Source organism: Streptomyces sp. NPDC054786, from assembly GCF_053611685.1.
In genome coordinates, this window is record NZ_JBSHAW010000001.1 from 453,586 (window position 1) to 506,641 (window position 53,056).

43 protein-coding genes, 1 tRNA gene and 1 pseudogene are annotated in these 53,056 nt (G+C 71.3%); 26 read left to right on the forward strand and 19 right to left on the reverse strand.

Annotated features, from left to right (window positions below; translation table 11 throughout):
• Window positions 1-429: 429 nt before the first annotated feature.
• The 3 genes from ACWGI6_RS02035 to ACWGI6_RS02045 all read right to left on the reverse strand — a co-directional run bounded on the left by ACWGI6_RS02035 (window position 430) and on the right by ACWGI6_RS02045 (window position 2,310).
• A tRNA-Pro gene (locus tag ACWGI6_RS02035) sits at window positions 430-503 on the reverse strand.
• Between the two features lie 12 nt (window positions 504-515).
• On the reverse strand, window positions 516-1,244 hold the full coding sequence (locus ACWGI6_RS02040) for a Pr6Pr family membrane protein (RefSeq protein ID WP_453265697.1): 729 nt from the start codon (window positions 1,242-1,244) through the stop codon (window positions 516-518).
• A gap of 139 nt (window positions 1,245-1,383) precedes the next feature.
• Window positions 1,384-2,310, reverse strand: coding sequence for a metallophosphoesterase (locus tag ACWGI6_RS02045; RefSeq protein ID WP_393904043.1), 927 nt, complete (start codon window positions 2,308-2,310; stop codon window positions 1,384-1,386).
• A 129-nt stretch (window positions 2,311-2,439) separates the two neighbouring features.
• On the opposite strand from ACWGI6_RS02045, the gene ACWGI6_RS02050 reads away from it, so the two are divergent.
• A complete protein-coding gene (locus tag ACWGI6_RS02050) occupies window positions 2,440-2,904 on the forward strand; it encodes a GatB/YqeY domain-containing protein (RefSeq protein ID WP_393904042.1) in 465 nt (154 codons plus the stop codon).
• A 135-nt stretch (window positions 2,905-3,039) separates the two neighbouring features.
• Here ACWGI6_RS02050 and ACWGI6_RS02055 read toward each other — a convergent pair whose 3' ends face one another.
• On the reverse strand, window positions 3,040-5,244 hold the full coding sequence (locus ACWGI6_RS02055; RefSeq protein ID WP_453265698.1) for a transglycosylase domain-containing protein: 2,205 nt from the start codon (window positions 5,242-5,244) through the stop codon (window positions 3,040-3,042).
• Window positions 5,245-5,626: 382 nt separating this feature from the next.
• On the opposite strand from ACWGI6_RS02055, the gene ACWGI6_RS02060 reads away from it, so the two are divergent.
• The gene (locus ACWGI6_RS02060) at window positions 5,627-5,968 is read left to right on the forward strand and encodes a WhiB family transcriptional regulator (protein WP_159482098.1); all 342 of its coding nucleotides are present in this window, start codon (window positions 5,627-5,629) and stop codon (window positions 5,966-5,968) included.
• A gap of 276 nt (window positions 5,969-6,244) precedes the next feature.
• On the opposite strand, the gene ACWGI6_RS02065 is transcribed toward ACWGI6_RS02060, so the two are convergent.
• Together ACWGI6_RS02065 and ACWGI6_RS02070 are read right to left on the reverse strand one after the other, a co-directional pair.
• Window positions 6,245-7,657 (reverse strand): ArsA family ATPase, encoded by a 1,413-nt coding sequence (locus ACWGI6_RS02065; protein WP_453265699.1) that lies wholly within the window; start codon window positions 7,655-7,657, stop codon window positions 6,245-6,247.
• Entirely contained in the window at window positions 7,654-8,712 is a 1,059-nt protein-coding gene (locus tag ACWGI6_RS02070) for an ArsA-related P-loop ATPase (protein ID WP_453265700.1), read from the reverse strand. The genes ACWGI6_RS02065 and ACWGI6_RS02070 overlap by 4 nt, the downstream gene beginning before the upstream one ends.
• Before the next feature lie 209 nt (window positions 8,713-8,921).
• Here ACWGI6_RS02070 and ACWGI6_RS02075 point away from each other — a divergent pair, with 209 nt between their 5' ends.
• From ACWGI6_RS02075 to ACWGI6_RS02090, 4 genes are all read left to right on the forward strand, one after another.
• The gene (locus ACWGI6_RS02075; protein ID WP_003967454.1) at window positions 8,922-9,080 is read left to right on the forward strand and encodes a DUF4177 domain-containing protein; all 159 of its coding nucleotides are present in this window, start codon (window positions 8,922-8,924) and stop codon (window positions 9,078-9,080) included.
• Window positions 9,077-9,541, forward strand: a complete 465-nt coding sequence (locus ACWGI6_RS02080) for a RidA family protein (protein WP_453265701.1) — start codon at window positions 9,077-9,079, stop codon at window positions 9,539-9,541. The genes ACWGI6_RS02075 and ACWGI6_RS02080 overlap by 4 nt, the downstream gene beginning before the upstream one ends.
• Before the next feature lie 124 nt (window positions 9,542-9,665).
• Entirely contained in the window at window positions 9,666-10,604 is a 939-nt protein-coding gene (locus ACWGI6_RS02085) for an NUDIX hydrolase (RefSeq protein WP_453265702.1), read from the forward strand.
• On the forward strand, window positions 10,601-11,437 hold the full coding sequence (locus tag ACWGI6_RS02090; protein WP_453265703.1) for an MBL fold metallo-hydrolase: 837 nt from the start codon (window positions 10,601-10,603) through the stop codon (window positions 11,435-11,437). The genes ACWGI6_RS02085 and ACWGI6_RS02090 overlap by 4 nt, the downstream gene beginning before the upstream one ends.
• A 103-nt stretch (window positions 11,438-11,540) precedes the next feature.
• Here the strand turns inward: ACWGI6_RS02090 and ACWGI6_RS02095 are convergent, their stop codons facing one another.
• On the reverse strand, window positions 11,541-12,359 hold the full coding sequence (locus tag ACWGI6_RS02095) for a nucleotidyltransferase domain-containing protein (protein WP_453265704.1): 819 nt from the start codon (window positions 12,357-12,359) through the stop codon (window positions 11,541-11,543).
• Between the two features lie 257 nt (window positions 12,360-12,616).
• Window positions 12,617-13,291 (reverse strand): Crp/Fnr family transcriptional regulator, encoded by a 675-nt coding sequence (locus ACWGI6_RS02100; protein WP_006604164.1) that lies wholly within the window; start codon window positions 13,289-13,291, stop codon window positions 12,617-12,619.
• A gap of 443 nt (window positions 13,292-13,734) precedes the next feature.
• On the opposite strand from ACWGI6_RS02100, the gene nth reads away from it, so the two are divergent.
• Genes nth through ACWGI6_RS02115 form a run of 3 tightly spaced genes read left to right on the forward strand, consistent with a single transcriptional unit; the run spans window position 13,735 to window position 16,803 of the window.
• Complete coding sequence (gene nth / locus ACWGI6_RS02105) at window positions 13,735-14,808, forward strand: endonuclease III (RefSeq protein WP_453265705.1); 1,074 nt, start codon at window positions 13,735-13,737, stop codon at window positions 14,806-14,808.
• A 53-nt stretch (window positions 14,809-14,861) separates the two neighbouring features.
• On the forward strand, window positions 14,862-15,590 hold the full coding sequence (locus ACWGI6_RS02110; RefSeq protein ID WP_453265706.1) for an NUDIX hydrolase: 729 nt from the start codon (window positions 14,862-14,864) through the stop codon (window positions 15,588-15,590).
• A 13-nt stretch (window positions 15,591-15,603) separates the two neighbouring features.
• Window positions 15,604-16,803, forward strand: coding sequence for a MarP family serine protease (locus ACWGI6_RS02115; protein WP_453265707.1), 1,200 nt, complete (start codon window positions 15,604-15,606; stop codon window positions 16,801-16,803).
• Between the two features lie 120 nt (window positions 16,804-16,923).
• On the opposite strand, the gene ACWGI6_RS02120 is transcribed toward ACWGI6_RS02115, so the two are convergent.
• From ACWGI6_RS02120 to ACWGI6_RS02150, 7 genes are all read right to left on the reverse strand, one after another.
• The gene (locus tag ACWGI6_RS02120; RefSeq protein ID WP_393904031.1) at window positions 16,924-17,121 is read right to left on the reverse strand and encodes a hypothetical protein; all 198 of its coding nucleotides are present in this window, start codon (window positions 17,119-17,121) and stop codon (window positions 16,924-16,926) included.
• Between the two features lie 243 nt (window positions 17,122-17,364).
• Complete coding sequence (locus ACWGI6_RS02125) at window positions 17,365-18,303, reverse strand: alpha/beta fold hydrolase (protein ID WP_453265708.1); 939 nt, start codon at window positions 18,301-18,303, stop codon at window positions 17,365-17,367.
• Window positions 18,300-18,758, reverse strand: coding sequence for a phage holin family protein (locus tag ACWGI6_RS02130; protein ID WP_453265709.1), 459 nt, complete (start codon window positions 18,756-18,758; stop codon window positions 18,300-18,302). Before ACWGI6_RS02130 ends, ACWGI6_RS02125 begins: the two co-directional genes overlap by 4 nt.
• Window positions 18,759-18,802: 44 nt before the next feature.
• Window positions 18,803-20,197, reverse strand: coding sequence for a Na+/H+ antiporter NhaA (nhaA, locus tag ACWGI6_RS02135; RefSeq protein WP_453265710.1), 1,395 nt, complete (start codon window positions 20,195-20,197; stop codon window positions 18,803-18,805).
• A 320-nt stretch (window positions 20,198-20,517) separates the two neighbouring features.
• Complete coding sequence (acs, locus tag ACWGI6_RS02140) at window positions 20,518-22,482, reverse strand: acetate--CoA ligase (RefSeq protein WP_393904027.1); 1,965 nt, start codon at window positions 22,480-22,482, stop codon at window positions 20,518-20,520.
• A 148-nt stretch (window positions 22,483-22,630) separates the two neighbouring features.
• A complete protein-coding gene (locus ACWGI6_RS02145; RefSeq protein ID WP_453265711.1) occupies window positions 22,631-24,967 on the reverse strand; it encodes a SulP family inorganic anion transporter in 2,337 nt (778 codons plus the stop codon).
• A gap of 680 nt (window positions 24,968-25,647) precedes the next feature.
• Window positions 25,648-26,634 (reverse strand): ATP-binding protein, encoded by a 987-nt coding sequence (locus ACWGI6_RS02150; protein WP_453265712.1) that lies wholly within the window; start codon window positions 26,632-26,634, stop codon window positions 25,648-25,650.
• 101 nt (window positions 26,635-26,735) lie between these two features.
• Here ACWGI6_RS02150 and ACWGI6_RS02155 point away from each other — a divergent pair, with 101 nt between their 5' ends.
• Window positions 26,736-27,638, forward strand: a complete 903-nt coding sequence (locus ACWGI6_RS02155) for an oxidoreductase (RefSeq protein ID WP_453265713.1) — start codon at window positions 26,736-26,738, stop codon at window positions 27,636-27,638.
• 366 nt (window positions 27,639-28,004) lie between these two features.
• Here the strand turns inward: ACWGI6_RS02155 and ACWGI6_RS02160 are convergent, their stop codons facing one another.
• Entirely contained in the window at window positions 28,005-28,913 is a 909-nt protein-coding gene (locus tag ACWGI6_RS02160; protein WP_453265742.1) for an HAD family hydrolase, read from the reverse strand.
• Window positions 28,914-29,371: 458 nt separating this feature from the next.
• Between ACWGI6_RS02160 and ssd the strand changes: the two genes are divergently transcribed.
• The 7 genes and pseudogenes from ssd to ACWGI6_RS02195 form a co-directional block, all read left to right on the forward strand.
• Window positions 29,372-30,640, forward strand: coding sequence for a septum site-determining protein Ssd (gene ssd, locus ACWGI6_RS02165; RefSeq protein WP_453265714.1), 1,269 nt, complete (start codon window positions 29,372-29,374; stop codon window positions 30,638-30,640).
• Entirely contained in the window at window positions 30,637-31,803 is a 1,167-nt protein-coding gene (locus tag ACWGI6_RS02170; protein WP_393904021.1) for a TadA family conjugal transfer-associated ATPase, read from the forward strand. The genes ssd and ACWGI6_RS02170 overlap by 4 nt, the downstream gene beginning before the upstream one ends.
• Window positions 31,800-32,720 (forward strand): type II secretion system F family protein, encoded by a 921-nt coding sequence (locus ACWGI6_RS02175; protein WP_453265715.1) that lies wholly within the window; start codon window positions 31,800-31,802, stop codon window positions 32,718-32,720. The genes ACWGI6_RS02170 and ACWGI6_RS02175 overlap by 4 nt, the downstream gene beginning before the upstream one ends.
• A gap of 13 nt (window positions 32,721-32,733) precedes the next feature.
• Window positions 32,734-33,576 (forward strand): type II secretion system F family protein, encoded by an 843-nt coding sequence (locus tag ACWGI6_RS02180; RefSeq protein WP_453265716.1) that lies wholly within the window; start codon window positions 32,734-32,736, stop codon window positions 33,574-33,576.
• 185 nt (window positions 33,577-33,761) lie between these two features.
• Window positions 33,762-33,968, forward strand: coding sequence for a DUF4244 domain-containing protein (locus tag ACWGI6_RS02185; RefSeq protein WP_393904018.1), 207 nt, complete (start codon window positions 33,762-33,764; stop codon window positions 33,966-33,968).
• A complete protein-coding gene (locus ACWGI6_RS02190) occupies window positions 33,955-34,377 on the forward strand; it encodes a TadE family type IV pilus minor pilin (RefSeq protein WP_453265717.1) in 423 nt (140 codons plus the stop codon). Before ACWGI6_RS02185 ends, ACWGI6_RS02190 begins: the two co-directional genes overlap by 14 nt.
• Window positions 34,352-34,624 (forward strand): annotated as a pseudogene (locus ACWGI6_RS02195) (Rv3654c family TadE-like protein); the annotation flags it as partial. The gene ACWGI6_RS02190 and the pseudogene ACWGI6_RS02195, both read left to right, overlap by 26 nt.
• 123 nt (window positions 34,625-34,747) lie before the next feature.
• Here the strand turns inward: ACWGI6_RS02195 and ACWGI6_RS02200 are convergent.
• Window positions 34,748-37,111 carry a DEAD/DEAH box helicase gene (locus ACWGI6_RS02200; protein WP_453265718.1) on the reverse strand — a complete coding sequence of 788 codons (2,364 nt, stop codon included), beginning with the start codon at window positions 37,109-37,111 and terminating at the stop codon, window positions 34,748-34,750.
• Between the two features lie 162 nt (window positions 37,112-37,273).
• Between ACWGI6_RS02200 and bldG the strand changes: the two genes are divergently transcribed.
• The 7 genes from bldG to ACWGI6_RS02235 all read left to right on the forward strand — a co-directional run bounded on the left by bldG (window position 37,274) and on the right by ACWGI6_RS02235 (window position 45,064).
• On the forward strand, window positions 37,274-37,615 hold the full coding sequence (gene bldG, locus ACWGI6_RS02205) for an anti-sigma factor antagonist BldG (RefSeq protein ID WP_004571875.1): 342 nt from the start codon (window positions 37,274-37,276) through the stop codon (window positions 37,613-37,615).
• 111 nt (window positions 37,616-37,726) lie between these two features.
• Window positions 37,727-38,170, forward strand: coding sequence for an ATP-binding protein (locus ACWGI6_RS02210; RefSeq protein ID WP_393904015.1), 444 nt, complete (start codon window positions 37,727-37,729; stop codon window positions 38,168-38,170).
• A 952-nt stretch (window positions 38,171-39,122) separates the two neighbouring features.
• Window positions 39,123-41,528, forward strand: a complete 2,406-nt coding sequence (locus ACWGI6_RS02215; RefSeq protein WP_453265719.1) for a sodium-translocating pyrophosphatase — start codon at window positions 39,123-39,125, stop codon at window positions 41,526-41,528.
• Between the two features lie 217 nt (window positions 41,529-41,745).
• Window positions 41,746-42,330, forward strand: a complete 585-nt coding sequence (locus ACWGI6_RS02220) for a small secreted protein (protein WP_453265720.1) — start codon at window positions 41,746-41,748, stop codon at window positions 42,328-42,330.
• A 131-nt stretch (window positions 42,331-42,461) separates the two neighbouring features.
• Window positions 42,462-44,009: a DUF7059 domain-containing protein gene (locus ACWGI6_RS02225; protein ID WP_453265721.1), complete on the forward strand. Its 1,548-nt coding sequence runs from the start codon at window positions 42,462-42,464 to the stop codon at window positions 44,007-44,009.
• Between the two features lie 120 nt (window positions 44,010-44,129).
• The gene (locus ACWGI6_RS02230) at window positions 44,130-44,327 is read left to right on the forward strand and encodes a hypothetical protein (protein ID WP_030088845.1); all 198 of its coding nucleotides are present in this window, start codon (window positions 44,130-44,132) and stop codon (window positions 44,325-44,327) included.
• Between the two features lie 332 nt (window positions 44,328-44,659).
• A complete protein-coding gene (locus tag ACWGI6_RS02235; RefSeq protein WP_453265722.1) occupies window positions 44,660-45,064 on the forward strand; it encodes a hypothetical protein in 405 nt (134 codons plus the stop codon).
• 61 nt (window positions 45,065-45,125) lie between these two features.
• Here the strand turns inward: ACWGI6_RS02235 and ACWGI6_RS02240 are convergent, their stop codons facing one another.
• Complete coding sequence (locus ACWGI6_RS02240) at window positions 45,126-45,572, reverse strand: DUF2752 domain-containing protein (protein ID WP_453265723.1); 447 nt, start codon at window positions 45,570-45,572, stop codon at window positions 45,126-45,128.
• A complete protein-coding gene (locus ACWGI6_RS02245) occupies window positions 45,569-46,234 on the reverse strand; it encodes a hypothetical protein (RefSeq protein WP_453265724.1) in 666 nt (221 codons plus the stop codon). Before ACWGI6_RS02245 ends, ACWGI6_RS02240 begins: the two co-directional genes overlap by 4 nt.
• Window positions 46,235-46,741: 507 nt before the next feature.
• On the opposite strand from ACWGI6_RS02245, the gene topA reads away from it, so the two are divergent.
• Entirely contained in the window at window positions 46,742-49,582 is a 2,841-nt protein-coding gene (gene topA, locus ACWGI6_RS02250; protein ID WP_453265725.1) for a type I DNA topoisomerase, read from the forward strand.
• A gap of 132 nt (window positions 49,583-49,714) precedes the next feature.
• Entirely contained in the window at window positions 49,715-53,008 is a 3,294-nt protein-coding gene (gene tmk, locus ACWGI6_RS02255) for a dTMP kinase (RefSeq protein ID WP_453265726.1), read from the forward strand.
• Window positions 53,009-53,056 lie beyond the last annotated feature (48 nt).

The following is a 53,056-nucleotide window of genomic DNA, read 5'->3' on the forward strand; positions in this document are numbered from 1 at the left end:
AGCACGATGCGAAATAGCCAGGTTTGCCCGGACGTTGACGTGCGCCACGGTGAACGACCTGCCCGGTGAACCCGTCGAGCGGACACGTCGTCAGTCCCTTCTCCGGCCGGACCGCTCCCGTGCTCGACGTCCCAGCCCTCGCGGCCTTCCGGGCCGCCGCACCACCTCACGTGACGGATGTGTGCGGAGCTGATGGCAGGTCTGACGCGGGAGTGGAGGGGCGCCGGATACTCGCCTTGTGATGTGTCCTACGTCACCCGCCGCCGTGCTCGGTGAGTTGCTGCAGGCTCGCTTCGCGGAGCGGCCGCAGGCGCCGCGCGGGGAGCCAAGTTCCGAGATCTTCTCCCGGACTCCTCCCAAGAGGGCGGGGAGAAACAGCAACGGCCTGATCCTCAGTGAGGATCAGGCCGTTGACCTGTGTTTCTTCAGTCGGGGTGGCGGGATTTGAACCCACGACCTCTTCGTCCCGAACGAAGCGCGCTGCCAAGCTGCGCTACACCCCGAAGCAACGAGCTCTACTTTAGCGGACCGATCCCCGTAGGTGAAATCCGGTTGTTGTGGAGCCGGGGAGCGGGCCTGACCTGGTCGATCCCGATGGTGATCAAGGGGAGGGCGCAGAGGGCCAGGCCGAGGGTGAGAGCGGTGGTGACGGTGGGGGAGGGGGCTCCGGTGGTGGCGGGGAAGGCAAGGGTGAAGGCGAGGTAGAGCAGGGGATAGGCGGGCCACTGCCAGGCGTACGACAGGCGGAAGCCGCGGGGGGTGGTGAGCAGGAGCCAGTCGGCCAGGGTGGCGAGGGGGGTGAGGGTGTAGAGGAGCTGGTGGGAGAGGGCTTGGGTGATGCCGGGGGCGGTGGGGGCCGGCAGGGTGAAGGCGGTGGAGTCGGCGGCCGGCAGGACGTAGTGGAGGAGGGCGGGGAGGGAGAGGAAGGGGAGGAGCGCGCCGGAGAGGCGGGGGCTCACGGGGCGGCGGCCGGTCCAGGCGCGGTGGGCGGAGCAGGCGGAGACCAGCGCTGCGGCGATGTTGGCCTGCACGGTGAAGCGGGTGAGGAGCTGGGCCGGGCCGGCGGTGCCGAGGGCCACGAGGAGCAGGCCGGTCAGGGCGGCCACGGTGATGAGGGTGCGGAAGGCGGCCGCCAGGGGGTGGCGGCTCGTCGGGGCGACGGCTGCTGCCGGGGTGCGGGCGGCAGCGCCGGCCGGGCCGGTGGCGTGGCGCGTGGACTGCGAGGTCCGGGTGGGATCGGACATCCCTCCACGTTAAGGGGATGATCAACGGGTGCGGGAGACCCCATCCGGCCCGCCTCGGGGAAACCCCCGTCCGATTCCGGGAACGCCCCGTCCACCCCTCAGCCGACGGCCGCCCCCTCGACCGCCGGCCCCGGTCGCCTCAGTCCCGTGCCGTCAGGGTCAGCAGCGTCGCCTCCGGGGGGCAGGCGAAGCGGACCGGGGTGTAGCGGTTGGTGCCGCAGCCGGCGGAGACATGGAGGTAGGAGGTGTGGCCGTCGGCGGTGTGGGTGGACAGGCCCTTCACCCGGTCGGTGTCGATGTCGCAGTTGGTGACCAGGGCGCCGTAGAAGGGGATGCAGAGCTGGCCGCCGTGGGTGTGGCCGGCCAGGATCAGCGGATAGCCGTCGGCGGTGAAGGCGTCCAGGGAGCGCAGGTAGGGGGCGTGAACGACGGCCAGCGAGAGATCGGCGCCGGATTCCGGGCCGCCGGCGACCTCGGCGTAGCGGTCACGCTTGATGTGCGGGTCGTCCAGGCCGGTCAGGGCGATCTCGATGCCCTCCAGCTTGAGGCGGCCGCGGGAATTGGACAGACCGACCCAGCCGGCGGCGTCGAAGGCGTCGCGCAGCTCTTCCCATGGGTTGTGGACGACGCCCACGGCGGGTGCGTTGCCGTTGAGGCCATGGCGGCCCTGGGCCCGCTCGAGGAGGTAGCGGGCGGGATTGCGCAGCTTGGGGCCGTAGTAGTCGTTGGAGCCGAAGACGTAGGCGCCGGGGAACTCCATCAGCGGGCCGAGCGCGTCCAGTGTCTCGGGGACGCCTTCGGGGTCGGAGAGGTTGTCGCCCGTGTTGATGACGAAGTCGGGGCGCAGCCCGGCGAGCGACTGCAGCCAGCGCTGCTTCTTGCGCTGTCCGCTGACCATGTGGACGTCGGAGACCTGCAGGACGCGCAACGGCCGCATGCCGCGGGGCAGTACGGGCACGGTGACGCGTCGGAGGCGGAAGGAGCGGACTTCGAAGCCGGCGGCGTAGGCCAGGCCGGCCGCGCCGACTGCGGTCAGGGTCAGGGGTACTCCGTATCGCGCGCGCATGGTCCCCATCGTTGCAGAGTGCGGGGGGTGGATGCAGCGGGAGGCAGCCGCCCCGCCGGGCGGTGGGTGCGGCGGGGCAGGGAGGAAAAGGCTCGGCGGTTGTCGGTGGGTGGGGGCATACTCAACGTCATGACCACGCTCAAGTCCAAGCTGCAGGACGACCTCACCACCGCGATCAAGGCGCGCGACGAGCTGCGTTCCTCCACCCTCCGTCTCACGCTGACCGCGATCCAGAAGGAGGAGGTCGCGGGCACCGAGGCGCGTGAGCTGTCCGACGGCGAGGTCGAGAAGATCATCGCGCGGGAGGCGAAGAAGCGCCGGGAGGCCGCGGAGGCCTTCGACAAGGGCGGCCGGGCGGAGTCGGCCGAGCGGGAGCGCGCCGAGGGCGAGCTGCTCGCCGACTATCTGCCCAAGCAGCTGACCGACGACGAGCTGGAGCAGCTGGTCGCGGCGGCCGTGGCGGAGGCCAAGGGCGCCGGCGCCGAGGGGCCGCGGGCGATGGGCGCCGTCATGAAGATCGTCAACCCGCAGGTGGCGGGCCGTGCCGAGGGCGGCCGGGTGGCCGCGGTGGTGAAGAAGCTGCTGGCCGGCTGAGCGGCCGGACGGAGTTTTTCAGGGAAAGATGAGGGGCGCCCCCATGGTGGGGGGCGCCCCTCATCTCTCGTCATACCGCCCGGCGTCCTTCGTCGTACGGGTCGGCAACTTTCGCCGTACGGGCCAAGCGGCCGTTCACCAGCCGCCGTTGCCGCCGCCCAGGATGTCGGGGAAGCCGGGAATGCTCCAGCCGCCGCCCGGCTTGTTGCCGCCGCCGTGGCCGCGGCCGGGCTTGTGCTTGCCGCGGCCCTTGTCGCCCTCGTCGCCCTGGTTCTTGTCCTTGGCGGGGTCGTCGATCGGGACGGTGGGCAGGGTGGGAGCGGGCCGGTCGGCCAGCGCGCCGGACATGGCGTCGCGCCAGATGGGGCCGGGGGTGTCGGCGCCGTAGACCTTGTCGTGGGGGACGCCGCCGATGGTGATGTTGTACATCTTGCGCTTGTGCTGCGGGTCGCCGACCCAGACCGCACCGGCCGCGTTGGGGGTGTAGCCGACGAACCAGGCGGCGTAGCGGCTGTCGGTGGTGCCGGTCTTGCCGGCGCTGTCGCGGCCCTTGAGCCCGGCCTCCTTGCCGGTGCCGTCCTCGACCACGCCCTTGAGCAGGGTGTTGATCGTGTCCGCGGTCTTCTTGGACATGGCGGTACGGCAGCTGGTCTGCGGGACCTTCAACGCCCGGCCGCGCGCGTCGGTGATCGACTCGATGGCCACCGGTGAGCAGTACTGGCCGCCGCTGGCGAAAGCGGCGTACCCGGCCGCCATCGTGAGCGGCGACATCTCCTGCGTGCCGAGCGTCATCGACGGAACCTGCTGCAGCGGCTTGCCGTCCGCCCGCTCGATGCCCATCTTCTGCGCCATCCTGACCGCGGGACAGACACCGATATCGCTGATCAGCTGCACGTAGTAGGTGTTGACCGACTTCGCGGTCGCCTCCTTCATGGCGTACGGGCCGACCTCTTCCTTGTTCTCGTTCTCGACGTTCTCGGAGCCGTTGCCCCGCCATTCGCCCTCGCAGGTCTGCACCGGGCTGGGATACGGCATCCGGTACGGCGCCGGGTACTCCTGCACCGGATCCGTCCCCTGCTCCAGCGCGGCCGCCGCGACCACCGGCTTGAAGGTCGATCCGGGCAGGTAACCGGCGCCCCCGCCCATGTCGTGGTTCACCGAAAGGTTGATCACGGTCTCGTTCTCACGGAATCCGTACGGGCGCGACTGGCCCATGCCGAGGATCTTGCCGGTGCCCGGTTCGACGATGGTGGCGGCGGAGGCGACCGGGTCGTCGTCGTAGACGTGGTCCTTGATCGACGCCTGTACCGACGTCTGGGTCTGCGGATCGAGGGTGGTGCGGATGGTCATGCCGCCCTCGTTCCAGCGCTGCGTCCGGACCTTCCGGCTCTTGCCGAACGACTTGTCGCGGAGAAAGACCGTGCGGATGTAGTCACAGAAGAAGCCGGCGCCATGGGTGGCGGTGATACAGCCGTTCTTGGGGCGGCTGACCGCCAGCTTGATCGGCTTCTTGGCGGCCGCGTCGGCCTGCTCCTGGGTGACGTCCTTCACGTCGGCCATCCGCTGCAGCACGGTGTTGCGCCGCCGGGTGGCCTCCTGCGGGTCATTGACCGGGTCGTAGCGGCTGGGGGACTGGACGATGCCCGCCAGCAGCGCCGACTCCTCGAGGTTCAGATCCCTGGCGTGCTTGCTGAAGTAGCGCTGGGCGGCCGCCTCGATGCCATAGGCCTGCTGCCCGAAGAACGTGATGTTGAGGTAGTTCTGCAAGATCTTGCGCTTGCCGAGCTCTTTCTCGACCTGGATCGCGTACTTGAGCTCTTTGACCTTGCGGCCGAGGGTCTGCTGGGTGGCTTGGGCGACCTTGTCCGGGTCGTTGCCCGCCTCCTCGATGAAGACGTTCTTCACATACTGCTGGGTCAGCGTCGAGGCGCCCTGGGAGACGCCGCCCGACTGGGCGTTCTTGTTGAGCGCCCGCAGGATGCCCTTCATGTCGACGGCACCGTGCTGGTAGAAGCGCGCGTCCTCGATCGCGACGATCGCCTTCTGGATGTACGGCGACATGTCGTGGAGGCCGACGACCGTGCGGTCACGGGAGTAGACCTTGGCGATCTCGCCGCCCTTGGCGTCCAGAATCCTGGTCCGCTGGCTGAGCGGCGGCGTCTTGAGGTTCGCCGGGATGTCGTCGAAGCCCTCGACCGATCCCTTGGCGGTGAGGCCGAGCGCCCCGGCCGCCGGGAGCGCGAGGCCGGCGAGCACCGCTCCGGCCAGGACGCTGACACCGAGGAACTTGGCGGCCTGCTGCGTCTTGGACAGACCCCCGCCATCGCGCTTCTTAGGCATGAGGGCAGCCTACGTTCTCAATCGCCGGACAGGGGCGCACCTGTTCGCCTAGCCTGTTCTCAGCTACCACAGCTGAACGGTTACGCCTGAGTTCGTCAACCCCCTACTCCCGCGGGCCGCGCCCCCACTTGTCTGTGTCTGTCGAGAGAAATCCCGTGTCAGGGCGGTGAACTGTCCCGCCTTGTGCGCAAAGTGACGTATGCCGTTCGGTCACTCCGTTGGGTGATCTGCCGCGTACGCATAGTCCGTTCGGGCCATTCAAGATTGGGCCCGAAGGGGGTGTTGCGCCCTGCCTGCCTTCCGTAACGTCCTCAACTGGCAACGGTGAATATGCCGATTGCCGCCGTGGGGGAGCCTCGATTCGGGAGAGGACGGCGCCAGCATGAGCTGGGTAACCGACTGGAGTGCACAGGCTGCATGCCGCACTACCGATCCGGATGAACTGTTCGTACAAGGGGCGGCGCAGAACCGCGCCAAGGCGGTGTGCACCGGATGCCCGGTACGCACGGAATGTCTGGCCGATGCCCTGGACAACCGGGTGGAGTTCGGCGTGTGGGGAGGGATGACCGAACGCGAGCGGAGGGCGCTGCTGCGCCGTCGCCCGACCGTGACGTCATGGCGTCGGCTGTTGGAGACGGCGCGCACGGAATATGAGCGCAGCACGGGCATCTTGCCGTTGGACTGCGAGGACGAGATCTTCGACGAGTACGCCGCGGTCGGGTAGTCGGGCAGCTACGGGCTCCGGCCCGTGGCCCCGCAGGCTCCGGCCGGCGCAGGCTCCGGCCGGCAGATTGGCCGAGAAGGTTCGGCCGGTGGCGCGTTCTGACGGCAGCTTCGTGATGTGTCGTCAGTGTCCGTGGTGTGCCCGCGAGTTGGGGCGTTCACGAGAGCTGGGCGTGTGCTGTGCGCGCGGCGCGTGCCTGTGTGTGAGAGGCGTTTCGTGAGTGGTGACGAGAGCGCTTTGTGGTGGGTGGGTGACTGAGTCGGCCGTGCGTACGGCTCAGTCGTCGGTGTCCGTGGGGTTCAGCGCCAGACGGTCGCCGATGGCACGCAGCCCTGCGAGGTCATGGACATCGCCGGGCAGCGCGGCAACCTCTGTCACCGGAACCTCGGGATGCAGCGCGGTGAAACGGTCTCGCGTGCGGCGTTCGCGCGCGAGGACCTGCATACGTTCCGCGTGCAGCCGTAGCAGCCCGGCGGCCAGTTGCTCCGCTGAGGCTGATGTGGGTGTCACATGCTCCGCCGCGGCAGCGGGGGAGAGGCCGCCGGCGGTACGTGATCCAGCCTTCCCGCCGTCGAGATCCACAATGCCGGTGGCTTCAAGATTATTTTCTGCGCGGCCGGGAGCCGGGTCGGCGTCCATGGCGGCGCCGGGGGCGGTTTCGGCCGCTGGGCCCGCGGCCGCCCCGGTGTCCGAAGCGGTGTCCGTGTCCGCGCGGGTGTCCTCCGCCATACGGTCGGTCAGGGTCTCCGCGGCGGCCAGGGCGCGCTCGGCGCTCAGTTGGGCGGCGCCGCTGCCGTGCACCCGGTTCAGCACCAGGCCGGCCAGCGGCATCTGCTCGGCGGCCAGCCGCTCGACGAAGTAAGCCGCCTCGCGCAGCGCGTCCCGCTCCGGGGCGGCCACCACGAGGAACGCCGTACCGGGCGCCTGCAGCAGGCGGTAGGTGGCGTCGGCGCGGGTGCGGAAGCCACCGAACATGGTGTCCATCGCGGCCGCGAACGTCTGCACATCGCGCAGCAGTTGGCCGCCCATGAGCTTGCTGAGGGTGCCGGTCATCATCGACATGCCGACATTGAGGAACTTCATGCCGGCCCGGCCGCCGACCTTCGCCGGCGCCATCAGCACCCGGATGAACTTGCCGTCCAGGAAGGAGCCGAGGCGCTTGGGCGCGTCCAGGAAGTCCAGCGCGGAGCGGCTCGGAGGGGTGTCGACGACGATCAGGTCCCAGTCGTCGTTCGCGCGGAGCTGGCCCAGCTTCTCCATGGCCATGTACTCCTGCGTGCCCGCGAAACCGGCCGACAGGGACTGGTAGAAGGGGTTTTCCAGGATCGCGCGGGCCCGGTCGGCATCCGCATGGCCCTCGACGATCTCGTCGAAGGTGCGCTTCATGTCCAGCATCATCGCGTGCAGTTCGCCGCCGGCGCTCTCGTCGACGTCCTTGACCTGGCGCGGGACGTTGTCGAGCTCGGAGATGCCCATGGACTGGGCCAGCCGCCTGGCCGGGTCGATGGTCAGCACGACGACCTTGCGGCCGCGCTCGGCGGCGCGTACGCCCAGGGCCGCGGCGGTCGTGGTCTTGCCGACGCCGCCCGAGCCGCAGCACACCACGATGCGGGTGTGCGGGTCGTCGATCAGCGCATCGACCTCCAGCCACGGGGCCGAGGCGTCCAGCGTCGTGTTGTCCGAGGTCATATGGGCCCCTGTTTCCGCAGGTCTCTCGCCAGGCGGTAGAGCCCGGCGAGGTCCACTCCCTCGGGGAGCAGCTCCAACTCGTAGGTGGGAAGGCCGATTGCGGTCAGTTCGGCGTACTCGGCGCGCTCCAGCTCGACCCGCTCGGCGTGTTCGCGCGCCTGCTCCAGCAGGGGGTCGATCAGGCGGTCCGCCAAGCCGCCGCGGCGGGCACCGCCCAGACCGGCGTCGGAGAGCGCCTTGGCGACGCCCGTACGCGCCCCACGGGCGGCGATGTCGAGGTCTCCGTTGTCCAGCAGCGCCGGGCGGGTCATGTTGATGACGACGCCGCCCACGGGGATGCCGGCGGCGCGCAGCTCGGCGACGCCGTCCGCGGTCTCCTGGACCGGCATCTCCTCCAGGAGCGTCACCAGATGCACCGCGGTCTCGGGCGACTTGAGGACCCGCATCACGGCCTGCGCCTGATTGTGGATCGGGCCGATCTTCGCGAGGCCGGCGACCTCGTCGTTCACGTTCAGAAAGCGGGTGATCCGGCCGGTCGGCGGGGCGTCCATCACGACCGCGTCGTAGACGAACTTCCCGCTCTTGTCCTTGCGGCGCACCGCTTCGCACGCCTTGCCGGTCAGCAGGACGTCCCGCAGGCCCGGCGCGATGGTCGTGGCGAAGTCGATCGCGCCGAGCTTCTTCAGCGCCCGGCCCGCGCTGCCGAGTTTGTAGAACATCTGGAGGTAGTCCAGAAGGGCGCGTTCGGCGTCGATGGCCAGGGCGTGGACCTCACCGCCCGACCGTCTTCCGCCACCGCCCCGGGAGGGCTCTCCCGCGGACTCCGTCCGGGGGGAGCCCCACGGTGACGCACCTTCCGATGCCGGACCCACCGCGATCTTGCGTTCCTCGTAAGGAAGCGCTTCTGTCTCGAACAACTGGGCAATGCCCTGTCGGCCCTCGACCTCGACCAGGAGGGTACGGCGTCCCTCGGTGGCCAGGGCGAGGGCGAGGGCAGCGGCGACCGTGGTCTTGCCGGTGCCGCCCTTGCCGCTGACGACATGGAGCCTGCTCACGCAAAGGAGCCTAACCAGTCCGCGTCCCGGCTACGCACGGGATACGCCTGGGAAGCCCCGGAGAATCTTCCCGCGACCCCTCCGGGACGGGTCAGGGATGTTCCGTAGGGGGCCGGTGACCGCGCTCCGGGACGCCGTACGGGACGGGTGCGGGCGGCCCGTGGCGGACGGCGTCCACCGCTGTCGTGGACAGGCATTACGCTCGGCTCATGACCAAGTGGGAATACGCGACCGTGCCGCTGCTGGTGCACGCGACGAAGCAGATTCTGGACACCTGGGGCGAGGACGGCTGGGAGCTCGTCCAGGTCGTGCCCGGCCCGAACAACCCTGAGCAGTTGGTGGCCTACCTGAAGCGGGAGAAGGCGTGAGCGCGGCGGAGGACAAGATCGCGGCGCTCGGGCTGAAGCTGCCGCAGGTCGTGCCGCCGCTGGCCGCCTATCAGCCCGCGGTGCGCTCCGGCGCCTACGTGTACACCTCCGGCCAGCTGCCGATGGTGGACGGCGCGCTGCCGGTCACCGGCAAGGTCGGTGCCGAGGTCAGCGCGGAGCGGGCCCAGGAGCTCGCCGCGACCTGTGCGCTCAACGCGCTGGCCGCCGTGAAGTCCGTCATCGGTGACCTCGACAAGATCCAGCGGGTCGTGAAGGTCGTCGGTTTCGTGGCCTCCGCGCCGGACTTCACCGGCCAGCCGGGTGTCCTCAACGGCGCCAGCGAGCTGCTGGGCGAGATCCTCGGCGACAAGGGTGTGCACGCCCGCTCCGCGGTGGGTGTGGCGGTGCTGCCGCTCGACGCGCCGGTCGAGGTCGAGATCCAGGTCGAGATCGCCGAATAGGCACCCCGTAAGGGCCCTGAGCCCCACCACATGTGCCGTGCGCCGGAGGGCCCCTCGTCAGCAGGGGCCCTCCGGCGTGGAAGACGCCCTCGAACATCCGCCCGCGAGCGCATAGCATCCGGCCATGTCGTCCACGACCAATGGCCAGTGGTACCCGCCGGAGTGGCCGGACCGCATCCGGGCGCTCGCGAACGGCGAGCTGACCCCTGCCGAGCCCCGGCGGGCCGCCACCGTCCTGCTGCTGCGGGACTCCACCGCCGGCCCCACCGTCCACATGCTGCGCAGACGCGTCTCCATGGCCTTCGCCGGCGGCGCGTACGCCTACCCGGGCGGCTCCGTCGACCGACGCGACGAGCGCCCGGTGGCCTGGGCCGGCCCGTCGCGCGCCCAGTGGGCGGTCCGTATGGGCGTCGACCCGGCCACCGCGCAGACCATCGTCTGCGCGGCGGTCCGCGAGACGTTCGAGGAGGCGGGCGTGCTGCTCGCGGGCACCTCGGCCGAGACGGTCGTCGCGGACACCACCGGCGAGGAGTGGGAGGCCGACCGCGCCGCCCTGGTCGCCCACGAGGTGTCCTTCGCCGACTTCCTGGGCCGTCGTGGTCTGGTCCTGCGCTCCGATCTGCTCGGTGCCTGGGCCCGCTGGATCACTCCGGAGTTCGAGCCACGGCGCTATGACACCTGGTTCTTCGTGGCCGCGCTCCCCGAGGGCCAGCGCACCCGTAACGCCTCCACGGAGGCGGACCGTACGGTGTGGATCCGTCCGGAGGAGGCCGCGGCCGGCTACGACCGCGGTGAGCTGCTGATGATGCCGCCGACCATCGCGACGCTGCGCGCGCTCCAGCCGTACGCCACCGCCGCGGACGCGCTGGCCGCGGCGGAGGCCCAGAACCTGACGCCGGTGCTGGCGCGGACCCGCCTCGTGGGCGGCGAGATCGAGCTGAGCTGGCCGGGGCACGACGAGTTCACCAAGCACATCGCGCAGGGCGACGCCGATACCGGTGCCCCCGGGGACGGCGACGGCCCCCCGGAGCGCCCCAGCACCTCGGGAGGGACCCCCGCATGACCGAAGCAGCCGCCCTCCCCGGTCAGCCCCGTGGCGGAGTGATCTCGGGGCCCGCCACCACGCGCGCGCAGTGCGTACTGGCCCCGAACCCGTCGCCGATGACGCTGGACGGCACCAACACCTGGATCGTCGCCGAGCCGGACTCCGATCTCGCCGTCGTCATCGACCCCGGGCCGCTCGACGAGAGCCACCTGCGGGCCGTCATCGACACCGCAGAGCGGGCCGGAAAGCGCATCACGCTGACCCTGCTGACCCACGGTCACCCCGACCACTCCGATGGCGCCGCCCGCTTCGCCGAGCTGACCCGGTCGGCCGTACGGGCGCTGGACCCGGCGCTGCGCCTGGGCGACGAGGGGCTCGATGCGGGCGATGTCATCACCACCGGAGGCCTGGAACTGCGGGTGGTGCCCACACCGGGCCACACCGCGGACTCGCTCTCCTTCCACCTGCCGGCCGACCGCGCGGTACTCACCGGCGACACGATCCTGGGGCGCGGCACCACCATGGTCGCGCACCCCGACGGGCGGCTGGGCGACTACCTGGACTCGCTGCGCCGGCTGCGCTCCCTGACGGTCGACGACGGGGTGGCGACGGTCCTGCCGGGCCACGGGCCGGTGCTGAACGACGCCCAGGGGGCGGTGGAGTTCTATCTGGCGCACCGCGCGCACCGGCTCGCACAGGTGGAGACCGCGGTCGAGGCCGGCCACCACTCGCCCGCCGACGTCGTCGCGAGCGTCTATGCCGATGTGGACCGCTCGTTGTGGCCGGCCGCCGAGCTGTCGGTGCGGGCGCAGCTGGACTACCTGGGTGAACACGGGCTGATCGACGACTGACGGCGGGACCGGTGACCAGGGCCGGCAGCGCTGGCCTTCTTGGAGGGGCCGTTGGCCGGGGCTGACGGCGAGGACCGCTCCCGGGGGCGGCCGAGAGGCGCCGTCAGTACGCCTGCGGCTGGGGCGCCTTCGCCCCGTGGACGGCCAGGTACTCGGCGGCCAGCCAGGGGGCGAGGCGGGCGAGCAGATCGTCCAGCAGCTCCGGATACGCGGCGGGCGTCCGGGCGGCGCGCGCCGCGGCGCGCATCTGCTCGGCGTACGCCGGGTAATAGCGCCCGAACACCTCGGCGGACTCGGTGAGATCACTCGTCCAGCCGCCCCAGCGCGGCATGACCAGGGTGAATCCGGTGCGTACGAGCCGGCGCGCCACACCCCGGGTCAGCCGGGTGCGCGCTGCCTCCGTAGTGGCCGCCGCGGCCTTCTCGCGCAGACCGGGCAGGCTGCGGAAGAGGTCGCCGTTGGTCTCGCGGGCGAGGAGCGAGGTGGGGCGGTAGCGGGGCAGCTCGGTGGCGAGATCCGCGCCGCTGACGGGGGTGCACAGACAGGCCACGAACCATGCGAGGTCGTACCGCTCCCGCTCGCTGCGCAGGCGGTGCACGCCGAAAAGCAGGATTCCCACGCCGCTGATCTGCGGAAACGCGGCATCCAGGCCGTGCTCGACGGCATCGACGGCAGCGCGGTCGGCATCGGTGGGCTCGTTCCGCAGGGCGATGAGTGCGTCGAGGTCGGAGACTCCGGGGACGGCGGTGCCGCGCGGGATGCTGCCGAAGAGGTAGCTGCTGTGCAGGCGGCCGGGGCCGAAGTGCGCGCCGATCCGGGCGCCGAGCTCCGCCACGACGGGCGCGAACGGCGCGGACACGCGGTCCAGGGACCCTTCCCGCACGAAGTAGCCGTCCCGGTCCAGCCCCTTGCCGTTGGTCATGGCGCCACTATGGCGAGGGGGCGGTGGGTGCGGCGACCCGATTACAGGGGTGACGGGGGCCGCATACGCGGTGACGGGGCCCGATACGGGGGTGACGGGGCCCGGTGGTCCGGTGGGGCACCAAGGAGGCGGCCGTGGTTCCACGGGCCCCTGACGAAGAAACCGCTGGTCCCGTGGCCCCGACGAACCGGCCGGCAGGATCCATGGCGAAGGGCCCCGCCGGAGCGGGGCCCTTCCAAGGCTGTGGACGAGCCGGGTCAGCGCGAGCGCTTGGCCAGCCGCTCGACGTCCAGCAGGATCACGGCGCGCGCCTCCAGGCGCAGCCAGCCGCGGCCCGCGAAGTCCGCGAGCGCCTTGTTGACCGTCTCGCGGGAGGCGCCGACCAGCTGGGCCAGCTCCTCCTGCGTCAGGTCGTGGACGACGTGGATGCCCTCCTCGGACTGCACGCCGAAGCGGCGCGACAGGTCGAGCAGGGCGCGGGCCACACGGCCCGGTACGTCCGAGAAGACCAGGTCGGACATCTGGTCGTTGGTCTTGCGCAGTCGGCGGGCGACCGCACGCAGCAGGGCCGTGGCCACCTCGGGGCGGGCGTTCAGCCAGGGCTGAAGGTCGCCGTGGCCCAGGCCGAGGAGCTTGACCTCGGTGAGGGCGGAGGCCGTGGCCGTACGCGGGCCCGGGTCGAAGAGCGAGAGCTCACCGATCAGCTCTCCCGGGCCGAGGACGGCGAGCATGTTCTCCCGGCCGTCCGGGGAAGTGCGGTGCAGCTTCACCTTGCCCTCGGTGACCACGTACAGGCGGTCGCCGGGGTCCCCTTCGTGGAACAGGGCGTCGCCGCGGGCGAGCGTGACCTCTCCCATTGAGGCGCGCAGCTCGGCCGCCTGCTCGTCATCGAGCGCCGCGAAGAGCGGTGCGCGCCGCAGAACGTCGTCCACGAGATCTCTCCTTGTCGACATGCTCCGGGGGACTGTGGTCCCCATCATGCCGGAATGCAAAACAGTGCGATCAGTCACAAGTTTGCCGGACCGGTGCCCGGAGCCGTAAGGCAGGGGGCCGATTGGGGTCAGGAATCACAGTGATCAAGCCGGATGTCAGTGGCTGGCCTTAGTCTGGCCGAGTGTCCAATACGCCGGTGAGAGCAGAGGAGTGGGGGGCCGGAAGAGTGAGTACAGGGCGTGATTCCGCTGTGGGCGAACAGCCGTCCGGCCGCACCCCGAATTCCGGCAAAGGCAACAAATCGCCCTCCGGGGTGACGTCCGGCCAGAAGCCGGTCGTCCGCAGGACCGGCGCGTCGCGACCGGCGGCGCAGGACACCACCGCGCAGACCTCCGTGAAGAAAACCTCGGTAGGCAGGACCTCGGCAGGGAAGAAGGCCGCCGTGAACGACACTCCAGAGCAGCCGCCGGCGGCCACGAAGGCCGCAGCGCAGAAGGCCGTCACGAAGAAGGCCACCGCGCAGAAGGCCGTCGCCAAGAAGGCCACCGCGAAGAAGCCCACCGCGGCCGCCGAAAAGACCACCGCCAAGAAGACGGCAGCCAAGAAGGCAACGGCCAAGAAGGCAACGGCCAAGAAGGCAACGGCCAAGAAGACGGCCCCCGCCAAGAAGACGGCGGCGAAGACGACCGCAAAGACGACCGCCGCGAAGGCTCCGGCCAAGAAGGCCCCTGCGCGCAAGCCCGAGTCGCGCGTCGCCATGGTGCGGCGGGCCCGCCGGATCAACCGTGAGCTGGCCGAGCTGTATCCGTACGCCCACCCCGAGCTGGACTTCACCAACCCCTTCGAGCTGCTGGTCGCCACGGTCCTGTCCGCGCAGACCACCGACCTGAGGGTCAACCAGACCACCCCGCGTCTCTTCGCGGTCTGCCCGACGCCCGAGGACATGGCCGCGATGGATCCGGAGCGGCTGGAGGAGCTGATCCGGCCGACCGGCTTCTTCCGTGCCAAGGCGAAGTCGCTGCTCGGTCTGTCGGCCGCGCTGCGCGACCGCTTCGGCGGTGAGGTGCCGGGCCGTCTGGAGGATCTCGTCACCCTCCCCGGGGTCGGCCGCAAGACCGCCAATGTGGTGCTCGGCAACGCCTTCGGTGTCCCGGGCATCACCGTCGACACCCACTTCGGCCGTCTCGCGCGCCGTTTCGGCTGGACCACTGCGGAGGATGCCGAGAAGGTCGAGGCGGATGTCGCCGAGATCTTCCCCAAGAGCGAGTGGACGATGCTCTCGCACCGTGTGGTCTTCCACGGCCGCCGCGTCTGCCACTCCCGCAAGCCCGCCTGTGGAGCCTGCCCCATCGCCCCGCTGTGCCCCGCCTACGGCGAGGGCGAGACGGACCCGGAGAAGGCGAAGAAGCTGCTGAAGTACGAGCTGGGCGGCCAGCCGGGGCAGCGGTTGAAGCCGCCGGCCGACTACCCGGGGCAGCCCGCGCCCCCGATGGCGCCCCCGGTGGCCGCTTCATGACAGCACCCGCCCAGAGGTGACCGACGATCGACGCCAGGCCTGAGGGGGCGCGTATGAGGAGTGCACGGGAGCAGCAGTACGGCGAGGAGCCGGACGTCCGCGGCGCGGCGTCCGGCCGGGACGTCACGGTCACGACCGACGGCCTGCCCGAGTGGCTGGCCCCGGTGGCCCGCGCCGCCGCCACGGTCGAGCCGCGCCAGCTCAGCCGCTTTCTGCCGCCGGAGAGCGGCGGCCGGCAGTCCGCGGTGCTGATCCTCTTCGGTCACGGCGCCCGCGGCCCCGAGCTGCTCCTGATGGAGCGCGCCGGGACCCTGCGCTCACATGCCGGCCAGCCCTCCTTCCCCGGCGGCGCCCTCGACCCGGAGGACGGCGACCCCGACGGGCCCGGTCCGGTGCGGGCGGCGCTGCGGGAGGCTCAGGAGGAGACCGGCCTCGACCCGTCCGGTGTACAGGTCTTCGGCGTGCTGCCGCGGCTCTACATCCCCGTCAGCGGCTTCGTGGTGACGCCCGTCCTGGGCTGGTGGCGCCGGCCGAGCCCGGTCGGGGCGGTCGACCAGGCGGAGACCGCCCGGGTCTTCACGGTTCCCGTGGCGGATCTCACGGACCCGGCCCATCGTGTGACAACGCGCCATCCCAGTGGCCACGTCGGCCCCGCGTTCCTTGTCGAAAACGCCCTGGTCTGGGGCTTTACGGCCGGAGTTATCGACCGGATCCTGCACTACGCCGGCTGGGAGATTCCGTGGGACCGTGACAAGGCGGTCCCACTGGACTGGCGCTCATGAGACGGTGTCCGGCGTGAACGTCCTGGACATCCTTCTGCTGGTCGCGGCCGTGTGGTTCGCCATCATCGGCTATCGGCAAGGCTTTGTCGTCGGCATCCTGTCCGTGATCGGCTTCCTCGGGGGCGGTCTGATCGCGGTCTATCTGCTGCCCGTGATCTGGAACGAGATCACCGGAGATGCGACGCCCGGCACCTTCGCGGCCATCGCGGCCGTCGCCATCGTGATCGTGTGCGCATCCGTGGGCCAGGCGCTCACCACCCACCTGGGCAACAAACTGCGCCGCCACATCACGTGGTCACCGGCGAGAGCACTGGACGCGACCGGCGGTGCGCTGGTCAACGTCCTGGCGATGCTGCTGGTCGCCTGGCTGATCGGCTCGGCGCTGGCCGGTACGTCCCTGCCGACGCTCGGCAAGGAGGTCCGCAATTCCAAGGTGCTGCTCGGTGTGTCCCGGGTGATGCCCCAGCAGGCCAGCACCTGGTTCGCTGACTTCTCCTCGGTCCTCGCGCAGAACGGCTTCCCACAGGTCTTCACGCCGTTCTCCAACGAACCGATCAACAATGTGCCGGCGCCCGACCCCCGGCTGGCCACCAGCCCGGTGGCGGCGCAGGCCAGGCGCAGCATCGTCAAGGTCGTCGGCACGGCCCCCGGCTGCGGCAAGGTACTCGAAGGCAGCGGCTTCGTCTTCGGCCGGCACCGCGTCATGACCAACGCCCATGTGGTCGGCGGCGTGCGTGAGCCGACCGTCCAGGTGGGCGGCGAGGGCCGTACATACGACGCCAAGGTCGTGATCTACGACTGGCGGCGCGATATCGCGGTCCTGGAAGTGCCCTCACTGGAGGCGCCGGCCCTGCAGTTCGCCCGCGCGGATGCGAGCAGCGGCAACAACGCCATCGTCGCCGGCTTCCCGGAGAACGGCGGCTATGACGTCCGCTCCGCCCGTATCCGCGGCCGTATCCAGGCCAACGGCCCGGACATCTACCACCGCGGCACGGTCGCCCGCGATGTCTACTCCCTCTACGCCACGGTCCGGCAGGGCAACTCCGGCGGCCCGCTGCTCACCCCGCAGGGCAAGGTCTACGGCGTCGTCTTCGCGAAGTCGCTGGACGACTCGCACACCGGCTATGCGCTGACCGCCGACGAGGTCCGCCAGGACGTCCTCAAGGGGCGTACGGCCCGGCAACAGGTCGACAGCCAGGGCTGCGCGATCTAGAACCCGTCCGCAAAGCCCTGAAAGCCCTGAGGGCGTGTCCGGCGGTCATGGCCGGACAGACGGTGTGGGGCGCGTCAGGCGCGGGGAGACGTGCTTCCCGCGCCCTGTCGGCGTCCGTGGTCAGGTACGGGGATGGCGTAGCCGCGCGCTCATCCAGCGCGCTCTGCGGCGCAGGATGCGCGGGATGCCCATGGGGTGCGCCGGGTCGGGGGATTGGCCGGACCCGAGGTCCGGGGCTCCCCTGTCCTGAGTACCCACTGCAGCGGCACTGCTGCGGCGGTTGCGTGCCACGTCACGGTAGTCGTGCGTCCAGCCCATACCCTCGACTCTGCCCGTGGCCCAAGGTCCGTAACCGCCTCGGGGACCGCCAATTGGCCTATGCGCCAGGCAAGTGGCTGTTCGTCAGACGGACGTTCGAGCCCCGGGTGGGCGTGCCCCGCTGAGCGGTTCGGCCCGCCCGCTCAGCGGGCGCGGGCGCATGGAAAAACCGGTATGCATGACTCCTGCAACGGTCGGGCCCAGGGCCCTTGTTGTCGCCGGCCCGCTGCCGCGCGCGACGCGTCAGCGATCGGGTTCCGGGTCCTTGAGCCAGTTGATCAGCTCCGTGGAGAACGCCACCGGGTCCTCCTCGTGCGGGAAGTGGCCCAGGCCGTCGAACAGCCGCCAGCGGTACGGCGCCTCGACGTACTGGCCGGAGCCGGCCGCACTGCGGGTGCGCATCACCGGGTCGAGTGAGCCGTGCAGATGCAGCGTCGGGACCCGTACGGGCAGCTTCATCCGGCGGTTGAACTGGATTCCGTCGGGGCGCGCCATCGACCGCACCATCCAGCGGTACGGCTCGATCGAGCAGTGCGCCGTCGAAGGGATGCTCATCGCCCGCTGGTAGACCGCGATCGCCTCGTCGTCCGGCAGCCGGGGCCCGGACCAGTCGCGGATCATCCGGCCCACCAGCGCCGCGTCGTCGGCCGTCAGCCGGCGCTCCGGGAGCCAGGGCCGCTGGAAGTTCCAGATGTGCGAACTCTGCGCGCTCTGCCGGGGGTCGGCGAGCATCGCCGAGCGCCAGCGCCGCGGGTGCGGCATCGAGGACACGGCCAGCCGGCGCACCAGCTTGGGCCGCATCACCGCCGCCGTCCAGGCGAGGTAGCCGCCCAGGTCGTGCCCGACGAGCGCGGCGTCCGGCTCGCCCAGGGACCGTATGACGCCGGTGACGTCCAGGGCGAGATTCGCCGGGTCGTAGCCGCGGGGGGTGCGGTCGCTGCCGCCGACGCCCCGCAGGTCCATCGCCACCGCGCGGAAGCCCGCCTCGGCCAGGGCCGGGAGCTGGTGCCGCCAGGTCCACCAGAACTGCGGAAAGCCGTGCAGCAGCAGCACCAGCGGGCCGTCGCCCATCTCCGCGATGTGGAAGCGGGCGCCGTTGGCCGCGACGTCACGGTGCGAGACCGCTTTCCCGCCGGGGACATCGAGCCGTACGACCGAGGCGGTGCTGTCAGGGGCTGTCATACCGATGAGCGTGTCACAGACTCCAGCGCCGGGTGTTCCACCGGGGCCACGCGCGGATGCGGCTTGGCCTTCTGGAGCACGGCCGCGGTCTCCTTGGCCGAGGTGATGGACTTCTCCGGCTTCTTGATCTTCTTGACCTTGGCCATCGCGATGAGGGCCAGCAGGCCGGCGAGGACCAGGAAGGCACCGCCGACGATCAGGAACGACCAGGCCAGCCCGAGGCCGAGGTTGTGGATGCCGTAGGCCGCCGCGAAGCTCAGCACCGGCAGTGCGAACAGTGCCAGCGCGCCCGCGACCATGAACGCGGCACTGCCGATGCCCGCCCGCTTGGCGTCCTGGCGGAACTCCGCCTTGGCCAGCGCGATCTCGTCGTGCACCAGCGCGGACATCTCGGTGGTGGCCGTGGCCACCAGCTGTCCGAGGCTGCGGTCCGTGCCGTCGTCGGCTGCGCTCATCGCCGTCTCCCTCTTTTCTTCACCCGGATGCAAAGCCTCTCAGATCATGCCGGACCATCGTCTCCGGCATGCCTGCTGGAGGCCACTTCGGCAAGCCGCCGGTGTTCCGCGGCCTTGGCTTCGTGGATTGCCGCCATCCGCAGGTGGTATTCCGGCTTGTCGAGTTCGTAGACGTCGGGGATGCCGTCCTGGTCCTCGTCCCGCTCCTCTTCCTCGCACAGCTGCCTGTACTTGGTGTTACGGAGCTTGAGGAGGATGCCGGCGAAGACGGCCGCCAGCAGCGAGCCGATCAGCACCGATGCCTTGATCTCGTCGGTCAGCACCGGGTTCTCGGAGAAGGCGAGTTCGCCGATGAGCAGCGAGACGGTGAAGCCGATGCCGGCCAGGGAGGCGAGGGCGAAGACATCCGGCCACTTGAGCTCGGGGTTGAGTTCGGCCTTGGTGAAGCGGGCGGTGAGCCAGGTGCCGCCGAAGATGCCGAGTGCCTTGCCCACCAACAGGCCGAGCACGACCCCCAGCGTCTCCGGCCGGGTGAAGACGTCATGGACCGCGCCGCCGGATATGAAGACGCCCGCGGAGAAGAGGGCGAACAGCGGCACGGCGAAGCCGGCCGAGAGCGGGCGGACCAGATGCTCGATGTGCTCGCCGGGGGACCGGGCCTCCCCGTCGCGCCGGGTGCAGCGCAGCATCAGGCCCATGGCGACGCCGGCGATGGTGGCATGCACCCCGCTGTTCTCCATCAGGCCCCAGATGACCAGGGCGAGCGGGACATAGACGTACCAGCCCCGGACGCCCTTGCGCAGCAGCAGATAGAAGATCACCAGGCCGGCGACGGCCAGGCCGAGCGCCAGGAAATTGAGCGTCGAGGTGAAGAAGATCGCGATGATCAGGATGGCGAAGAGGTCGTCGACGACGGCGAGCGTGAGCAGGAAGGCGCGCAGCGAGGCGGGCAGGGACGTGCCGATGACGGCGAGTACGGCGAGCGCGAAGGCGATATCGGTGGCGGTGGGGACCGCCCAGCCCTGCAGCGAGCCGCCGCCGATGCTGTTGACGGCGAAGTAGACGAGGGCCGGCATCGCCATTCCGCAGAGCGCCGCGATCACCGGCAGCGCGGCGGCCTTCGGGTCGCGCAGCTCGCCGGCCACCAGTTCGCGCTTGAGCTCGATGCCGGCGACGAAGAAGAAGACCGCGAGCAGCCCGTTGCCGGCCCAGTGCTGGATGGACAGGTCCAGGCCCAGCGCGGCCGGTCCCAGGTGGAAGCCGCGGACCGCTTCATAGCTCCCGCCGAGGGTGTTTGCCCAGATCAGGGCCGCTACGGCGGCGGCGAGCAGCAGGACGCCGCCGACGGTTTCGGCGCGCAGCGCGTCCGCGATGAAGTTCCGCTCGGGCAGCGGCATCCGCCCGAGGAAAGGGGGGCGGCGGTTGGTGGGGGCGCTCACGCGGTGACCTCCGGGCTTTTCGGTAGCTGCGTACGGCTCTTGCAGTTGCCGACCAGACTTCCCGGCGCACCCTGAGTTTCTTGGCGTGTCATTGACGCGGCTCCCACTTTACCGGGCAGGTGCAAGCGGCTATCCGGTGGCCTCACTTTACGGGCAATTCGGGCCTCGGGCCGCTGGAGAGGCCGGCCGCAGCCGGGCCCCGGAGCGGGGCCGGGGTGCGCTCTTTGCGGAGCCGGTCCGACCGGAGGGGCGGACCGCCGGGGACGACGGAGGGGCACCCGGCCGCGTCGGCCGGGTGCCCCTTCTGTCATCCGTTCCGCTCAGTCCTCGGAGGGTGCGCTCGGCAGCTTCGCCTGGATCAGGTCCATCACCGAGGAATCGGTGAGGGTGCTGACATCACCGAGGTCGCGGTTCTCGGCGACATCGCGCAGCAGCCGTCGCATGATCTTGCCGGAGCGGGTCTTGGGCAGCTCCGCGACCGGCATGACCCGCTTGGGCTTGGCGATCGGGCCGAGCTGCTGGGCGACATGGGCGCGCAGCTCCTCGACCAGGCCCTCGTCCTCTGCCGCACCGCCGCGCAGGATGACAAAGGCGCAGATGGCCTGGGTGGTCTGCGGGTCGGTGGCGCCGACGACCGCGGCCTCGGCCACCTTCGGGTGCGAGACCAGCGCCGACTCGACCTCGGTCGTGGAGATGTTGTGGCCGGACACCAGCATCACGTCGTCCACCCGGCCGAGCAGCCAGATGTCGCCGTCGTCGTCCTTCTTGGCACCGTCGCCGGCGAAGTACTTGCCCTCGAAGCGGGACCAGTACGTGTCGAGATAGCGCTGGTCGTCGCCCCAGATCGTGCGGAGCATGGACGGCCAGGGCTCGGTCAGCACGAGATAGCCGCCGGCGCCGTCGGGCACCTCGCGGGCATCGTCGTCCACGACGGTCGCGGCGATACCGGGCAGCGCCACCTGAGCCGAGCCGGGCTTGGTGGCCGTGACGCCCGGCAGCGGGCTGAGCATCATTCCGCCGGTCTCGGTCTGCCACCAGGTGTCGACGATCGGCGTCGCATCGGCCCCGATGTGCTTGCGGTACCACATCCATGCCTCGGGGTTGATCGGTTCGCCCACCGATCCGAGGATCCGCAGCGACGACAGATCGAACTTCGCCGGGATGTCGTCGCCCCACTTCATGCAGGCGCGGATCGCGGTCGGCGCGGTGTAGAGGACCGTCACGCCGTACTTCTGGACGATCTCCCACCAGCGGCCCTGGTGCGGGGTGTCGGGCGTGCCCTCGTAGAGCACCTCCGTCGCGCCGTTGGAGAGCGGGCCGTAGGTGATGTACGAGTGGCCGGTCACCCAGCCGACGTCGGCGGTGCACCAGTAGACGTCGGTCTCCGGCTTGAGGTCGAAGACCGCGTGGTGGGTGTACGAGACCTGGGTGAGGTAGCCGCCGGTGGTGTGCAGGATGCCCTTGGGCTTACCCGTGGTGCCGGAGGTGTAGAGGATGAACAGCGGGTGCTCGGCGTCGAAGGCCTCGGGCGTGTGCTGGTCGCTCTGCGGCTCGACGATCTCGTGCCACCACACGTCCCGGCCCTCGTGCCAGTCGACGTCCTCCTGGCCGGTACGGCGTACGACCAGGACGCTGCGGACGTTCTCCGTGCCGGGCCTGGTCAGCGCCTCGTCGACGGCGGGCTTGAGGGCGGACGGCTTGCCGCGGCGGTAGCCGCCGTCGGCGGTGATCACGACGCGGGCGTCGGCGTCGTTGATGCGGGTGGCCAGCGCGTCCGCGGAGAATCCGCCGAAGACGACGGAGTGCGGGGCGCCCAGGCGCGCGCAGGCCAGCATGGCGATGACCGTCTCCGGAATCATCGGCATGTAGATGGCGACCCGGTCGCCGCTGTGCACGCCCAGCTCGATCAGTGCATTGGCGGCCTTGGAGACCTCGCGCTGCAGCTCGGCGTACGTGATCGCGCGGGTGTCACCCGGCTCGCCCTCGAAGTGGATGGCGACCCGGTCGCCCAGCCCGTTCTCCACATGCCGGTCCACGCAGTTGTAGGCGACGTTGAGCTTGCCGTCGGCGAACCACTTCGCGAAGGGCGCGTTGGACCAGTCGAGGGTCTGGGTGGGTGCGGTCTCCCAGGACAGGCGTCCGGCCTGCTCGGCCCAGAAGCCCAGCCGGTCCGCCGCGGCCTGTTCGTAGGCGGCGGCCGTGACGTTGGCGTTCGCGGCCAGATCGGCGGGCGGCGCGAACCGCCGCTCCTCCTTGAGCAGGCTGGCCAGGCTTTCGTTGCTCACAACATCTCCCAATCCCAGGGCGTCCGATGTGTCCCCAGGTCATAGCTCATCAGCCCATGCACGGCCCTGACAAGGCCTGTGGAAAATTATTGGTGTAGACCTGTTGTTCCGAGGGCTGTTCCAGGGATGTTGAGGGCCGCCGCGCAGGTCAGACCGTCACCGGTGCCGGTTCGCCGCGGACCGCGCAGAACCGCCCGGTGGCCTCGTCGAGCACGTATGTCTGGGCCTCGCCGACATGGAAATACATGCCGTGCAGCGTGAGCGCGCCCTCGGCCTCCCGGCGGGCCACACAGGGGTGCGCCCTGAGGTGGTCGAGCTGCTGCATGACGTTGACGAGTGCCAGCCGCTCCTGGTCGTCGCTCACCGGTCGTCCGCTCAGGGCGACTTCTCCCCGCCCCAGCCGCCCGATGCGCTGCATACGGGCCAGGCTCGGCCGGCCGTGCCGCAGCCAGCGGGTGAGCGGGGTCGGCTCGGCCTCTTCCGGTACGGCGGCGCCCAGCAGCGCCCCCATGGCGCCGCAGCCCGAATGGCCGCACACCGTGATCGAACCGACCCGCAGTACCTCCACGGCGTATTCGATCGCTGCTCCCACCGAGTCGCAGGAGGTGTCCGAGCCGGGCGGCGGCATCAGGTTGCCGACATTGCGCACGGTGAACAGATCGCCCGGCCCACTCGACGTGATCATGCTCGTGACCAGCCGGGAGTCGGCGCAGGTCAGAAACAGCTGACTGGGCCGCTGGCCCTCGCGCGCCAGCCGGGCCAGCTCCTCGCGTACGAGCGGGGCCGTATGGCGCTGGAACGCGCTGATCCCGCCCAGCAGTTGGCTGCCGCTGCTCTCCGGGGCCGCCGCCCGGCCGGGTGCGGGCCGGGTGCAGTGGTGGTTGCGCCACGGTGTCCACGGCCGGCAGGAGTGCGCACTGGCCGGCTCGGCGATCGGCCGGCCCGAGCGGCCCCCGAGGGTCACCCAGCCGCCGTGCGCCCGATGGGCGGTGGACCAGGACTGCAGCGCCTCGTAGGCGGCATGATCCATGAACGAGCCGCACAGTTCGACGACGACATCGGTGTGCGCCGGCACCTGCGCCAGCGCCCGGGTCAGCCGCGGCACCGCCAGAAACGTCAACTGCCCGCTGACGCGCACCCGGTAGCCGCCGGCCTCCTCCGTCACGGTGATACGGGTGTGTGTCAGTCGGCGCAGCGCCAGGAAGAGCGCGACCGCGATGCCCGTCAGTACGCCCTGGAGCACCCCGAGGAGGACGACGCCGCCCAGGGTGGCGGCGTACACCGGGAATTCGCGATGCCGCTGTACGTGCCGGATGTGCGCAAAGCTCACCATCCGTACGCCGACGACCATCACCAGCGCGGCGAGCGCCGCCAGCGGGATCAGCTCCAGCACCGCGGCCAGCAGGCCCGCACACAGCAGCACCCATACGCCGTGCAGCACGGTGGCGCGACGGGTGGCCGCACCGGCCCGTACGTTGGCCGAGCCGCGGATCGCGCCTCCGGAGACCGGCAGCCCGCCCAGCAGCCCGGAGACGGCATTGGCCACGCCCTGACCGGCCAGTTCGCGGTTGAGCCGCGCACGCCCCGTGGGAGCGCCCGGCCGCTCGGCCGTCAGCCGGTCCACCGCCACCGCCGACAGCAGCGATTCCATACTGGCGACGAAGGTGACGGTCAGCACCGCGGCGGCGAGGGCCGGAAGGGAAGCGTCCGGCAGTGCGGGCGGCTCGGGCAGCCGCCAGGACGGCAGCTCCACCCGCGCCACCGCCGTCCCCGCACTGACCGCCGTCGCGGCGAGCACAGCGGCCAGCGGGGCCGGCAGCACCCGCGCCCATCGTCCGGCACGGCCCGGCAGCCGCCCCCAGCCGATGAGCACGGCGACGGTGACGGCGCCGATCAGCAGCGCGGCGGTGTGCGGATGCGCCAACTGGCCGGGCAGTGCAGTGGCGTTGTCGAGCGCCGAGCTGTCGGGGCTGCCGCCGAGCACCACATGGAGCTGGCCGAGGGCGATGGTGACCCCGATGCCCGCCAGCATGCCGTGCACGATCGCCGGGCTGACGGCCAGCGTCGCACGGGCCACGCGCAGTGCGCCCAGGGCGAGTTGGGCGAGGCCGGCCAGGACCGTGATGGCGCAGGTGGCGCGCCAGCCGTAGCGCTGGACCAGGTCGGCGGTGACCACCAGGAGGCCGGTTGCCGCGCCGCTCACCTGGAGCGGGGCGCCGCCGAGCAGACCGGCGACGATGCCGCCGACGGCCGCGGCGACCAGACCGGCCTGGAGCGGGGCGCCGGTGGCCAGGGCGATGCCCAGCGACAGCGGGACGGCGAGCAGGAAGACGACGACGGAGGCGGAGAGGTCCCGTCGGAAAGCGGCCCGGCCGGCCTTCTTCGTGCGGGGGCCGGGCCTGGAGGACGTATGTGGCTCGGGAGGGATCTCGGCGTGGTGCGAGGTGCGCGGCGGCTGCGGCGGCGATTTCTCGATCTGCGGCATTCCCGTCTCCTCCGGGGCGACGCGGTCGCGCGGGGCGCGATCGTGGGGCGGCGGTGTACTGCGGCGGGACGTGAGTCGGCCGGCGGGCATCGCCGTTGGGCGACGGTCCGGTGACTCTCAAGCATCGGTAAATGAACCGTAATGACAGGTAAAGGAAAGGAGAAGGCTTTACCGGCATATGCCGCCATCCTTCCCTCTATCAGGTGAATGTGATGACGTTCGCCTTGCCGTTTCACAGCCTCTTCTTGGCGCATGAAGCCTTTACGCAACTATTCCGATTAATCGCCGGGAAGGTGCGGGCACCAGGAATGCGGTGGCTGATGGCGACCGCATCAAAGGCGACGGCGCCAAAGGTGACGGCGTCAAAGGTGACCGCATTCATTGGGGCGGTGGTCGCACCGGCAGTGGTGGCCGACTGCCCGGCGGCGACCCTCAACGGGCCGCCACCCAGGACGAGGCAGGGGCGGGCGGCACCCGAGGGCCCGGCCCGTACGGGCCGACTGCTCGGTGCCGGGCCGACCGCCTGCGCCGGAGCGCAGTCCACCAGCTCAGACCTCGCCGCCTCAAGCCGGGCAAACCGCGCCCCCCCAACGGTTCGTGGTCTCCTCTCGGCACGGCACCATCCGTGCCGACGGGCAAGCAGCCCTGGCCGGCCGCGCCCGTCGGCGTCGCCTGGCAGGTCAGGCGGGCTGCGGGGTGGCCGTCCCCTCGCAGAGCACGAAGGACGGGTCGACCTGGGCCGCCAGGTCGACCCCGGTCTTCGCGTTGCCCCAGCTCTCCGCGTTCTTCAGGTGGAAGTGCACCATCTGGCGCGTATACCGCTCCCAGTCACGGCGCCCGTAAGCCGCATCGGCCGTGTGGTGCAGTGTCTCCAGGGCCTGGCGGTTGCCCTCCTCCAGGTAGCTGAAGGGGGTCGGGCGGCCCCTCTCCATGGCGCGCACCCAGTCGGAGTGGCCGACGGTCACCAGCAGGTCCTCACCCACCTCGTCGCGCAGGAACGTCAGATCCTCGGGGCCCTGCACCTTGTTGCCCACGACCCTCAGGGGGACGCCGAAGTCCCGTGCGTACTCCTTGTACTGGCGGTAGACGGCGACGCCCTTACGGGTCGGCTCGGCAACCAGGAAGGTCATGTCGAAGCGGGTGAACATCCCGGACGCGAAGGAGTCGGAGCCCGCCGTCATGTCGACGACGACGTACTCCTCGCGGCCGTCCACCAGGTGGTTCAGGCACAGCTCCACCGCGCCGACCTTGGAGTGGTAGCAGGCCACGCCCAGGTCGGACTCCGTGAACGGGCCGGTCGCCATCAGCCGCACAGCGCAGTCGTCGAACTCCACCCTCCTGGCGCAGGCGTCGTAGACGGGGTTGTCCTCGCCGACCCGCAGCAGCCGTGAGCCCTCGCCGGGCGGGGTGGTCTTGATCATTGATTCCGAGGACGGGATCCGCGGGTTGCTGCCGCGCAAGTAGTCCTTGATCAGCGGGAGATGGGCGCCCATCGCGGGAAGCGCGGCGCCCTCCCTCTCGTCGAGGCCGAGGGCGGCGCCCAGATGCTGGTTGATGTCGGCATCCACGGCGATCACGGGGAGCCGGGCCGCGGCGAGATGCCGGATGAACAGGGAGGACAGGGTGGTTTTGCCGCTGCCGCCCTTGCCTACGAAAGCGATCTTCATGTTCACCAAGGGTAATCGTCATATCGCTCTGAGTGAGAGGGCTGCGTGAGGAAGACCACTCCTTCGAGGGGTCGGGCCCCGTGGTGCGTAGGGTCGTACCCATGGCTGGAAACACCCGGGGGACGTCCCCCGCACCCCCGAAAGCGAGCGACGACCCGCTCGCGACCCTGGCCTCGCTCCCGGGAGTCGCCGACTCCGTGGACTCCGTACGCAAGGGCGTCGACCGGGTATACGGGCACCGGGTCATGCGACGCCGCAGCAATGAGGTGACATCCGAGGCGGCGCTGCGCGGAGCGCGCGGTTCCGCGGCCCTTTCGGGGGCTGACTGGGCGCTCGAAGAGGTCCGGCGCCGCACCGACTTCGGTATCGAGGGCGAACCGCGGACGGTCGGCGCGGCCCTGCGGCTGACGGCCGAGGCCGGGCAGCTGCTCAGCGTGTGGCGGCAGTCGCCGCTGCGGGTGCTGGCGCGGCTCCACCTGGTGGCGGCATCAGGCGGCGGGCGAAGCGCCGATGAGCCCGAGGGCGGGCGAGAGCGGGGAGGGACGGCGGACGAGAGGGTGGGGCGGCCCCGGCTGGCCGCCGAGCCGGTGGAGGAACCGCTCATCGAGCTGGCGCTGCCGGATGCCGACGAGGTCGCCGGGCGGCTGGACGGGCTGTCGCGGCTGCTGCTCGCCGGCACCGAGGCGCCGGCCCTGGTGACCGCGGCGGTGGTGCACGGCGAGCTGCTCGCCCTGCGGCCGTTCGCCACCTGCAACGGGCTGGTCGCGCGGGCCGCGGAGCGAATCGTGCTGATCGGCAGTGGACTGGACCCGAAGTCGATCTGTCCCGCCGAGGTCGGGCACGCCGAACTGGGGCGCGCGGCCTATGTCGCGGCCCTGGAGGGCTATGTCTCCGGCACCCCGGAGGGCGTCGCGGCGTGGGTCGCGCACTGCGGACGCGCGGTGGAACTCGGCGTACGGGAGAGCACTGCGGTCTGTGAGGCGCTGCAGCGCGGCGCGGCGTAAGGGAAGCCGGGGTGAAGGCTTTGGGTAGCGCTCAAGAATTCCGGAAGCTGTGCTTCATTCGCCCCTGAACAGGGTTGCGGCGGTACCAATGGGTGGTACCGCCGCTGGCATGTCCGCCGAGTTACCATGCGTGCTCGAATATGTGCCCATCAGGTCGGAATCTTCGTCCGGTTACCTGGTGCGGCTGGCCCGTAATCGACGGGTCGGCGTCGCGTGGGTGCTTGGCATTCATGCATCGGTCCGTGGGCCACTTCCTGCGCTAAAGGTGTTCCTCTCGGATGTCCTTGGTCTCGCGGGCCGTTAAGTCCTTTGTACTACTCGGGCGGGGCAAGCGGAACCCCAACTTGCAGATCTTTACGTTTGGCTTCAAACGCGGGCATTGCGGGCGCTGCGGCCGGTCCGGCCGATAAGGCCAAGCCGTGGCTTTGTGGTTTTCCGCCGGCTCGCGTACCAGACCAACGTGGCGGTGGCCATGGCCGCACCCACCGCGGCCATGGCGGCGAGCGCCGGCCGCGAGGGCATCGACAGCACCGGGAGCCGCTGCTTGAGCGGGACCGGACGATTGAAGGAGAGAACCGGCCAACCGCGCGCGACCGCCTCACGGCGCAGTGCCCGGTCCGGATTGACCGCGTAAGGGTGACCGACCGCCGAGAGCATTGGTACATCGGTCGCCGAATCGCTGTACGCATAGCAGCGCTCGAGGTCGTAGCCCTCGGATACGGCGAGCTCCTGGACGGCCTCCGCCTTGGTCGGTCCGTAGGCGTAGTACTCCACCTCACCGGTGAAGCGGCCGTCCTCGCCGACGACCATTCGGGTGGCCACCACCCGGTCCGCGCCCAGGAGTTCACCGATCGGTTCGACGACTTCGGCGCCCGAGGTGGAGACGATCACGACGTCCCGTCCGGCGGCGTGATGCTCCTCGATGAGCGAGGCCGCCTCGTCGTAAATGATGGGGTCGATCAGATCGTGGAGCGTCTCGGCGACGATCTCCCGCACCTGGGCGACGTCCCAGCCGCGGCAGAGTGAGGAGAGATATTCCCGCATACGTTCCATCTGATCGTGGTCGGCGCCGCCCGCCAGGAACACGAACTGGGCATACGCAGTGCGCAGTACGGCCCGCCGATTGATCAGGCCGCCTTGGTAGAACGACTTGCTGAAGGTCAGCGTGCTCGACTTTGCAATGACGGTCTTGTCCAAGTCGAAGAACGCGGCAGTACGGGGAGTCGAGTGAGGCACGGAGTGGTTTTCCACGGGGCGAGCATAGGCGCCCACCATTCGGCGTAAGGTGTGGCGCGTGGGTTTGCCTGAGAAGGCTCTCGGGTACACCATGGAAGTCACGGATCGTTCGCGACCGTGCTAACCCGGTCCGGCTCCTCCCCCCCCGAGTCGGCCGTGGGGACGACCCCCGCTCTCCCCCCCGGCGGGGGTCGTCGCATGTCCGGATGCATTTTCCGCCGTTGGACGCCGATCCGCTCCACTCCTTGCCTGTGCGGCGCTCCGCAGCCTCGACGCGGACATCCCATTACGCACCGTAGTCGGCGCGCTGCTCTGAGGAAGAGTCCCGTGAGTCCCAGAAGTGGCCGTTCGTCGCTGGAATAGGTGACAGGGATATTCACAGCCCCGGAGTTGTCCACAATTTCGGGTCAAGATCCACAAGATTTTCCCGATCGCTGCAACGTGAAAGGCCGCGAGTTCGCGGATGTGCGAGTTGCGTAGCGACAGGGGGACAGAACGTGGCCGAAACCACGCCATCGAAAGTGAGCGTCCGGACCGACGAAGAGCGGGGCGGACCGCTGATCATCACCGAGGACGAACGGCTCCTCGACGATCTTCTGCGGCTGTGCGCGGCGGCCGGTGCGCTGCCCGAAGTGGCACAGAGCCTGCCGGCCCGTAAGGGCGACTGGGAAGCACCGCCCCTGGTGATCGTCGGCGATGACTGCGCTCCCCGGCTGCTCGGTGCCCCGCGGCGCGCGGGACTCATCCTCACGGGCGGGGACGCGGACTCCCCGGACCTCTGGCGCCAGGCCGTCGCCCTAGGGGCCGAGCGCGTCCTCGCCCTCCCCGACGGCGAGCGCTGGCTGGCCGACCGGATCGCCGACGCCGTCGAGGGTGTCGTGCCCCCGGCTCTGACGGTCGGAGTCATCGGCGGCTGCGGGGGCGCCGGAGCCAGCACCCTGGCCGGCGCGCTGGCCGTCACCGCGGCCCGCACGGGACGGCGCACCCTGCTCGTCGACGGAGATCCGCTGGGTGGCGGGCTGGACGTCCTGCTGGGCGGGGAGAAGGAAAAGGGCCTGCGCTGGCCCGCCTTCGCCGAATCGCGCGGCCGGGTGGCCTGCTGCGCGCTGGCGGAGTCGCTGCCGCGGCTGCACTCGCTGCGGGTCCTCAGCTGGGACCGGGGGGCCGATGTCACCATCCCGCCCCCGGCGATGCGCGCGGTCATGGCCGCGGCGCGGCGGCGCGGCGGCGTCGTGGTGGTGGACCTGCCGCGCAGGGTCGACGAGGCGGTGGCGGAGGCTCTCGCGCAGGTGGACATGGGCCTGCTGCTCGTCCCTACTGAGTTGCGCGCGGTCGCGGCGGCCCAACGGGCGGCCTCCGGGGTGCAGAAGGCGCTCGGCGATCTGCGGGTGGTGGCGCGCGGGGCTCCCGGACGCCATGGGCACGGACTGCCGCCGGACGAGATCGCCCGTCTCATGGAGCTGCCGCTGGCCGGGGAAGTGCCCTGGGAGGCGGGCCTGTTGGCGGATCTGTCGCGCGGCGTGCCACCAGGGGCGCAGGTGCGCGGGCCGCTGGCACGGTTCTGTGCGGGGTTCTGGGGCCGGGTGACGGAGAGCGGGAACGAGGGCGGCGGGCCGGGGTCCGGCGCGCGGCCGGGGACCTGGCCGGACAGAGGTCCGGCACCGGAGTCGGGCGGCGGGCCGGGACCGGGGGCCCGTGCGGTGTCGTGGCCGGCGGCCGGTCCGATGGCTTCTGGTGCAGCCGTCCGGGACGGAGGCCGGTCATGAGCCAGGGCCAGGACTTGCTGGAGGTGGTGCGCAGGCGGCTCGCCGAGGCAGGGGCGGAGCCCACGCCCGCTCGGGTCGCGGTGGCGCTGCGCGAGCAGGGGCGGCTCCTGGGGGATGCCGAAGTGCTGGGTGTGGTCGCCGCGTTGCGGTCCGAGATGGTGGGCAGCGGGCCGCTGGAACCCCTGCTGGCCGCGCCCGATGTCACGGATGTCCTGGTCACCGCGCCGGACGAGGTATGGGTGGACCGCGGCGGCGGGCTGGAACGCACCGGCGTTCGCTTCCGGGACGCGGCAGAGGTGCGCAGACTCGCCCAGCGACTGGCGGCGGTGGCCGGTCGGCGGCTGGACGATGCCCGGCCATGGGTGGACGCCCGGCTCCCGGACGGGACCCGGCTGCATGCGGTGCTGCCCCCGGTGGCGGTCGCCGGGACCTGTCTGTCGTTACGGGTGCTGCGACCGCGGGCCTTCGGCCTCGCGGAACTGGTGGCGGCCGGCACGGTCCCGCCGGGCGGCGACCGGCTGCTCGGGGCGGTGCTGGCGGCCCGGCTGTCGTTCCTCATCAGCGGCGGTACGGGCTCCGGGAAGACCACTCTGCTCAGCACGCTGCTCGGACTGGTCGGCCCGGCCGAGCGGATCGTCCTGGCCGAGGACTCGGCGGAGCTGCGGCCGGACCACCCCCATGTGGTGCGGCTGGAGGCCCGGCCCGCCAACCAGGAGGGGGTCGGCCGGGTGACGCTACGGGACCTCGTACGGCAGGCGCTGCGGATGCGCCCGGACCGGCTGGTGGTCGGGGAGGTACGCGGCGCCGAGGTCACGGACCTGCTGGCGGCGCTCAATACGGGCCACGAAGGAGGCTGCGGCACGGTCCATGCCAACGCGGCATGTGATGTCCCCGCGCGTCTGGAAGCCCTCGGTTCGACGGCGGGCCTGGATCGCGCCGCGCTGCACAGCCAGCTGGCGGCCGCGCTCTCGGTCGTCCTGCATCTTGTGCGCGACCGGACCGGACGCCGCCGGATCGCCGAGCTCCATGTCCTGGAGCGGGACCGCGACGGTTTCGTGGTGACCGTGCCGGCTGCTCTCTGGAGCCCGGACGGCTTTCAAGAGGCGCGGGGCTGGGGGCGCTTGACGCGGCTGTGTGAGCGAGGCGGGGAGGGGCTCCGATGAGTGCGGCCGGCATGGCGCTGGTGGTCGCGGTGCTCTGCGCGGTGGCCGCGGGCCGGTCGGCCGGCGGTCACCGGGACGACGTCCGACGGCGTGCCCGGGTGCTGTTCGAGGGCGTCGGAGAAGTGGCACCGGCAGTGGGGTGGGGGGCCTGGTTGCGGGGCGAGGGGGTCCGGAGGTGGTGCACGGGGCGAGTGGTCGAGGGCGAAGCGGGGCGGCGCTGGAGCTTCGGGCGCCGGGGGGACTTCGGGCGGGAGATCTGGTGTCTGCCGGTGGGGCTGGTCCCGGCGGTGCTGGGCGGGTCCGTGCTCCCGGTACTCGCTTCCGTAGCGGCCCTCTTCCTGGTCCGCCGGTGGCTGATCGCCCGCGGAGCGGTGCGTGCGCGGGACCGGCGGGCGGCCGCGGTGATCGGGCTGTGCGCGGCGGTGGCGGGGGAGCTGCGGGCCGGACGGCAGCCCGCCCAGGCCCTGCTCGCTGCGGGAGCTCCAGGGCTCGGGACGGCCGGCTCGGCTGTGGTGGCGGCGGCGCGTTACGGAGGGGACGTGGCCCAGGCGCTGCGGGCCGCGGCGCGGCTGCCGGGGGCCGCGGGGCTGACCGGTATGGCCGCGTGTTGGCAGGTGGCGGTGGAGGGCGGCGCGGGACTGGCCTCGGGGCTGGAGCGGATCGCGGCCGGACTCAGGGCCCAAAGGGACCAACGCGACGAACTGCGGGCCCAGTTGGCGGGCCCACGGGCCACCGCGCTGATGCTCGCCCTGCTCCCGGCGGGCGGGCTCCTGATGGGCAGCGCACTGGGCGCCGACCCGCTGCGGGTGCTGCTGCACACCCCGGCCGGGTGGGGCTGCCTGGCGGCCGGTGGGCTCCTGGAGTGGTGCGGGGTGGCCTGGACGGCCCGGATCGTCGCTGCCGCGGAAGACGTGTAGGGAGGGGATCGGTGTGAGCGCGGAAGTTGTCCACAGGGTGGGGATGGCGGTTGCCGCGATGACGGCGGTGCTGTGCGCGGTGGCGCTGGTGCGGGAAGCGCGTCACGGACGGGCCGTGCGGCGGCGGGTGTCGGGAGTGTGGGGCTCCGGGCCCGACCGATACGGCGGGGCCGGGGCCCGGCCCAGGACGTTCGCCCGGCTCCGGCGGCGCAGGCGAACGGCGATGACGAAGGACGGTGCACCACGGAACGGCCGGCTGAGGGAGTGGGCCGGGCCGCTGGGGGCGGCCGGATTCATGGTCCTCCTCATCGGTGGCGTGGCAGGTGTCCTGACGGGACTCGCCGTGGGATACGGGGCGTATCGCCGGCTGGCGCACCAACGAGGCGCGGAGGCCGCCCGGTCGGCGGAGGCGGAGGTACGGGCGGAACTGGCGCCGGCCGGCGATCTGCTGGCGGCCTGCCTCGCGGCGGGGGCCGGGCCGCGGGAATCGGCGGAGGCCGTGGGCCGGTCGCTCGACGGGCCCGTCGCCGAGCGGCTGCGCCAGGTGGCGGCGGAACTGCGCCTGGGTGGTGAACCCGGTGTCGTATGGCCCCGGCTGGCCGCCCTCCCGGGCGCCGAAGGGCTGGCGCGCTGTATGGAGCGCGCCGGGATATCCGGGGTGCCGGCCGTCGAGTCGGCGTCCAGGGTCGCCGCCGAACTCCGTGCGGAGCAGGCCCGAGCGGCGACCGCGCGGGCCCGGCGGGCCGGGGTGCTGGTCACTCTGCCGCTGTCGGCGTGCTTTCTGCCGGCGTTTCTGGCGCTCGGAGTGGCGCCGGTACTGATCGGCCTGGCCGGCGGCTTGCTGGGCCGTAACTGATCCCTGGAAGAAGCGAGTTCGAGCGCCGGTGAGAGAGCGGGAGGAAGCCGGCGGGCGAAGACGGGGGCCGAGTCCTGCGACCGGTGGAGGAAGGCCGGCTCACCGGAAGAGTCACCGGTGGCCGAGCCCGGCCCACCGGCCATGTCAGAGGCCCTTCATGAGAGGCCATGCAAAGGGGGATGGAAATGTTTCGGGGTGGAGTGGTTCGACGGTGGTGGGCGAAGCTGCGTGCGCTCGGGGCCGACGACCGGGGGATGACCACGGCGGAGTACGCCGTGGGGACGCTCGCGGCGTGCGCCTTGGCAGCGGTGCTCTACAAGGTCGTGACGAGCGGACCGGTCAAGGCGCTGCTCCAGTCGGTGCTCGAGCGGGCGATCAATGTCCAGTTCTGACGGCGGGGCCCCGTGTCTCCGCGCCCCGGGCCCCGGGCCGGCGCGGGCCCGGGGCGCCCCGCGCGGCGCTCGTGACGGCGGATTTGTGACGGCGGAGACCGCCGTGGTCATGCCCGTGCTGGTGGCGGTGGTGGCCGCGCTCATCTGGGGGCTGATGGCGGTCTGCGCCCGTATCGAGTGTGTGGATGCCGCGCGGGCCGGGGCGCGTGCCGCGGCCCGGTCTGAGGCGCGGGCGGCGGTGATCTCCGCGGCGCGGGGCGCGGCTCCGAGGGGCGCACGGGTCGCGCTGGCGCGGGAGGGCGACCTGGTGCGCGTGCGGGTCGAGGCCGAACTGCCCGGCGTGGGGCAACTGACGGTGCAGGTCGGAGGGGAGGCGGTGGCTCTTGCGGAAGAGACGGTGCGCCGATGAGGGCTCGGCGACGGTCTGGACGGTCTTCGCGGCGGCGGCGCTGTGTGCGGTCTTCGTGGCCCTGATCGGTGTGGGCCAGGCGATTACGGCGCGGCACCGGGCGGGTGGCGCCGCGGACCTGGCGGCGCTGGCCGCCGCCGATCACGCCCGGCAGGGCCCGGCCGACGCCTGTGCGGCGGCCCGACGGGTAGCGGCCGCACAGCACACCCGCCTGGTGCGCTGTGCGGTGACCGGGCCGGTCGCCGATGTCTCCGCCGAGGCGGGCCGCAGCCCGTTCACCTCCCGGGTACGGGCCCGAGCCGGGCCGGCGGGGCGCAGCGACCAGACGCGCCCCCGGGCCGGGCCGGCCACGGCTGCCGTGGCCCGCTCGCTAGGTCCCCTGCGGCACTCCGCGCAACAGCTCGCCCAGCAACCGGATGGCTCCGCGCTTGTGGAGCGGGTCGTTGCCGTTGCCGCACTTGGGGGACTGGATGCACGACGGGCAGCCGGCCTCGCATTCGCAGGAGGCGATGGCATCGCGGGTGGCGGTGAGCCAGCCGGCGGCCGTGTGGAAGGCACGCTCGGCGAATCCGGCGCCGCCCGGATGGCCGTCGTAGACGAAGACGGTCGGAAGCAGGGTGTCCGGGTGGAGGGGCACGGAGACGCCGCCGATGTCCCAGCGGTCGCAGGTGGCGAACAGCGGCAGCATGCCGATGGAGGCGTGTTCCGCGGCGTGCAGCGCCCCGCCCAACTGCTCGGGATTGACGCGGGCGGCGTCGAGCTGGTCCTCGGTGACCGTCCACCACACCGCGCGCGTGCGCAGCGTACGGGGCGGCAGATCGAGCTTGGTCTCGCCCAGGACCTCGCCGGTGATCAGTTTGCGGCGCAGGAAGGAGACGACCTGATTGGTGACCTCGACCGACCCGAAGCACAGCCGGCCGTCCCCCCACGGGATCTCGGTGTCGGTCTCGAGGACGGCGATGGAGGTGGTGTCGCGGGCGGTCGTGGAGTAGGGCGGGTGGGCCTCCTCGACGAGCGCCACATTGTCGGCCAGGTCGAGTTGCCGGACGACATAGGTACGGCCCTGGTGAAGGTGGACCGCGCCGTCGTGGACGGTGGTGTGCGCCGCGGCGGCGTCCACGGTGCCCAGCAGCCGTCCGGTACCGGCCTCCACGATCTGCACCGGCGAGCCGCCCTGGCCGCGGATGTCGGTGAGGTCGGCGGCCCGCTCGCGGCGCGTCCAGTGCCACGCCCTGGCACGCCGCCGCAGCAGATTCGCGGCCTCCAGCTGCGGCATCAGACCGCCGGCCGCGGGTCCAAAGAGCGCGAAGTCGGATTCGGTGAGCGGGAGTTCGGAGGCGGCCGCGCACAGATGCGGGGCGAGCACGTAGGGGTTGTCGGGGTCGAGGACGGTGGATTCGACGGGCTGGTCGAAGAGCGCCTCGGGGTGGTGGACGAGATAGGTGTCCAGCGGGTCGTCTCGGGCCACGAGCACGGCGAGGGCACCCTGCCCGGAGCGGCCCGCCCGGCCGGCCTGCTGCCACAGGGACGCCCGGGTCCCCGGATAGCCGGCGATGACCACGGCATCCAGACCGGAGACGTCCACGCCCAGTTCGAGCGCGGTGGTGGCGGCCAGACCGAGGAGATCGCCACTGTGCAGAGCGCGTTCCAGGGCGCGGCGCTCCTCGGGCAGATATCCGCCCCGGTACGCGGCGACCCTCCCGGACAGCGAGCGGTCCACCTCCGCGAGCCGCTCCTGCGCGATCAGGGCGATCAGCTCGGCGCCGCGCCGGGAGCGGACGAAGGCGACGGTGCGTACGCCCTGGACGGCGAGGTCGGTGAGCAGGTCCGCGGTCTCGGCGGTGGCGGTCCGGCGGACCGGGGCGCCCTGCTCGCCGTGGAGTTCGGTGAGCGGCGGCTCCCACAGCGCGAAGACCAACTCGCCGCGCGGCGAGGTGTCCTCGGTGATTTCCACCACGGGCAGACCGGTGAGCCGGGTCGCGGCCTGCGCGGGCTTCGCGGCCGTGGCGGAGGCGAGCAGAAAGACCGGCTCGGAGCCGTACCGGGCGCAGAGGCGGCGCAGCCGGCGGATGACCTGCGCGACATGGGAGCCGAAGACACCGCGGTAGCTGTGGCATTCATCGATGACGACATAGCGCAGCGCGCGCAGGAAGGAGGACCAGCGGGGGTGCGCCGGCAGGATGCCGCGGTGCAGCATGTCGGGGTTGGTCAGGACGTAGTTGCCGTACTGGCGGACCCATTCGCGCTCCTCGACGGGGGTGTCGCCGTCGTAGACCGCGGGCCGGACGGCCGTGCCCAGCGGGGTGGCCAGCTCGCGTACGGCACGCCGCTGATCGGCTGCCAGCGCCTTCGTGGGGGCCAGATACAGGGCCGTGGCGCCCCTTCCGTTCGGAGCCTCGGAGCCGTCCAGGAGCGTGGAGAGGACCGGCGCGAGATATGCCAGGGACTTCCCCGAGGCGGTGCCGGTGGCGACGACGACCGACTCGCCGCGCAGCGCGTGTTCGGATGTCCGTGCCTGGTGGGCCCAGGGACGATCGATTCCGGCCGAACGGATGGCACCGATCACTTCCGGCCGGATCTGTTCCGGCCAGTCGGCATGGCTGCCGATGCGCGGGGGCAAGTGCTCCGTATGAGTGATGCGCGCAGCGCGGGTCGCGCCCCGGGCGAGACGTTCGAGAATCATGCCTGGGGAAGGGCTTGCGCCCGCATCCGGCGGGACTGGATTGGAGGCCATCGGCACCGAGTGTGTCACCGGAGTGACGGACAATGCTCAAAGGGCGTCGTGCACGCCTGCCGGTAAGTGATTGAATGCCATCGCGGCTGCCAGATCCGCCCCTACCTTCGGTGGGGAGGCCCCAGGGGGGCGACCGCTCGATAGCAAGGTGCTGGAGGATCCGTGGACCTGTCCCTGTCGACCCGGACCGTTGGCGACCGTACGGTCGTCGAGGTCGGTGGCGAGATTGATGTATACACCGCGCCCAAGCTGCGGGAGCAGCTGGTCGAGCTTGTGAACGACGGAAGCTACCACCTCGTGGTGGACATGGAACGTGTCGACTTCCTGGACTCCACTGGGCTCGGCGTGCTGGTCGGCGGACTCAAGCGGGTGCGTGCCCATGAGGGCTCGCTGCGCCTGGTCTGCAACCAGGAGCGCATTCTCAAGATCTTCCGAATCACCGGACTGACCAAGGTGTTCCCGATTCACACCTCGGTCGACGAGGCCGTCGCAGCTACTGACTGACGGCTTTGCCGGTCCCCCGCGCCCTCAGGCGCGGGGGGAGGAAGCAGTGGGGGGTTCCGGACACGGTGTCCGGCCCCCTGCGTCGCACGCCCGCAAAACGAGGGGGATGGCATGGCCACCGTCGAACTTCGCTTCAGCGCCCTTCCCGAGCACGTCCGCACCGCACGTCTGGTCGCGGCTGCCGTGGCGCGGCGCGCCGGGGTGGACGAGGCCGTGCTGGACGAGGTGCGGCTCGCCGTCGGTGAGGCGTGCAGCCGGGCCGTGGGGCTGCACGAGAGCCATGACATCGACACGCCCGTGCGCGTGCTGCTGATCGAGGACGAGAAGAAGTTCTCGATCGAGGTGGGCGACGGGGTGTCCGACGACTCCGGTACGGCCGGGGCGCGGGGCGGCGACGAAACCGAGGGCGCCGCGGAGAGCGACGCCGAGGGCGAGGACGAAATGGGCCTCGCGGTGATCAGCGGGCTGGTCGACGATGTCGAGGTGACCGCCGGCAAGGACGGCGGGCTGATCCGCATGACCTGGCCCACCGCGGCGGCCGCGGTCCTGCCGTAGCGCCCGCGCGGAGCGCCGTGGGGATGCCTCCAGGAGCCGGGCTTCGCCCGTAGGCGGCGCGGCACACTTCGTGACGCCTTGCGCCGCCCTCGCACCCCTGTCGGCCGCACCCTGGCCACTCCCACGCCCCGGTCGCTCGTGCGCTGACCGGGCTCCGTTCCCCCTCGGTCGGCATAGCGCTCGTTCGTATGCGCCCGCCCTTTCTTGATCTTGCTCGTCGGCCTTCTCGTGCTGGGCGACGGGGCCCGGTCGGCGCGAGGGTGAGCTGAGCGGGGCCGTCCATGGGGCGGCCGGTGCGTTCGACGGCGGTGCGGAGTCCGACGGTGTGCCGGGCGACGCCCCTGGCCGATCAGCGATGCCATGGGGGCGGCGGGCCGGGTACGGGCCGTGGCCGGGCTCGCCTCCGCCCGCCGTGCCCCGAATGGGCCCGCCTCCGGTGCCCGGCGGCGGCCGTTGCCGGCCCCGGCACCAGAGCGCCCGTGGGCCCGGCGCCGGGGACCCGCGGCCGCGCGCGCCGACCCCGCGCCCCGTCCTCATGCGTTGCGATCCGGACTCGATCTGACGGGACCTCACCGGGTGCCGGGGCGCGGCCCGCGCGCCGTGGGTCACCCGTTCGGCCGTAGCCGGGCGGATCAATTCTCTCCGGCGTCACGCGGGTCTCCGTCGTCTCAGGTTCCGAGGCGGCGTCCTTGAGCAGCGACGATCAGCTTGTGGTCCATTGGCGATCAGTACGACAGAGAGATCATCAGGCGGTGGTCAGCGAATTCGTCGCTTTCCTTCGTCCGGGCGAATTCCGCGCGGCGTCGGCCTATTGATCTTCGCTGCTACCGGCGAATTCCCTTTGACGCGTACTGTTTTGATCAACCGTGGCTCCCTACAATCCGTCCACATCTTGCTCAGGACGCCTGAGCGTGCTTCCGCGCGCCCATGTGCCAAACGTCAAGGAGGACGAATGGCGGGGCCTTACACCCCTCAGTTGCTTGACACCCCCACTTTTCTGGCCGGGCCCTCACTCACGGCGGGCAACCGCGCCATCGTGATGGTGATCGCCGTGGTCGCCCTGGCGGCGCTGGCCGTCGCGGCGGTGCTGGTCCGCCAAGTGCTCGCGGCCGGTGAGGGAACCGACAGTATGAAGAAGATCGCGGCGGCCGTGCAGGAAGGCGCAAATGCCTACCTGGCACGGCAGTTGCGGACTCTCGGCGTATTCGCCGTCGTGGTGTTCTTCCTGCTCATGCTGCTGCCCGCGGACAATTGGACGCAGCGCGCCGGACGCAGCGCCTTCTTCTTGATCGGCGCCGGATTCTCGGCGGCCACCGGCTATATCGGGATGTGGCTCGCCGTACGCAGCAATGTGCGCGTTGCGGCGGCCGCACGGGAAGCCACTCCGGCCGAGGGCGATACCAAGGAACGGGATCTTACGGCCGTCTCCCACAAGGCGATGAAGATCGCATTCCGTACCGGTGGCGTCGTCGGCATGTTCACCGTGGGGCTGGGCCTGCTCGGCGCGTCCTGTGTGGTGCTCGTGTACGCGGTCGACGCGCCCAAGGTGCTGGAGGGCTTCGGTCTCGGCGCCGCGCTGATCGCGATGTTCATGAGGGTCGGCGGCGGCATCTTCACCAAGGCCGCGGACGTCGGCGCCGACCTCGTCGGCAAGGTCGAGCAGGGCATCCCCGAGGACGACCCGCGCAACGCCGCGACCATCGCGGACAACGTCGGTGACAACGTCGGTGACTGCGCCGGTATGGCGGCCGACCTCTTCGAGTCGTACGCGGTGACCCTGGTCGCCGCGCTCATCCTGGGCATGGCCGCCTTCGGTGACGCCGGGCTCGCCTTCCCGCTGCTGGTCCCGGCCATCGGTGTGCTCACCGCGATGATCGGCATCTTCGTCGTCGCGCCCCGGCGCAGCGACCGCAGCGGCATGACGGCGATCAACCGTGGTTTCTTCATCTCCGCGGGCATCTCGCTGGTGCTGGTGACCGTTGCGGTGTTCCTCTACCTGCCGTCCAGCTACCAGGACCTGACCGGTGTCATCGACACCGAGATCCTCGGCCGCAGCGGTGACCCACGGATGCTGGCGCTGGTGGCGGTCGCCATCGGCATCGTGCTGGCCGCGCTGATCCAGCAGTTGACCGGCTACTTCACCGAGACCACCCGGCGGCCCGTCAGGGACATCGGGAAGACCTCGCTGACCGGCCCGGCCACGGTCGTGCTCGCCGGTATCTCGATCGGCCTGGAGTCGGCGGTCTACTCGGCGGTGCTGATCGGCCTGGCCGTCTACGGGGCGTACCTGCTGGGCGGCGCCTCCATCATGCTGGCGCTGTTCGCGGTGGCGCTGGCCGGCACCGGTCTGCTGACCACCGTCGGCGTGATCGTGGCGATGGACACCTTCGGCCCGGTCTCCGACAACGCGCAGGGCATCGCCGAGATGTCCGGAGATGTCACCGGTGACGGTGCGCAGGTGCTGACCGACCTGGACGCGGTCGGCAACACCACCAAGGCCATCACCAAGGGCATCGCCATCGCCACCGCCGTACTGGCCGCGGCCGCGCTCTTCGGCTCGTACCGGGACGCGATCGCGACCGCCGTACAGGGCATCGGCAGCGCCGCGAGCGGGATGGGGCTCAGTCTGGACATCTCGCAGCCGAACAACCTGGTCGGGCTGATCCTCGGCGCCTCGGTCGTCTTCCTGTTCTCCGGGCTGGCGATCAACGCGGTGTCGCGGTCGGCGGGAGCGGTGGTCTTCGAGGTGCGCCGGCAGTTCCGCGAGCACCCGGGGATCATGGACTACACCGAGCAGCCCGAGTACGGGCGGGTCGTCGACATCTGCACCAAGGATGCGCTGCGCGAGCTGACCACCCCCGGGCTGCTGGCGGTGCTCACCCCGATCGCGGTCGGCTTCTCGCTCGGCGTCGGCGCGCTCGGCTCGTTCCTGGCGGGCGCGATCGGCACCGGCACGCTGATGGCGGTCTTCCTCGCCAACTCCGGTGGCGCGTGGGACAACGCCAAGAAGCTGGTCGAGGACGGCCATCACGGCGGCAAGGGCAGTGAGGCGCATGCCGCGACGGTCATCGGCGACACCGTGGGTGACCCGTTCAAGGACACCGCGGGCCCGGCGATCAACCCGCTGCTGAAGGTCATGAACCTGGTGGCGCTGCTGATCGCACCCGCTGTGGTGAAGTTCTCATACGGCCAGGACAAGAGCATCGGCGTACGGATCGTCGTCTCCGTACTGGCGATCGCCGTCATCGTCGGTGCTGTGTACGTCTCCAAGCGGCGCGGAATCGCCGTAGGTGACGAAGACAACTCCGAAGATCCCGAAAGCATCGCCAAGTCGGCCGAGACGGCAGTGGCGTCCTAGCCCGAAAGGATCCCCGGAAGGCTCCCTGACCGCTCAACTGGGCGGGTGGACGGCGTATTTTGCGGACGCCGGCCACCCGCCTTCCGTGTGCTCGGGTGGCCCTGCGGTCCTTGGTGCAAATGGCTGCAATGAGGGCGGGACGGGATGCCCGACCCGTGGCCCAGGCCCTTTGGACGTGTATGTTCCGGGGCCGAGAGCCATGGAAGGGACCAATCCGGTGAACAAGAAGCTTGTGGCTGCACTGTCCGGCGGTGCGGCACTGGTGCTCGCGCTGACCGGCTGCAGCGACGACAGCAACAAGAAGCTCAATGACTGGGCGAAGAGTTTCTGCGACCCTGCGCAGGCCCACTTCAAGCAGATCCAGGACGCCAACGGCGCCATGCAGACGGCCGACAACGGCAGTACGGACTCCAAGAAGGTCCAACAGACGGACTCGGCGGCCTTCCAGAAGATTTCCGGCGCCTATTCCTCGCTGGCCAAGTCCCTGGAGAAGGCCGGGGCGCCGCCCACCGACCAGGGCAAGCAGGCCCAGCAGAACGCCGTCAAGGAGCTCAACTCGCTCTCCAAGGGCTACGCGGACCTCCAGAAGCAGGTCAACAACCTCGACACCTCGGACAAACTCAAGTTCGCGGACGGTCTGCGCAATCTCTCCAACGGGATCAACAAGCTCAACAAGCAGAGCGAGGCGGCCTTCAAGAACCTGGAGTCCGGCGATGTCGGCAAGGCAATGGCCGCCCAGAAGGGCTGCCAGAACCCGGCCGCGTCCGGCTCCCCGGCCCCGACGCAGTCCAAGAAGTCGTAGCGAAAGGAACGCCGCCACGCGCGGGGAAGCCCGCGGCGCACGCGCACAGCAACGGCTCCGTACGGCCCGGCGACGCGCCCGAGAAGGGTGTGGCGCCGGGCCGTCGCCGATTGTCAGTGGCAGGGCCGACAATGGTGGGCGTGAGTACGCACCTCCCCACCGCAGATGTCCAGGACCCCGAGAGCAACGCCCGCACCGCCCGGCTGCGCGAGGCGCTGCTGGCCGCCGCCTTCACCGCCGACGGGCTGCTGGATCTGCTCGGCGCGCCGGCCTATGCCGCGCTGGCGCGCAGCGAGACCGTCCCCGCCCTGCGGGCGACGCGCGGCGACAGCCCGTTGGAGACCCTGGTGCGGCTGTTCCTGCTGCAGCGCCCGGTGGAGCCGCGGCGGGCGCAGGCCGCGCTGCCGGTGGCGGACTGCCTCGCCGACGGCTGGCTGGTGCGGGACGGCGACGAGCTGCGCGCCAGTGTCGATGTGCGCCCGTACGGCGGCCCCGAGGGGCAGGACTGGTGGATCGTCTCCGACCTGGGCTGTGCGGTCGGTGGCGCCGGCGGCATCCGGGGCGTCGGGGAAGCGGACCGCTCACAGCTGGTGCTCGGCGTCGGCGGTGCCTCCACGACCCTCGCGGGAATCACGGTGCGCAGGCCGGTCGCCAAGGCGCTCGATCTCGGTACGGGCTCCGGCATCCAGGCGCTGCACGCCGCTCAGCACGCCACCCGCGTCACGGGCACCGACCTCAACCCGCGGGCGCTGCGGATCGCCGCGCTGACCCTGGCGCTCTCCGGGGCGGGGCCGGCGGACCTGCGGGAGGGCTCGCTGTTCGCGCCGGTGGGGGACGAGACGTACGACCTGATCGTGTCCAACCCGCCGTTCGTGATCTCGCCGGGCGCCCGGCTCACGTACCGCGACGGCGGCATGGGCGGCGACGACCTGTGCCGGACGCTCGTCCAGCAGTCCGCCGCGCATCTCAACGACGGCGGGTACTGCCAGTTGCTGGCCAATTGGCAGCATGTGGCGGGCGAGGAGTGGCACGACCGGCTGCGTTCCTGGGTGCCGCGTGGCTGCGACGCCTGGATCGTGCAGCGCGAGGTGCAGGACATCACCCAGTACGCCGAGCTGTGGCTGCGTGACGCTGGCGACCACCGCGCCGGTGACGAGGCGTATGCCGCGCGGTACGACGCCTGGCTCGACGAGTTCGAGGCACGCAAGACCAAGGCCATCGGCTTCGGCTGGCTCACGCTGCGCAAGTCCGGGTCGGACTCCCCGTCCGTCACGGTCGAGGAGTGGCCGCATCCGGTGGAACAGCCGCTGGGGGAGTCCGTCGTACGGCACTTCGCCCGCCAGGACTATCTGAGCGCCACGGACGATGCGGCGCTGCTGGCCGGCCATTTCCGGCTCGCCGACGAGGTGGTGCAGGAACAGGTCGGGCTGCCCGGGGCCGAGGACCCCGAGCATGTGGTGCTGCGTCAGAACCGCGGCATGCGACGGGCGACGAAGGTGGACACGGTCGGCGCGGGCTTCGCCGGGGTGTGTGACGGCTCGCTGCCGGCCGGGCGGATCCTGGACGCCATCGCCCAACTCGTCGGCGAGGATCCGGTGCTGCTGCGGGACCGTACGCCGGCCTCGATCCGGATGCTGGTCGAGCAGGGGTTCCTGGAGCCGGTGCCCGCGGGCGGCTGACGGGAAGAGACGGGGGAAGGGGGACGGGGCAGGGCCGGGAGAAGAGGGAAGGCAGGGGCGAGCGGGAGTCGTTCATCCGGCGTTCGCCGGGATGCCGTCCTGGAGTGCCACGCTGCCCGCATGGAGAGTGGACCCGAGGCATTCGCCGGTGCGGCGTTCGCGCTGTTCGGCGCAGGACTGCTGGTGTGGACGGGCGTGTGCGTACGGACCGGTGCGCCGGTCGCCGAGGGTGTCAGCCGTCCGGTCGCCACCGTGACGGCGCTGCTGTCCGGGGTGGTGTTCCTGGCCACGGGCGGCTGGCTGCTGGCAGCGTTGTAGCCGGGAGCCGGGAGCCGGGAGCCGGTAGCCGGTAGCCGGGGGTCGTCGTCCCGCAAGCTGTCGCGCCGGGAGTCGTCGTCCTACCGGCCGTCGTCCCACGAGTCGTCCCACGAGCCGCCGTGTCACGAGCCACCGTGCCGTCGGCGCTCCGGCTCCAGGTGGGGCGACGGCCCAACTGCCGCCGAGAGGCGCTACGTTCACTTTCGGACAGTTCTGTGACAGATGGCCGATGTGCGGTGGTACACGGGAACTTTCCCGGGCCGACGGACATGTTCCTCAGTGAAGGTCACCAACGACCGGCAGGCTCACCGACCCTTGAGTGAGGAACCCATATGAACCGCGCATTCCGCTACGTCACCGTCGGCGCCATCGCCGTCTCCCTGCTCGCCGGCGGCTCGGCGGCGGCCTTCGCCGCGCCGCAGGACCTCCACTCGCCCGCGCCGGTCGTGGCCACCGCCCCGGCCACCGCGGCACTGACGGCCAAGGCCAGCGCGACCACGGTCAACGCCTGGCAGCAGTTCCGGATCTCCGGCACCGCCAAGGGCATCAAGGCCGGCACCAAGGTCACCGTCCAGCAGAAGCAGGGCACGAAGTGGGTCTCGCTGCCGGCCCAGACGCCGGTCAACTCCGGCGGGACGTACTCGGTGCGGGTCAAGCTCGGCCTCAAGGGCGTCAATCAGCTCCGTATGGGAGCCGGCAGCACCGTCTCGCCGGTGGTCACGGTCACCGTTCGCTGACGCCCGACGGTCCGGGCCGTGCCCGGACCGCCCGCGTCCTCCACGTGCCGGGACAGCAGACCTAGGCCTGGCCGACAAGATTGCGGGCGATCATCCACACCGCGGCAATGCCGAGCACCACGGCGTTGCCGCGGGCCGAGAGCGGTGGCCGGTACACGCGCCCCCGGAGTCCTGCGACCAGCCAGCGCCCGGCGGCGTATGCCACGGCCGGTCCGGCCAGCGTGAGCAGCACGGCGTTGTCGTGGAAGGCCGTCACGACATCGCCGTGCATCAGGTCGTATGCCATCCGCGTCCCGCCGCACAGCGGGCACAGCAGACCGGTGGCCCATTTGAACGGGCAGGGGATCAGCAACTGCCCCGGCTGGTGCGGGTTGGTGTGCCAGAGATAGGCCGCGGCCGCCACCCCGGCGCCGAGGGCGATCGACGCCCGGCGGACGGTACGCGTCCGGATCGACGCCCCGGTGGGTCCCGCAGGCTCGGCGGGACCCCAAGACTCGCCGGGGCTCACACGCTCAGCGACCTGGCGTAGTTGACCTGGTTGAGCACGAACATCACCTGCTCGCGTGACTGCACCGGGATCATCGTGGAGTGGTGCCGGCCTCCGCTGTTCACCGTGACCTGTACGAACCCGGTGGTCACCCGCTCCCTCATCAGCAGGAAGAGCAGACCGAGCAGACAGAAGAGGAAGAAGACGATGGCGAGCACGACCGCGTGCGCCGGCATTTTCTCCTCGGTCCGCGACATATCGGTCGCCGTCCACACCGCGCCCTTGAGCGGCATCGGCCCGGCCGGCGTCATGATCGTGTCGCCGGTCACCGCTATATCGCCGAGGGACAGCGCCATCCCGCCGGGCTGGGCTCCGCCCTGGAACCCCGGCCCGCCCTGGAACCCCGGCCCGCTCTGGAATCCACCGGGCGCCGGCTGCGGCGGAGCACCCGGCGGGAAACCGGGCGCGGGCGGCGGCTGGGGGACATCGTTCGGGTAGCCGTATCCGGGCTGCGGCGGCGGGCCGGCCTGCGGATAGCCGTATCCGGGTTCCCCGGGGCGGCCGCCCTGCGGGTACCCGTATCCGGTATCGGCGGGCTGCCCTCCGTCCGGCTTGGCATACGGGTTCTGGCCGGGCCCGCCGGGCGGCTGATCCGGAGGCGGTCCGGGGTACTGGTTCGCCATGGGTGAGGTCCCCCCGAGAGTGCGTGATGACGGCAGTACTCGACTCGAACGGCGAGCCGTGCCGTGTCCATCCTGCCAGCCCGCTCACGTGCTGTATCAAGGCAATGACGGGATCCGGCACCGCCTTGTGGCAGTCGTCCGGTCCGCGGACGGTGTGGCGTGCGACCGCGGGCGGGCGGCGCATCGCCGGGGATCCGTCACTGTGTGACATCACCGACGGCGCCGCAGCCACGGCGCACGGGGAACGTCCGAGGTGGGCGCCGGGGAGCTGTGCGGCGCCGCCATGATCCACAAGGCGCGTCCCGGGCCCGTGGCGAGCGCCTGATGCGGTCCGGGCGGCATGAAGGCATGTAGTCGGGTTACCGTTCGAGTGGCGTTGCGGGGTTTTTCCGTTTGACACGGGGCCGGGAGGTACCGTCACACTCCGCAGCGTCAAGCGTCACCGCAGTGCACCCCCAGCGTCCGGCCGGGGGGCATTTCCAGCGTCGACCGGAGAGAAGAGCGAAGTTGTCCCCGACCAGCGAGACCACAGACGGCGGCGGCCGCCGACTTGTCATCGTCGAGTCGCCTGCCAAGGCGAAGACGATCAAGGGCTACCTCGGCCCTGGCTACGTGGTCGAGGCGAGCGTCGGACACATCCGCGACCTGCCCAACGGCGCCGCAGAGGTCCCGGCGAAGTACAAGGGCGAGCCCTGGGCCCGCCTCGGCGTGAATGTCGACGCCAACTTCGAGCCGATCTACGTCGTCAACAGTGACAAGAAGGACCAGGTCAAGAAGCTCAAGGAGCTGCTGGCCGAGTCCGACGAGCTCTACCTCGCCACAGATGAGGACCGCGAGGGCGAGGCCATCGCCTGGCACCTCCAGGAGATCCTCAAGCCCAAGGTCCCCGTCCACCGGATGGTCTTCCACGAGATCACCAAGGACGCGATCCGCGAGGCCGTCGCCAATCCGCGCGACCTGAACCAGAAGCTCGTCGACGCCCAGGAGACCCGCCGTATCCTCGACCGCCTCTATGGCTACGAGGTCTCGCCGGTCCTGTGGAAGAAGGTCATGCCCCGGCTGTCGGCCGGCCGGGTGCAGTCCGTCGCGACCCGTCTCGTCGTCGAGCGGGAGCGCGAGCGCATCGCCTTCCGCTCCGCCGAGTACTGGGACCTGACCGGCACCTTCGCCACCGGCCGGGCCGGCGACGCCAGCGACCCCTCGGTGCTGACCGCCCGCCTGAACAGCGTCGACGGCCGCCGTATCGCCCAGGGCCGTGACTTCGGTCCCAACGGGCAGCTCAAGAACGACGTCCTCCATCTGGACGAGGCGAACGCCCGCGCGCTCGCCGTCGCCCTGGAGAACACCGATTTCGCGGTGCGCTCGGTCGAGTCCAAGCCCTACCGCCGCTCGCCGTACGCCCCGTTCCGTACGACCACCCTCCAGCAGGAGGCCAGCCGCAAGCTCGGCTTCGGCGCCAAGTCCACGATGCAGGTGGCACAGAAGCTGTACGAGAACGGCTTCATCACCTATATGCGTACGGACTCCACCACGCTCTCGGACACCGCGGTCGCGGCGGCCCGGGCGCAGGTGACGCAGCTGTACGGCGCCGACTACCTCCCGGACAAGCCGCGCACCTACGCCGGCAAGGTCAAGAACGCCCAGGAGGCGCACGAGGCGATCCGCCCCTCCGGCGACCGCTTCCGCACCCCGGCCGAGACCGGTCTGACCGGCGACCAGTTCAGGCTCTACGAGCTGATCTGGAAGCGGACCGTCGCCTCCCAGATGAAGGACGCGACCGGTAACTCCGTCACCGTCAAGATCGGTGGCCGGGCCGCCGACGGCCGGGACGCCGAGTTCAGCGCCTCCGGCAAGACCATCACCTTCCACGGCTTCCTCAAGGCCTATGTGGAGGGCGCCGACGACCCCAACGCCGAGCTCGACGACCGCGAGCGCCGGCTGCCGCAGGTCGCCGAGGGCGACGCGCTGGCCGCGCAGGAGATCACCGCCGACGGGCACGCCACCAAGCCGCCCGCCCGCTACACCGAGGCCACGCTGGTCAAGGAGCTGGAAGAGCGCGAGATCGGCCGGCCGTCGACGTATGCGTCGATCATCGGCACGATCCTCGACCGCGGCTATGTCTTCAAGAAGGGCACCGCGCTCGTCCCGTCCTTCCTCTCCTTCGCGGTGGTCAACCTCCTGGAGAAGCACTTCGGCCGGCTGGTCGACTACGACTTCACCGCCAGGATGGAGGACGACCTCGACCGCATCGCGCGCGGCGAGGCGCAGTCCGTGCCGTGGCTGCGGCGCTTCTACTTCGGCGAGGGCGATGCCGAGGGAGCCGCCTCGGACGCCGGCAACGGCGACGGCGACCACCTCGGCGGCCTGAAGGAGCTGGTCGAGGACCTGGGCGCGATCGACGCCCGGGAGATCTCGTCCTTCCCCGTCAGCGACGACATCAAGCTGCGGGTCGGCCGCTACGGCCCGTACGTCGAGCGCGGGGAGAAGGACGCCGAGGGCCATCAGCGCGCCGATGTCCCCGACGACCTGGCGCCCGACGAGCTGACCGTGCAGTACGCGGAGGAGCTGCTCGCCAAGCCGAGTGGCGACTTCGAGCTGGGCATGGACCCGCAGTCCGGTCACCAGATCGTCGCCAAGGACGGCCGCTACGGCCCGTACGTCACCGAGATCCTGCCCGAGGGCACCCCGAAGACCGGCAAGAACGCGGTCAAGCCGCGCACCGCCTCGCTCTTCAAGTCGATGTCCCTGGACACGGTGACGCTGGCGGACGCGCTCAAGCTGATGTCGCTGCCGCGTGTCGTCGGCAAGGACCCCGAGGGCGTGGAGATCACCGCGCAGAACGGCCGCTACGGCCCGTACCTCAAGAAGGGCACCGACTCGCGCTCCCTGGAGAACGAGGAGCAGCTCTTCACGATCACCCAGGACGAGGCCCTGGCGATCTACGCACAGCCCAAGCAGCGCGGGCGGGCCGCCGCCAAGCCGCCGCTGAAGGAGCTGGGCACGGACCCGGTGAGCGGCAAGCCGGTGGTGGTCAAGGACGGCCGGTTCGGTGCGTACGTCACCGACGGCGAGACCAATGCGACGCTGCGGCGGGACGACGACGTCGAGACGGTCACCGCCGAGCGGGGCTACGAGCTGCTGGCGGAGAAGCGCGCCAAGGGCCCGGCGAAGAAGACCGCGAAGAAGACGACCGCCAAGAAGGCGCCGGCCAAGAAGACGGCCGCAAAGAAGACGGCCGCCAAGAAGACCGCGGCGAAGAAGACCACCACGGCGAAGAAGACGACCGCCAAGAAGACCACCGCCAAGACGGCGGCGGCGAAGAAGACGGCGGCGTCGACGGAGGACTGAGGCCTGCGCGGTTACCGGCGGTGCCGGTAAAAGCGCAGGACATGGGCGGGCATACCGGATGCATTCCGGTGTGCCCGCCCATTTGTTCGGGTGGGCGCTCGACGGCGGGCGCCCTCCCGATAGGCTGGCGGGATGACGCGTGCCGAGCAGCCAACGGTCGTGACCCCCACTTCAGGCGCGCTAGCGGCGGATTCCCGCGAGCGCGCCGTGCGAGCCCTGCTCCGCTTCCCCCCATTGAAGCGACTGTGGAGCGCCCAATTTGTCGGGGGTATCGGCGATGCCCTGTCCATGCTTGTCCTCGTACTGCTCGCCCTGCAGGCGGCGTTGTACGTACCGCTGGGCGGCGAGCCCGTCTTCGGCGGCGGTTATCGGGGCGCAGCCCTCGCGGTCACCGTGGTCTTCGCGGCCCGGATGCTGGCGATGCTGCTCTTCGGGGCCGTCCTGCTGGGCCCGCTGTCGGCGCTGACCGCGCCCACCGGGCCGCTGGACCGGCGCTGGACGATGATCGGCGCGGATGTGCTGCGGCTCGCGCTGCTGGTCATCGCCCCCCTCTGGATCAACTGGACGCCGGACGACGCACTGGCCTGGCTGCTGGTCACGGTCTTCGTCACCGGTGTCGCCGAACGCTTCTGGACCGTCTCGCGGGAGAGCGCCGCACCCGGGCTGCTGCCCACACCGCCCCCTGAGGGCGCCGCCGTACGGCCCCTCCCGGACAACATGGACGCCCTGCGCCGCCTCTCGCTGCGCACCGGCTTCGTGTCGCTGCCGATCGCGGCCGCCGCCCTGGTGGTCGTCACGCTCCTCAGCAAGCTGCTGGGCACCGGCATCGACTGGTTCCACCTGCACCAGGCCGCGCTCGGCTCGTATGTCGCCGCCGGTCTGTTCGCCGCCTCCGTATCGATCCTCTACTTCATCGAGCTCCCCGGAGTGCCGACGCCGCGACCGCGCTCCCCCCTGGAGGGGCTGCGCCGCCCGAAGGCCGCGGGAGCGAAGACCGGACAGCCGGGACCGGGCGAGAAGCCGGAGAGCGGCACGGCCCGGACGGCCGTCGACAAGGGCCGTACGGGCGCGCTCCCGCTGCTGGTGGCGTCCTGCGCCGCGGTGGCCGGGGCGATCGCCGCGGCCGTCTCGCTCGCCGTCCTGCACGGCTACGACCTGGCCGGCGGCCCGGCCACCTTCGCGCTGCTGGTGCTCGCGCTGACCGGCGGTACGGCCGTCGGCATCCGTGGTGCCCACCGGGTGCTGCCCGCCCTTCCCCGGCGCCGGCTGCTCGCCCTTGCGGTGGCCGCCACCGGCCTCGGGCTGCTGGCCATGGGGCTGATCCCGGATCCGACGTCGGTGCTGGTGCTCGCGCTGCTGTCCGGTGTCAGCGCCGGTATCGCCGCCAATACGGGGCATGTGCTGCTGGAGCAGGAGTCCGAGGAGCCCCGCACCGCCCGCACGACCGAGCATCTGCACGCCGTCGTGCGGCTCACGGTCGCGCTCGCCGCCGTCCTCGCGCCGCTGCTCGCGGCCCTCATCGGCCCGCACCAACTCGGCAGCGGCACCTTCAACTTCGCCTACGGCGGCGCCGCCTACACCCTGATGCTGGTCGGTGCGCTGCTGCTGCCGGTCGCCGCCCTGGTGCTCGGCAAGGTCGACGACCGGCAGGGCGTACCCCTGCGGCGCGATCTGCGCGAGGCGCTGCGTGGCGGCGACCCGGCGCAGGCGCCCGCCGCCACCGGCTTCTTCATCGCCCTGGAAGGCGGCGACGGCGCCGGCAAGTCCACCCAGGTCGAGGCGCTCGCGGAGTGGATCAGGAGCAAGGGCCACGAGGTCGTGGTGACCCGCGAGCCGGGCGCCACCGCCATCGGCAAGCGACTGCGCTCGATCATCCTCGACGTCTCGACGTCCGGGCTCTCGGACCGTGCGGAGGCGCTGATGTTCGCCGCCGACCGGGCCGAGCATGTCGACAGCGTCATCCGTCCCGCCCTGGAGCGCGGCGCGGTCGTCCTCACCGACCGGTACATCGACTCCTCGGTCGCCTACCAGGGCGCCGGGCGCCATCTCGCACCGACGGAGATCGCCCGGATCTCGCGCTGGGCCACCGACGGCCTCGTCCCCCATCTGACGGTGCTGCTCGACATCTCCCCGGAGACCGCACGGGAGCGCTTCACCGAGGCACCGGACCGGCTGGAGTCCGAGCCCGCCGAGTTCCACCAGCGGGTACGGGCCGGCTTCCTGACTCTGGCCGCCGCCGATCCCGCGCGCTATCTGGTCGTCGACGCCGGGCAGGAGCCCGCGGCCGTCACCACCGTCGTACGGCACCGTCTCGACCAGGTGCTCCCGCTGTCCGAGTCCGAGATCACGGCGCAGGCGGAGGCCCGTAAGGCGGCCGAGGAAGAGGCCCGCCGCAAGGCCGAGGAGGAGGCCGCGCGCAAGGCGGAGGAGGCGCGCCTGGAGCGCGAGCGCCAGGCGCAGCTCGCCAAGCTGCGCGCCGAGGAAGAGGAGCGCAAGCGCCGCGAGGCCGAGGAGATCAGGGCACGCGAGGCCGCCCACCAGGCGGAGGAGGCCCGTAAGCGCGCCGAGGAGGCCCGGCAGGCCGCGGAGGCGGAGCGGCAGCGCCGCGAGGCCGAGGAGCGGGCCCGGCAGGCCGAACAGGAGCGGCTGCGCAAGCAGCACGAGGAGGAGGCGCGGCTGCGCCAGGAGGCGGAGGAGCGCCGCCTGGAGAAGCAGCGCAAGGCCGAAACGGCCCTGCTGCGCGCCGAAGAGGCCCGGGTCGCGGCAGCCGAGGCGGCGTCCGCGGCGGAGGCCAGGGCGGCGGCCGAGGAGACGGAGGCGGCCGAAGCGCCCACCGCGGAGACGCCGGTCGCGGATCTGCGGAAGCGACTGGGGCAGGGCACCTCCGACGACGCCGCCCCGTCCGGTTCCGGCTCGGACAGCGAGCGGACGGCGGAGTCGCTGCCGCAGCCCGGGGCGGTGGACGAGACGGCGGTGCTGCCTCCGGTGCGGGACGCGCAGGACGCCTGGAGCGGCCGTGGCGCCGGTCCGGACGTGGAGGAGACCGCCGTGCTGCCGCCCGTACGGGGCGAAGGTGCGGCCCGCGGCGACGACGGACGGGGCGACGCCCCCGCCGACCGGGTGCCGCCGTGGATGTTCCGCAAGGAGACGCCCGAGGCCGGGAACGGCGCGGCGTCGGGGCAGCAGTCCGGCCCCGCCGAGTCGCGCGTCGAGCGCACCCGCGAACTCCCGCAGATCGACCCGGCGACGGGCCACCCCGTGGAGAACCCGTCACGCGGCCGCCGCCGCCCCGAATGGGCGGAGGAGACCCCGCTGGACGATCTGCCGACGCTCGCCGACGAGCTGCTCGGCCCGCGCGCCGACGAGGAAGCGGACGACGGTGGGGGCGAGGACGGCCGTCGCGGCGGCCGGGGGCGGCGCGACTAGCCCATCGGGAAGCCCCGGGACGACCGGCCGTGGCCGCAGCGCAACTGC

What these genes read in the sequence shown, in the direction of transcription:
- ACWGI6_RS02040 (WP_453265697.1), bottom strand. Translation starts at nt 1,244, where the DNA reads ATGTCCGATCCCACCCGGACCTCGCAGTCCACGCGCCACGCCACCGGC.
- ACWGI6_RS02045 (WP_393904043.1), bottom strand. Translation starts at nt 2,310, where the DNA reads ATGCGCGCGCGATACGGAGTACCCCTGACCCTGACCGCAGTCGGCGCG.
- ACWGI6_RS02050 (WP_393904042.1), top strand. Translation starts at nt 2,440, where the DNA reads ATGACCACGCTCAAGTCCAAGCTGCAGGACGACCTCACCACCGCGATC.
- ACWGI6_RS02055 (WP_453265698.1), bottom strand. Translation starts at nt 5,244, where the DNA reads ATGCCTAAGAAGCGCGATGGCGGGGGTCTGTCCAAGACGCAGCAGGCC.
- ACWGI6_RS02060 (WP_159482098.1), top strand. Translation starts at nt 5,627, where the DNA reads ATGAGCTGGGTAACCGACTGGAGTGCACAGGCTGCATGCCGCACTACC.
- ACWGI6_RS02065 (WP_453265699.1), bottom strand. Translation starts at nt 7,657, where the DNA reads ATGACCTCGGACAACACGACGCTGGACGCCTCGGCCCCGTGGCTGGAG.
- ACWGI6_RS02075 (WP_003967454.1), top strand. Translation starts at nt 8,922, where the DNA reads ATGACCAAGTGGGAATACGCGACCGTGCCGCTGCTGGTGCACGCGACG.
- ACWGI6_RS02085 (WP_453265702.1), top strand. Translation starts at nt 9,666, where the DNA reads ATGTCGTCCACGACCAATGGCCAGTGGTACCCGCCGGAGTGGCCGGAC.
- ACWGI6_RS02090 (WP_453265703.1), top strand. Translation starts at nt 10,601, where the DNA reads ATGACCGAAGCAGCCGCCCTCCCCGGTCAGCCCCGTGGCGGAGTGATC.
- ACWGI6_RS02095 (WP_453265704.1), bottom strand. Translation starts at nt 12,359, where the DNA reads ATGACCAACGGCAAGGGGCTGGACCGGGACGGCTACTTCGTGCGGGAA.
- ACWGI6_RS02110 (WP_453265706.1), top strand. Translation starts at nt 14,862, where the DNA reads ATGAGGAGTGCACGGGAGCAGCAGTACGGCGAGGAGCCGGACGTCCGC.
- ACWGI6_RS02120 (WP_393904031.1), bottom strand. Translation starts at nt 17,121, where the DNA reads ATGGGCTGGACGCACGACTACCGTGACGTGGCACGCAACCGCCGCAGC.
- ACWGI6_RS02125 (WP_453265708.1), bottom strand. Translation starts at nt 18,303, where the DNA reads ATGACAGCCCCTGACAGCACCGCCTCGGTCGTACGGCTCGATGTCCCC.
- ACWGI6_RS02130 (WP_453265709.1), bottom strand. Translation starts at nt 18,758, where the DNA reads ATGAGCGCAGCCGACGACGGCACGGACCGCAGCCTCGGACAGCTGGTG.
- ACWGI6_RS02145 (WP_453265711.1), bottom strand. Translation starts at nt 24,967, where the DNA reads ATGCCGCAGATCGAGAAATCGCCGCCGCAGCCGCCGCGCACCTCGCAC.
- ACWGI6_RS02150 (WP_453265712.1), bottom strand. Translation starts at nt 26,634, where the DNA reads ATGAAGATCGCTTTCGTAGGCAAGGGCGGCAGCGGCAAAACCACCCTG.
- ACWGI6_RS02155 (WP_453265713.1), top strand. Translation starts at nt 26,736, where the DNA reads ATGGCTGGAAACACCCGGGGGACGTCCCCCGCACCCCCGAAAGCGAGC.
- ACWGI6_RS02160 (WP_453265742.1), bottom strand. Translation starts at nt 28,913, where the DNA reads ATGGTGGGCGCCTATGCTCGCCCCGTGGAAAACCACTCCGTGCCTCAC.
- ACWGI6_RS02170 (WP_393904021.1), top strand. Translation starts at nt 30,637, where the DNA reads ATGAGCCAGGGCCAGGACTTGCTGGAGGTGGTGCGCAGGCGGCTCGCC.
- ACWGI6_RS02175 (WP_453265715.1), top strand. Translation starts at nt 31,800, where the DNA reads ATGAGTGCGGCCGGCATGGCGCTGGTGGTCGCGGTGCTCTGCGCGGTG.
- ACWGI6_RS02185 (WP_393904018.1), top strand. Translation starts at nt 33,762, where the DNA reads ATGTTTCGGGGTGGAGTGGTTCGACGGTGGTGGGCGAAGCTGCGTGCG.
- ACWGI6_RS02190 (WP_453265717.1), top strand. Translation starts at nt 33,955, where the DNA reads ATGTCCAGTTCTGACGGCGGGGCCCCGTGTCTCCGCGCCCCGGGCCCC.
- ACWGI6_RS02200 (WP_453265718.1), bottom strand. Translation starts at nt 37,111, where the DNA reads ATGGCCTCCAATCCAGTCCCGCCGGATGCGGGCGCAAGCCCTTCCCCA.
- ACWGI6_RS02210 (WP_393904015.1), top strand. Translation starts at nt 37,727, where the DNA reads ATGGCCACCGTCGAACTTCGCTTCAGCGCCCTTCCCGAGCACGTCCGC.
- ACWGI6_RS02215 (WP_453265719.1), top strand. Translation starts at nt 39,123, where the DNA reads ATGGCGGGGCCTTACACCCCTCAGTTGCTTGACACCCCCACTTTTCTG.
- ACWGI6_RS02225 (WP_453265721.1), top strand. Translation starts at nt 42,462, where the DNA reads ATGGTGGGCGTGAGTACGCACCTCCCCACCGCAGATGTCCAGGACCCC.
- ACWGI6_RS02230 (WP_030088845.1), top strand. Translation starts at nt 44,130, where the DNA reads ATGGAGAGTGGACCCGAGGCATTCGCCGGTGCGGCGTTCGCGCTGTTC.
- ACWGI6_RS02235 (WP_453265722.1), top strand. Translation starts at nt 44,660, where the DNA reads ATGAACCGCGCATTCCGCTACGTCACCGTCGGCGCCATCGCCGTCTCC.
- ACWGI6_RS02245 (WP_453265724.1), bottom strand. Translation starts at nt 46,234, where the DNA reads ATGGCGAACCAGTACCCCGGACCGCCTCCGGATCAGCCGCCCGGCGGG.
- tmk (WP_453265726.1), top strand. Translation starts at nt 49,715, where the DNA reads ATGACGCGTGCCGAGCAGCCAACGGTCGTGACCCCCACTTCAGGCGCG.